This is a genomic window from Williamsia sp. R60, assembly GCF_054063855.1.
This window is the reverse complement of the sequence record NZ_JBSSGR010000001.1, coordinates 749092-806762: the sequence shown is the minus strand read 5'-3', so window position 1 is coordinate 806762 and position 57671 is coordinate 749092. Positions and strand designations below refer to the sequence as shown.

Genomic DNA, 57671 nt, shown 5'->3' with positions numbered 1-57671 from the left:
TGGTGCGCTGGACGGCAACCCGCACACTGCAATACGTCGGCCGCAGTGACGATCAGGTTCAGGTGCGCGGGTTCCGTATCGAGCTCGGTGAGATCGACGCCGTCTTGTCCGGCCTCGAGCAGGTACAGCATTCGGTGACCATCGTGGACACCGGTGAGGAAGCGGGCAAATACGCACGGCTGCTCAGTTATGTGGTGGCCCATGACGGTGCGGACATCGACACCGCCGCTCTCCGCGACAAGCTGGCCCAGAAGTTGCCTCGTCACATGGTGCCGTCGGCGATCACGGTCATCGACGCGATGCCTCTGACACCGGTGGGCAAACTCGACAAGAACGCGCTCCCCAAGCCCGAGTTCTCGTCCGAGCCCGGACGCGAACCGGCGCCGGGAACGGAAACCATTGTGGCGCAAGCCTTCGCCAAGGCCCTCGACGTCGAATCGGTCAGCGCTGTCGACGGGTTCTTCGATCTCGGCGGCAACTCGCTCCTGGCCACCAAGGTGATCGCGACGCTCCGCGACGAGGCCGGTATCGCGGTTCCGGTCGGCTGGATGTTCAGCGACTCGTCCCCGGAGGAGCTCGCGGCACGGATCGACGAGCAGGCCGCCGACAGCGATCCCGCTGACACCGGGGCCGCGGCGGGTATCGACCCGGCGCTGGCTCCGCTGATCGGTCTGCGGGCGCAGGGAACCCGGGCTCCACTCTTCGCGGTGCATCCGGCGCTCGGTGTCGCGTGGAGCTACACCGCTCTGCTGCCGCATCTCGATTCCGACCGGCCCTTGTACGGACTGCAGAACCCGGCGCTGTCGGGCGGTCCCCGACTTCGGTCGGTGCCCGACCTCGCTGCGTACTACCTGCAGCAGGTCCGGGCCGTGCAACCCGAGGGTCCGTATCACCTGATCGGCTGGTCGCTGGGCGGTTCCATCGCGCATGAGATGGCGGTGCAACTACGGGAGCAAGGCCACCAGGTCGGGACGCTGATGCTGCTCGATTCGTATGTGATCCCCGGCCGTCCCGAGCTCGATGTGACTCCGTCGGTCGGAGAGTTGCTGACGGAGTTCGGCTTCGGTGACGGTGAGCTGACCGGTGATGTGGGCGGCGACATCGGCATCGACGAGGCGACCGAGATCATCCGCGCTTCCGAGGGCCCGTTGGCGCATCTGTCGGTCACGGATCTCGAGTCGTTGTACGACGCCTACGTCGCTGCCACTGCGGTGGCCCGCGAGTGGACACCGCGGGTGTACGACGGCGCAGCCCTGTTCGTCACCGCGTCCGAGGACCCACCACCCGGACGGCCCGCTGTCGATGACTGGCGTCACCACGTCACCGGGGACATCGGGCACACCGTCGCCTACTGCCGGCACAGCCAGCTACTCGACGGTGATCATGTCCATCCAGTCGCCGGGGCACTCGGCGATCACCTTGCAACACTTGATGAAAGGACCAAAGATGATCAATCCATTCGATGACGAGCGGGGTACTTTCCGCGTCCTGGTCAATCACGAGGGGCAGCATTCGCTGTGGCCCGATTTCGCTCCCGTCCCGGGCGGGTGGACCTCGCAGCACGGGCCGTCCGGACGCGAGGACTGCCTGCAGTTCGTCGAGCAGAACTGGCGCGACATCGCGCCGGCGAGCTTGACGCGATCCATGCCTGAACGCAAGGCCGTCGCCGCTTCGGCTCGCGACGGCGAGTGGTGGATCAATGGGTGAGGAGACGCAGACGCATCTCGACCACCCGGTGAACGAGGGGCCCGACGGTGAGGCGCCCGACAACACGGTGGGTGACGGGTCCGAGTTCGCCATCGAGGTCTCGGGCCTGTTCAAGACATTCGGGAGCCGCTTCGGCCGCGGCGCATCCCATCAGGCACTCGGCGGTGTGGATCTGAAGGTGCGTCGAGGAACCGTGCACGCGCTGCTCGGCCCCAACGGCGCGGGCAAGACCACCACCGTGCGCATCATCTCCACCCTGCTCAAGCCGGACGCGGGCACGGCGCACGTACTCGGCATCGACGCGCTCGCGCATCCGGCGCAGGTGCGCCGCAGCATCGGCGTATCGGGTCAGTACGCGGCCGTCGACGGCAACCTCACCGGCTGGGAGAACCTCCGGATGGTCGCGCGTCTCTACGGGATGACCAAACGTGCAGCCGGCACCCGTGCCGACGAACTGATCAACGACTTCCGCCTCGAGTCGGCGCGCGACCGCCCGGCGCGCACCTACTCCGGTGGCATGCGCCGCCGTCTCGACCTGGCCGGTGCCCTGATCGCGCAGCCCGGTGTGGTGATCCTGGACGAGCCGACCACCGGACTCGACCCGCGCGGACGCCGCGAGATGTGGGCTCTGATCAATCAGCTCGTGCGCGGCGGCACCACGGTGCTCCTGACGACCCAGTACCTGGAAGAAGCCGACGCACTGGCAGACACCATCACCGTCATCGATCACGGCGAAGTGGTTGCGATGGGCTCGGCCGCCGAGCTGAAGGCCGCGAGCCAGTCGACGTTGCTGACCGTGGAGGTCGGGCTCGACATCGACCGGGATCTGGTGCACCGCGTCTTGTCCCAGCACGGGTCCTCAGAACCGCACGGAACCGCACACTCCACCGAGTGGCAGGTTGCCGTGAGCGACGGAACTGCCAGCGCCGCAACGATCATCCAGGCGCTGTCCGAGGCCGGTGTCGCGGTGCACGACTTCTCCGTGGAAGCACCGACGCTCGACGACGTGTTCCTTTCCCTCACGTCCAATCCCACGCCCGATCCCGAGGAGAACGCCGCATGACCGCGACCACCGAGGCCCGATCCGCCAGGACCGGCGCACCGCGTGCCGCCTCCTCGAAATCCACACCGACGATGTCCGGTGGCGGACTCTTCTCCGACAGCTCGGTGATGGCCGGACGCAACCTGCTCACCATCCGCCGCGTCCCGACCCTGCTGGTCTCCGCGACCGTTCAGCCGTTCATGTTCGTGTTCCTCTTCGCGTACGTCTTCGGTGCAACGCTGGGCGGGGCGTCCTATCGTGAGTTCCTGATGGCCGGCATCTTCACCCAGACAGTCGTTTTCAACTCGGCCTTCACCACCGTCGGACTGGCAGGCGATCTGCAGTCGGGCTTGGTCGATCGGCTACGGACCCTGCCCATGTGGTCGCTGGCGGTGGTCCTCGGCCGAACCCTCTCCGATCTCGTGGTCAGCATCGTCAGTGTTGCCGTGATGGCCATCACCGGACTGGTCATCGGTTGGCGTATCCGCGGCAGCTTCGCCGATGCCCTGCTCGCGCTCGGCCTGATCCTTCTGCTCGCCTTCGCCATGTCGTGGGTGGGCGCCTTCACCGGATTGATGGCCCGCAACGTCGAGGTGGCGCAGAGCGTCGGCTTCGTGTGGATGTTCCCGGCGACGTTCTTGTCGAGTGCGTTCATCTCGGCTCAGAGCCTGCCCGGACCACTCAAGGCGATCGCCGAATGGAACCCGATCACCGCGGTGGCCACGGCAGCTCGTGATCTGCTGGGCAACTCCGCGCCCCCGGACTTCCCGCAGGCCACCGGCTGGGTGGCCGACCATGCCGTCGGATACTCACTGATCACCTCGCTGGCAATCCTGCTGGTGTTCGTCCCGCTGTCGCTGTGGCGCTACCGGACCGTCGCCAGCCGCTGACCGGTGAACGACTGTCAGTAGTCGGCCTCCGCGGCCAGGATCTCCGCCAGGAACGCGTCCGGCCCTGGCACACCGAGCCGTCGGCGCGCGAATGCTCGCACCCGGTCCCTGGTTTCACGTGTCTCCTCGACGGGGACCCCGACCGTGACCGACGTGGACGCCCAGTCGTGGGACCACGCCCGGTCGTCGTTCATCGGCTCGCCGTCGGTGTCCACCAACGGGACATGTGCCCGGCCGTCTGATCCCAGGACCGCCGAGCCGCTGACACCGGCGGCGCGCACCGACACATCGATGCCCGCCGGGTCGGCGCCCGGTACCACCGCCGCCGCGACGATCACGGTGACAGCCGGGTCGGCTCGCACGTACCAGTCGACGGTGTCTTCGGCAGCATCGAAGATTCCCGCAGGCACACCACCCCAGCGAATCGTGTCGGTGCCGGCGGCGATCGCGTCGGTTCGAGGCGCCGAACCACTTCCCGCTGCCAGGGCGTAATCATCTTGACGTCCTCGTGGGGGCGTATCGAGTGCGTCCATGTGCGCAGTGAGAGCCGAGAGCTCAGCCCATTCGGATCGGTGGACCGAATCGCCGATGCCCGCCTCCTCCACCAGATCCACGCATCGACGCACCAGCTCGACCACACGTGGATCGCCTGAACGCACATGTTCGGTGAGCGCGGCGGCGTGTGGCGAGAGCAGTTCGGCGACACCGGAATCGATGGTGTCGTCGGTGAAGAAGCTCTCCGCAGCGGAGGTGAGAATCGCGATCTCCGCGTCGAGCAGAGGCAGGTCGAGAGCCGGGATGCCATCGCCCACACCGGCGGGCCACCATCTGCGCAGCCAATGTCCCAAGGCGAGTCGTCGGGGGATCTCGACGGCCTCTGTGTCCACGTCGATGCCGTCGAGTTCGATCGCCATCGCAGAATCGGTCGGGCCGTCGGTGACCGCCGCGACCGCGACATGGCCGCGTTCACCGACCACTCGCCACAGCCAGTCGGCACGCGATGCATCGGTGAACTCGATCTGCGGCGTGCTCTGCTCGTCGAGCGTCCAGGACATCACCGCGCCGCTCACCTCGAGCACCGTCACCAGCGGTAGTGCACGCTCCACATCGCCGGTGGTCCACAGCCCCGACTCGACTCCGATTCTCATGGCACGACCCTCACCCGGCCACCTCGATCTCGGACCCGCTCACGTTCGCGAGCATGGCCTTGATCCGCTGCCGCTGGTCCAGACTCGCCGACCGGGCGACCCCATCGAGCAGTGATCGGATGTCCTCGACATCGTCGCAGGATTCCTGCCACACATCACGACCGTGCAGCCGGGCCCACAGCCGGCCTAGATACGGGCGGCGAAACGCGCGTAGGTCGTCGACGACCCGCTGCTGACGAGGATGAACGGGGGCGCCCGCGGCAAGGCACCGGCGGGCGTGCAACACGTAGGCCTCCTTGCGCAGCCGGGCCTGGATCAGCGCTGCCAATCCGTATCGGGCGCTGTGTCTTTCGTCCAGCGGCATCAATTCCACAGCCACCTCGATGCCGGCGACAAGAGTTGCCTGGATGTCCTCTGCCAGCAGACCCCAGGGGGAACACGCACGGTCCACCTCTTCGGCACACAACAGCGGGATGTCGGGGAGTTCCTCGCGGTCGAGCGCTCGACGCAGTGTGGCGCGGACACGGTCCACCACGGCCCGGTCGAGCGGCCGCTCCCCGGAGGACCTCTCCGTCAGATGCGGACGTCGTTGCGGCTCAGTAGATGTCAGACCGAGGTCCACCAGCCGCCAGGGCAACGCGGCAGGATCGACCCGTGCACCCGCCCCCAGATTGAACGGCGTGTCGTCGGCGACCAGGGCCGTCCACACCCGTTGCCGTGCCGCCCGCGCCCGATGGTCGCCCGTCTCCGCCAGTACGGTGCTCAATCCCGACAGGAACGGCCCGGTGATCGCCCCACCGGGACGCACGTCGCGCCAGCTCCTCTCGAGTTGTCGAGTGAGGGTCGAGATGGTCTGGGACGCAGCCAGATGCTTGTCCAGAGCTGCGGTCGCGGTACGGTCCCGATCCGAGTGGACGTCACGGAGAACGGCATCGGCGACAGCCTCCACGTCCCCCGTCGGCGCACCGCGGGTGACGGCCAGCTCGTACGAGACCGGGAAATAGAGTTCCTGCGCGTTACCGGTGGTGATGCGCAGCCGCCTGCGACTCTTCTTGAGCACCTCGAACCACTGTGCGGTGCAGAGCAATTGATCGCCGTGAGCGATGATCACGTCATGTAGGTCGCGCGCCACATCGGGGGCGAGGATCGCCGCCGAGAACTGAGGATTCGCACGAAGCCGCAGCACCAGCGGATCGAGAATACGTTTCACGGTCCGGCGCAGCGGGCCACCGTCGCTGCCGCTGAGCACCTCCACACCGGGTCCGAGCCGGCGCCAGGCCTCGTCGATGACCGCCCGACGCGGGCGGGCGAGGGCGACCTCCGTCGCCACGTCGTACCCGGTAGTCACCAGGTGATGCTAGACGAGGCACTGTGCGCTCGACCAGAGCCGCGTGGCTCGAGAAGTTGGGTTCGGTAGCCGGCACCTGCAGTGACCCTTGATCCATGAAACAAGCACCCCGCCCCGTAATTGGTCCGATCTCGACTCCTGCACTGGCGACCTTGGCGTCGTGCGCGACGGTCGCGCTGATCGCGACCGTTGCATTCCTCCTGCCGAGCGCCGCAGTGTTCTCGGTCGGGGCCGTTGCCCTCGCCGGCGCGGCTCTGGTGTCGGTCGGCGAGATGCGTCCGTCGTCCCGCATGAGCCGTTGCTCCCACCACGAGCCGAAGTCCGTGCCTCTGGACGAACCGGGTATCGGCATCGCAACAGTCCATGCCGTCGAGGAAGCGTCGCCGGTCGGTGACAAGGCTCGGGTTGGCGACAGGGCCTGGGTTGACCACAGGGAAGCGGCACCCACGATCATCGTCGACGTCGAAACGGTGTCCGGACAGCACTTTCGGGGACATCTGAATCATCACGGATTCGATGCAGAGGCCTCACGAGCCACCCTGTGGCCGGGTGTGGTGCTCGCCGTCCGATTCGACCCGGAGCGACCGTCCGAAGTCATCCTGGCCGACGACATGACCGCAGCGCGAGCGGCTTTTGACACCATGCTGATCCGGAAGGGGTTGACCACGGCGGACAAACTCGACCTCATCCGGCGGGGCGTCAAGTCACATGCGGTGGTGACAGCCATGAAGCCGACCGGCCGGGTGTGCGAGGACTACCGTCAGGTCGAGCTCGACGTGATCGTCAACCGTCCCGAAGGTGGCCAGTTCCCCGCACACGAGGTGACGTTCATCCCGGCCACTTCCGTGGCGAAGGTCGAGCCCGGCAGCATCATCGACACCTACTACCGCTCCACTGATTCCTCCCATGTCGCGGTCTGTGTCCCCCGCAGTTGAGCCGGCGCAGCACCGACCTCACGCTCCGCGATCGGGCACTGCGAAGGTGACCACGGATGCCCAGAACACCGGGTGCGCAGTGACATCCCCCGATCGCCAGCGTCTCATCTGCGCACGCTGCCACCGACCGAGTACCACCACCGGGTCATCGCTCTCGTGGGCGCTGTCCACAGCTGCGATCAACTCCCCCATGGGATCGATGTCGGTAACGCCGTCGGCGAGGCTTCGATATCCGGCCGTTGTCGGCAACGACCACAACGTCGCCGTCACCAGCTCCGATCCGGCCAGGATCATGGCCGCGACCAAACCGTTCGGCTCGTCGAAACGGTGATCGGTGCCCGATGCACACGCCACCAGGGCCACTCGCGGAGGCATCGGCCAGCGCCCGGTATCGGCGAGGAGGTCGGCGGCCGTCCACGGTCGATGGCTGCCCACCGGATCCGCCAGTCCGGGGTGCAGAGCTGTACACGACAGGTGCAACGCCGACCGCTCGGCGTAGCCCACCTCGCTCGAGGCCGCACTGGCATGACCGACGAACAGCATCCTGCTCGGCTTGTCCTGCAACACAACCGACAACCAGTTCCGGTCCGTGTCGCGGCGCCGGAACAACTCCACCGTGTCCGATACCGGCGGATACACGGTATGGCGCGCCAGTGCGCCGGCGAAGTGTCCTGACACCAGGCTGTCCGGCGACGGCCTGCCCAACACCGAACCGAGAGGTGAGGAAGGTGTCTGCCCAGGCACGCGGGGATCGAGGATGAGAACCGGAGGTGAGGTGCGGCGCTCCTCCCAGCGCGCCGGGCGTCTCGGGGCGTTGACGATGTTCGCCGGGGGCGACATCACGAGATCCACCAGTTCCATCAACCGATAACCCTCGGTGTACGCGGTGAGATCGTCTGCCTTCCAGGGCAGTCGGGCAAGCACCTCCCCGGTGGCCAACACAGCCCCGGCCTTGGCACGCACCAACTGGTCGGCGGTGGGATATACCGATGGCAACGCGAGCAGGGCGAACGGGATCTGTGCCAGCCGCGCCGTGGGAGTGAGATGCAGAACCGGGCGAACGGCCGCCACACATTCGAGCAAGAGAGACCATGCCTGTTGTGAGAGCAACAGCAGCCCGAGATGGTACGACGCACGCAACTCGGTCGACGGATCGGCAAATGGGCCCGACAGGAGTGACCGCCGAAGGGCATCCACCATCGTCTCGCCGTCGCGCGGCGAGGGCAGTGCATCGGCCACCTGCTCGATCGCGGCCACCACAAACGGCTCCTCCACCACCCAGGTGACGGTGCGTGCGGGCTCGCCCACCACCCGCAGGCTGGCGTATGTCGCAACTCCCACGTCGGCAAACCGCAGGACCAATCTTGTTGGTGGCGCGCTGGTCATCTCCACGTGGGCCACATCGGCTCGTCGCTCGTGACCGTGCGTCCGTAGCGTTCGGCGGCCAGCCGTCGATACTCCGCCAGGATCGCGCCGGCACCGCGGTCCATCTGCAGCGGGGGCAACGGACCCAGCCGGGTCAAACCGCCGGTGACCGCAGTGGTCGTGGCCCCGGCAGCCACCGCACGGTTTTCGTCGATGCCGGCGTCGGAATCAGCGACGGAGTGCAACGGTGTGGCCCCCGTCGCGGTCAGTGCCCACTCACCGCCGACAGCATCGGACACTCTCGGGTCGAGGCCGAATGTTCCCCGGGCACTGACGTATTCGATCATCTCGGCGACCAATGAGGTGTTGTCCCATTCCCACGCGACAGCGAAGGCGCCGGCCATCACCGGGGCCGAGACCGACTGGGCCCAGCGCGAACGGGCCTCGGCGTCGGGCATCGAATGCCGCACACTGTCGACCGCAAGCGCCGCGGGTATCTTCAGCGCGGCGGCTTGTTCGAATTTGGGCTGGGCCGAGAGATGGCCGGGCGACCCGTCGGCCGCCGTGGTGATGCCCTCCGACATCGCAACCCGCGTCTCCACCGAATTCCAGTCGGCGAGCGGATCACCGATGCCGTCGAAACCCATGTCGGCGAGAGCCTCTGCTCGCCATATCGATCCCATGAGGTCATCGAGGCGGGCGTGGTGCAGCCAGGTCGCATGGGGGGTCGCGTCCAGGAGCATCCGGGCCTGCCCGACCATCTCCCGGGCGCGGTCGAATTGTCCACGGAACACCGGTATCCAACTGCGCTGCATCAAAATCCGGTGACGATGCAGGGGTATACCCAATTCGTCCCAGTGCCGCTGCGCCTGTTCCCAGCAGTGGTCGGCTGCCTGCAGTTCGCCCGCGGCCATCCGGGTGAGCCCCAGGTACAACCAGCATCTGGAGACGTCATGGGCGACCGCATACGTGGCCAACACCGGGTACGCCGCCTGGGCCAGGCGTTCGGTGTCCGCATGGTCGGACCGAGCCCAGGCGAGAGCCGCACGTTCGAGTTCGCTGCGCGCCGATGCCAGAGGCCAGCCGCGTTGCGACGCAAGCGCACCCGCACGACGAAGATGCGAGCCGGCCTCCTCGAGCCGTCCGGTCTGCACACAGAATCTGCCGTAGCCGATCCCAGCGTCCACCGCAAGCCGGTCGGCACCTACCGAGCCCGGCCGGCTCCAGGCATCGGACGGCGGGGGCGGGCCGGGTTCCGACGCGGTTCGTCGCACGATGACCAACTCTTCGAGACCGAGTTCCCACAGGGGCGCGGCAGCCACGTGCTCGTCCACATCACCGAGCGCGATCGCGCACAGGATGCGTGCGTGTGCCACATGGAACCCGTGGTCGGGGTCCGAATCGGGCTCGCCCACGGCGTTGCCGGTGAGATGCGCAACCCGCCGCGCCGCTTCGTCGTGGTCACCGCGAGCTGACGCCAGGCCGATGTCGAGGACATCCGCGCGCCCGGTATAACGGCCGACCATCCGGGTGATGTCGTCGAGTGACATCGTCACCTGCGCCGCGGCCTCGGGCATCTTCCCGGCGAGGATCTCCGAATAGATACCGACGCAATCGCGAATCCTGCGGACACATTCCACGACCCCGTCGTGAGCGCCGCGGGTCAGGTAGATCGTTCCGAGCTGGGCGAACACTTCGAGCATCAAATCGTCTCGGTCGAGCTGTTCGATCTTCGGCATCAGCGACAGCAACAGATCGCGGGCGGCAGCGTGGTCGTCGGCACAGGCGAGGTTGCGCGCACGCTCGAGATCACCGGCCACCGACATGGCTGCATCATATTGATCGCGGACCAGCGGGCAACCGATTACACTGGCACCCCACACGAAAGCGGCGGACGTGCGATGCACGTCCGCCGCTCTCTCACCGGTTCAGATCAGTTGCAGCTCACCTTGATGCTGAACTCCTTCTTGATCATTCCGGCCGTCGGGTTCTTCATGTCAGCGCCTTCGGCCTCACCGGTGATGGTGTAGGTGTCACCGTCTACCGAGACCTTCGCCGTACCGACCGACATCCCCATCCCGTTGGTCACGGCCAGTGCGTTGCCGTCGACCACCAGTCCCAGCGACTCGACCTTCGGGGTGGCCTCATCCGTCATCACGATGCCGAGGCCCTGCTGGCCACCGGTGGAGCCGCTGCCGACGTTGATCTTGCCGCCCTGCTTCACGCAGCTCACCGAGTTGAGGTCCACGCCGGCGAGATCCTTGCCCTCCACCTTGACCTCGGTGTCGCCGCCGGTGGAAACCTCTGTTCCGTTCGACTGGCTGGTTGCGACCGGGTTGGCCGCGGGGCTGCTGTCTGCGTTGCTGCTGCTGTCGTCCGAGCAGGCCATCAGCAGGGTTGCGCTGGCGATCAGTCCGAGGGTGGCTGTGAGGACTCGTTTCATTGGTCTTCCCTTTCGTTGTGCGGCGCCTTCGGTGTGGCTCCGGCATGGGATAACTAAAGCCCGGCCGAGCGGCTACCGATCCCAATTTTCGGCGCTTGTCCACCATTCGCCGACGCGACCGAATCGCCCATGTCGATCGAAAGGCCACCGCTGACCTCGCACATCCGGTGTCCAGCACGCTGACGCGAAAGCGCCCCCGGCAGTGGTGCCGGGGGCGCTGATGCCAGGGAAATGTGTCCGTGGGCCGATCGCGCGATCAGTTGGGTTGGTGGAAGGACTCCCCCAGCAGCCGAGCAAAGTTGGCGATCCCGGCTTCGTCATCGTCAACCGGCGATGGCGTCGGACGGGTGCCGCCCAACAGCGCCACCAATTCTCCGGCGGCACGATCCACCCGGTCGGCAAGCGTGGCGGTGTCCCCGGAGGTACCCGCCCAATCCTCGGACGCGGCATATACACCGGTCGGGACCACCACAGCGCGCAGATACGAGAACATCGGCCGCACAGCGTGATCGAGCACCATCGAGTGTCGCGGACTACCACCGGTGGCAGCGATCAGCACCGGCTTACCGGCAAAACTGTTCTTGTCGATGATGTCGAAGAACGACTTGAACAATCCGCTGTAGGACGCGTTGAACACCGGCGTCGCTGCGATGACGGCATCGGATTCGACAACAGCCTTCACCGCGGGACCCGCAGCACCCACCGGGAATCCGGCGATCATGCTCCGGGCGATGTCGACCGCGATCTCCCGCAGATCAACGGTCTCGACCACAATCGAATCACGTTGCGCCTGCACCGAAGCGGCGAGCCTGTCGGCGAGTAGCCGAGTCGACGACGGTTCACCGGCCCCGGCACTCACGACCACCACACGAGTCGGATTCATCGGCTGATCGCCTCCGCCTCGGCCGTGTCCGCCTCGGTGACCGCAGCGCTTCGTGCAGCCACCAGCGATGCATGGGTGGGCGCGTCCGGAACATCTGAGGGGCGCCCCTCGGCGAATCCCGCCCGCAGTTGCGGCAGCACCTCCCCGAGTTGATCGAGTTGTTCAAGAACGGTTTTCAGCGGCAGTCCGGCATGGTCGACCAGGAACAGTTGGCGCTGGTAGTCGCCGAAGTGTTCACGGAAGCTCAGCGTCTTGTCCACGAACTGCTGTGGGCTGCCGACGGTGAGTGGTGTGTCCTCAGTGAACTCCTCGAGCGAGGGGCCATGGCCGTAGACCGGCGCGTTGTCGAAGTACGGCCGGAACTCGTTGACCGCATCCTGCGACTTGGGGCGGATGAAGAACTGTCCGCCCAGTCCCACGATGGCCTGAGACGCTGTGCCGTGGCCGTAGTGCTCGTAACGCTCGCGGTAGAAACCGATCAGCTGCTGGAAGTGCTCCTTGGGCCAGAAGATGTGGTTAGCGAAGAAGCCGTCCCCGTAATAGGCGGCCTGCTCGGCGATCTCCGGGCTACGGATCGACCCGTGCCAGACGAATGGCGCGACGCCGTCGAGCGGTCGCGGCGTGGAGGTGAACGAGGTGAGCGGCGTACGGAACTTGCCCTGCCAGTCCACCACCTCTTCGGTCCAGAGTCGGTGCAGCAGATGGTAGTTCTCGATGGCGAGCGGGATGCCCTGACGGATGTCCTTGCCGAACCACGGATAGACCGGGCCCGTGTTGCCGCGGCCCAGCATCAGATCGACACGACCGTCGGCCAGGTGCTGCAACATCGCGAAGTCCTCGGCGATCTTCACCGGGTCGTTGGTGGTGATCAGTGTGGTCGACGTCGACAGCTGCAGAGTCTTGGTCTGGGCTGCGATGTAACCGAGCATCGTTGTGGGAGACGAGGGCACGAACGGCTTGTTGTGGTGCTCGCCGGTGGCGAAAACGTCGAGCCCGACGTCTTCCGCCTTCTTGGCGATCGCGACCATGGCCTTGATCCGGTCGTTCTCGGTGGGTTCGACACCGGTGGTGGGGTCGACGGTGACATCGCCGACGGTGAAGATTCCGAACTGCATGGCTACCTCCTCGGTAGAAGCTACGATCATCATAACCGGACCGTGGTCCGAATTATTTCGTCGCGCCGGCCGAGGCGCCGAGCGGTTGTCACAGAACAACCGGGACCCAGAAGCCGAAGAACCAGAAGCCCCAACCACGCTTGTATCGGTCGTAGGCGGGGGTGACCTCCTGCCCGCGGAAGGTGAATGTCGCAAGATCCGGGCGTTTGACCGCGCCCGGGGACGATGAGGTCGTCCGGTTGGGGCCGTCCTGCGTCGTTGTTGATGATGTCGCCGACGGCGCTGCTGTCGCCTCGGCCACTGCCCCACCGAGTCCCAGCGAGGCCAGGCCGATTGCCCCCGTTGCGACCGTCCGCGTGAACGCCTTCTTGACCTGCATGTTGTCCTCCCTTCCTGAAGCCCGACCTGTTCTGCCCGGGCCGACTCCTCACAAGGTAGAAACGCGAACTCGCAGAACTCTGGCACCTGGCTGTGAGCTTCCTGGACGCCCGAGAAATCCGGGTTCGCTCATCACGGGAACATTCGGGCCCTGACGCCGATCCAATCGATATCGGATCTGATCGAAGGGAACAGCCATGGGTGAAGGCGATGCCGAATACAGCGCGCAGGACAGCTCGACAGCGTCGGCGGCCGACGACTCCGGCGCACTGGACGAACTCGAGACGGTGCTGAGCGAACTGTGGCCCGATCAGGATGCGGCTCCGCCGGACGAGCCCGCAGAACCGTCTGACGGGGTCGGCGGCGGCGACGCCGACGAATACTCCGAACACTGGTTCCAGCAAGCCGTGAACGGCACCTGCGTGCCGGCGAGTGTTGCCCAGATCGTCGCGGAGTACACCGGCGAAGACATCCAGAGCGAAGACGCCTTTGTCGAGATGGCCCAGGACAACGGCTACTTCCTCGACGGCGAGATCGAGAACGGCATGCCCATCTACGCCGCGGCAGACCTGCTCGAACAGAACGGCATCCCGGCCACCGTCGAGACGGGCACGATGGACGACCTCGCGACAGCTCTGGACGAGGGCCGCGGCGTCATGCTGTACGTCGACTCCGGCGAGTACTGGGGTCCGGAGCAGGAGGAGCGCGACGAAGCCACGGGTCGCGACCAGGGAGGCGATCACTGTGTGGTGATCAGCGAGATCGACACCGACAAAGGTGTGGTCTACCTCAGCGACCCAGGACATCCCGACGGCGACCGCATGGAAGTCCCACTCGACGAATTCGAGGAGGCATGGGGCGAAGCCGACAACACGATGATCGTGTGCGACGAACCCTCACCCAATGCCGGTGTGTCCGAGGACGACCCCACACGGGATCCGCTTCTCGACGACCTCGATGCCGACGAGACACCTGGGCTCTCCAACGTCATCGACTGGCTCACCGATCGCCCGTGGAACCTGCTGCCGGTGGTGATCGGCGGCAAGTAGCTCGCGCCCGCCACCAACAACGTCCCCGTCGACATGTACGGAGGGCACTATGCCCCCGGCACACGGTCACGGGAACGTTGTCGGTGAACAAGCAACCAAAAGCGGCCCGCCCCAACAGAGGGACGGGCCGCTTTCGTGAAACTGCTTGGCTTACTTGGCCTTCTCGAGGACCTCGACCAGACGCCAGCGCTTGGTGGCACTGGTCGGGCGGGTCTCCATCAGGCGAACGCGGTCGCCGATGCCGGCGGTCTCGTTCTCGTCGTGAGCCTTGACCTTGCTGGTGGTGCGGATGATCTTGCCGTAAAGCGGGTGCTTCACACGATCTTCCAGCTCGACCACGATGGTCTTCTGCATCTTGTCCGAGACGACGTACCCGATCCGCTCTTTGCGGCGTGCACGCTCCTCGGTGGTGGACGTTTCAGTCACTTTTTGGTCCTCGCTCATGCGTCGTCACCGCTCTCGGCTTCGGGTCCTGAGGCCAGGCCGAGCTCGCGCTCCCGCATGACGGTGTACACGCGCGCGATCTCGCGACGCACGGTACGCAGCCGGCGGTTGTTGTCGAGCTGACCGGTGGCCATCTGGAACCGAAGGTTGAACAGCTCTTCCTTCGACTCACGCAAACGTTCGACCAGTTCTTCGTCACTGAGCTCGCGGAGCTCGGCGGCGGCGATTCCGACAGACATCAGAACTGCTCCTCCCTGGTCACGATGCGGGTCTTGATCGGGAGCTTGTGCTGCGCGCGACGCAGGGCCTCGCGAGCGGTCTCCTCATTGGGGTAGCTCATCTCGAACAGCACGCGACCCGGCTTGACCGGCGCGACCCACCACTCGGGCGAACCCTTACCGGAACCCATGCGGGTCTCGGCGGGCTTCTTCGTCAACGGGCGGTCGGGGAAGATGTTGATCCACACCTTGCCGCCACGCTTGATGTGCCGGTTGATCGCGATACGAGCTGACTCGATCTGACGGTTGGTGATGTACGCGCTCTCCAGTGCCTGGATGCCGTAGTCACCGAACGTCACCTTGGTGCCGCCCTTGGCCTGACCTTTCAGGCTGGGGTGGTGCTGCTTGCGGTGTTTGACCCGACGAGGGATCAACATGCCTCAGCCCTCCTGGTTCTCGGCCTGCGCGGGGGCAGGCGTTGTCGCTGGAGCGTCGACAGCCGCAGGCGCATCTGCGGTCGCGGTAGCCGCGCGTCCAGCTTCGGTGCTGGTCGCTGTGGTACCCGACGAACCGCTCCGCTTCGGGCGGGCCGGACGACGCGGACGACGATCTTCAGCCGGAGCAGCCGACGAGGACAGAGCCTCGCGCTTGCCACCGACGATGTCGCCCTTGTAGATCCACACCTTCACGCCGATACGGCCGAAGGTTGTCTTGGCCTCGTAGAGGCCGTAGTCGATGTCTGCGCGCAGCGTGTGCAGCGGCACCCGACCTTCGCGGTAGAACTCGCTGCGGCTCATCTCCGCACCGCCGAGGCGACCCGAGCACTGGACCCGGATTCCCTTGACGTTGGGCTGACGCATGGCCGACTGGATGGCCTTACGCATCGCCCGGCGGAAAGCCACGCGGTTGCTGAGCTGCTCGGCGACACCCTGTGCCACCAGCTGAGCTTCCGACTCGGCGTTCTTGACCTCGAGGATGTTCAGCTGGACCTGCTTGCCGGTCAGCTTCTCCAGGTCGCCACGGATCCGGTCGGCCTCGGCGCCGCGGCGACCGATGACGATGCCCGGACGGGCGGTGTGGATGTCGACGCGAACCCGGTCACGGGTGCGCTCGATCTCCACCTTGGCGATGCCGGCGCGCTCGAGGCCGGTGGCCAGGAGCTTGCGGATGGCGACATCCTCTTTGACGTATTCCGCATACTGCTTGTCTGCGTACCACCGGGACTTCCAGTCCGTGGTGATACCGAGACGGAAGCCATGCGGGTTGATCTTCTGGCCCACTACTGAGCTCCCTTCCGGCGATTGCGGCCGGCGGCCGCGTCGCTCCTGGCGATGCTTTCCACCACGACGGTGATGTGGCTGGTCCGCTTACGGATCCGGAAGGCACGCCCCTGGGCGCGCGGACGGAACCGCTTCATGGTCGGACCCTCGTCGGCGAACGCCTGCGACACCACGAGGGTGCGACGGTCGAGGTCGAGGTTGTTCTCCGCGTTGGCCACGGCGCTGGCGAGCACCTTGGCGACCGGCTCGCTCGCAGCCTGGGGCGCGAACTGCAGGATGTCGAGGGCCTCGTCCACGTTCTTGCCGCGGACCAGGTCGATGACACGACGCGCCTTCATCGGCGTGACACGCACGAACTTCGCGGTCGCCTTGGCGGTCGGATTGGTTGTTTCAGTACTCATCTACCGACGCTTCGCTTTCCGGTCGTCTTTGATGTGTCCCTTGAAGGTGCGCGTCGGCGCGAACTCGCCGAGCTTGTGACCGACCATGGACTCCGAGACGAACACCGGTACATGCTTGCGGCCGTCGTGGACGGCGAAGGTGTGACCGATGAAGTCCGGAATGATGGTGGACCGACGGGACCAGGTCTTGATGACCTGCTTGGTGCCCTTTTCGTTCTGAACGTCGACCTTGCTCAACAGGTGGTCGTCGACGAAGGGGCCCTTCTTGAGGCTGCGTGGCATTCTCTAACTCCCTCCTGTTATCGCTTGTTCTTGCCGGTGCGCCGGCGACGGACGATCAGCTTGTCGCTGGCCTTGTTCTTGCGGGTACGGCCCTCGGGCTTACCCCACGGGCTGACCGGGTGGCGACCACCGGAGGTCTTGCCCTCGCCGCCACCGTGCGGGTGGTCGACCGGGTTCATCACGACACCACGGACGGTCGGGCGCTTGCCCTTCCAACGCATACGGCCGGCCTTGCCCCAGTTGATGTTGCTCTGCTCGGCGTTGCCGACCTCGCCGACGGTGGCGCGGCAGCGCACGTCGACACGACGGATTTCACCGGAAGGCATACGCAGCGTGGCGTAGGGGCCTTCCTTACCGAGCAACTGGATCGAGGCACCGGCGCTACGAGCCATCTTGGCGCCGCCACCGGGACGCAGCTCCACAGCGTGGATCTGAGTACCGGTCGGGATGTTGCGCATCGGGAGGTTGTTGCCCGGCTTGATGTCGGCGGTCGGACCGCTTTCCACCACGTCGTGCTGCTTGAGTCCCTTGGGCGCGATGATGTACCGCTTCTCACCGTCGACGTAGTGCAGCAACGCGATCCGCGCAGTGCGGTTCGGGTCGTACTCGATGTGAGCGACCTTGGCGTTGATGCCGTCCTTGTCGTGGCGACGGAAGTCGATCAGACGGTAGGCACGCTTGTGGCCACCACCCTTGTGACGGGTTGTGATGCGGCCGTGGGCGTTTCGTCCACCGCGACCATGCAGCGGACGAACCAGCGACTTCTCCGGGGTGTCACGAGTGACTTCGGAGAAGTCCGCGCCGGAAGCGCCACGACGACCGGGGGTCGTCGGCTTGTACTTACGAATAGCCATGAGTCTTCTTGTCCTCTACTTCTTCGGTGGAGTCCGAGCGGCGTCAGCCGACCGGGCCTCCGAAGATCTCGATGGGCTTGCTGTCTGCGGTCAGTGTCACGATCGCGCGCTTGGTGTCCTTGCGCTTGCCGTAGCCGAAGCGGGTGCGCTTGCGCTTGCCCTGACGGTTGGCGGTGTTCACGCTCGAGACCTGCACGCCGAAGATCTCTTCGATGGCGATCTTGATCTGGGTCTTGTTCGACTCCGGATGCACGAAGAACGTGTACACGTTGTCCTCGATCAGCCCGTAGGACTTCTCGGAGATGACCGGCGCCAGGATGATGTCGCGGGGGTTTGCCTGAACTGTCATGTTTCTCAGGCCTCCTTCTCATCTTTTTTGGCGCCGTCGATGAAGACGCCGAGTGCCTCACGGCTGAACACGACCTCGTCGGCATCGAGCACGTCGTAGGTGTTCAGCTGGTCGGGTGCGATGGGCAGAACATGCTGCAGGTTCTGCACGCTCTTCCATGCCGCGACGTCTTCACGTCCGACGACCAACAGGAACTTGCGGCGATCCGACAGTTCCGCGAGGAACTGACGAGCCGTCTTGGTCGACGGATCCTGTCCGGCGACCAATTCGGTGATCACGTGGATGCGCTCGTTGCGGGCCCGGTCCGAGAGGGCTCCGCGCAGGGCGGCGGCCTTCATCTTCTTGGGGGTGCGCTGGCTGTAGTCACGCGGCTGTGGTCCGTGAACGGTGCCACCACCGACGAACTGCGGCGCCCGGGTCGAACCCTGACGAGCCCGGCCGGTTCCCTTCTGGCGGTACGGCTTTGCGCCACCACCGCGAACCTCGGCACGAGTCTTGGTGGAGTGCGTGCCCTGACGGGCGGCACCCTGCTGCGCGACGACGACCTGGTGCATCAGCGAGATGTTCGCCGGAGCATCGAAGATTTCGGCCGGCAACTCGACGGTGCCGTCGGTCTTGCCACCGAAGGCCTTCACGTCGACCGTGCGGGTCTGCTGCTTTTCAGTGTTGACACTCATCGGCTACGCACCGCCCTTCATTGCGTCACGAACGATGACAACAGCGCCCTTGCGACCGGGAATTGCTCCCTTGATCAGCAGCAGGCCTGATTCGGCATCCACCTTGTGAACCTTGAGGTTCTGAGTGGTGACCTTGTCGTTGCCCATCCGGCCGGCCATCCGCATGCCCTTGAACACGCGACCGGGAGTGGCGCAACCGCCGATGGATCCCGGCGAGCGGTGCACGCGGTGCACGCCGTGGCTGGCGCCCAGGCCCTTGAAGCCGTGGCGCTTCATGACACCGGCGAAGCCCTTGCCCTTGGAGGTCCCGGTCACGTCGACCAGTGCTCCGTCGGCGAAGATCTCGGCGGTCAGTTCCTGTCCGACGGTGTAGTCGGACACGTCGTGGACGCGGATCTCGGTCAGGTGCCTGCGCGGGGTGACCCCGGCCTTGGCGAACTGACCGGCGACAGGCTTGGTGACCTTGCGCGGGTCGATGGCACCGTAGGCGAGCTGCACGGCGGTGTAACCGTCGGTCTCTTCGGTGCGGATCTGGGTGACCACGTTGGGTCCGGCCTTGACGACGGTCACCGGGATCACCCGGTTGTCTTCGTCGAAGACCTGGGTCATCCCGAGCTTCGTGCCCAGGATTCCCTTCACATTTCTTTGAGTCATCTGATGATTCCCGCCACTCACTGGATGTTGACGTCGACGCTCGCCGGCAGATCGATGCGCATCAAGGCGTCAACGGTCTTCGGCGTCGGGTCGAGGATGTCGATCAGTCGCTTGTGTGTACGCATCTCGAAATGCTCGCGCGAGTCCTTGTACTTGTGCGGCGAGCGGATGACGCAATACACGTTCTTTTCGGTGGGCAACGGCACAGGGCCGACCACACGTGCACCCGTACGGGTCACGGTCTCCACGATCTTGCGCGCCGACGCGTCGATCGCCTCATGGTCGTAGGCCTTGAGCCGGATGCGGATCTTTTGTCCCGCCACGCTGTGTCCTCTTCCGTCAATTTCGGCTGCACAGATGAACACCTCGAACGACGCAACTGTGTAGTCGCATCCCCGTGACCAGAACCTTGCGGTGGTGATCGACGCTGTTCATCTGTCGTTGTTCAGTGCCTGCTTCCGCAGGCCCGTCCGGTCCACGCAGTCGGGCGTGTCGCAATCGCTACACATACCTCTGCGCATGCGCAGAACCCGTGGTGCCGGTGTGCGTCCAGGTGGACGCGGGTCGTACTTGCTTGTTGTGCACCACAACGGAAGCTCGAACCAGTTCGTGACCGCTTAGTTCGTCCGGTGATGCTCTCTGATCGACGGGGGCCTGTTACCTGGTCTGAACGTTCGCACGCTCAGACGACAGACATACAGGGCCGCGCTGCCGATCAAGGCAACCCGACAAGTATGCAATAGATCCGGCCCAGGTCCAAATTGCCCCGGCCCAGGTCACGACCCTGCCGTCACGACCGCGCATTCTCCGCACAAAACCTTCGCAGACTCTTCACAACATCTGCGCAGGGTGCGGACATCGGAGCACTACCGTCGCAGTCATGACCCCACACCCGCAGACGCCATCGGTGCTGGTCGTCGACGACGAGCCACTGATCCGTCAGTCGATCGCGGACCGCCTTGGCGCGGAGGGCTTCGCGGTGACCACGGCCGACTCGGGGCCTGCTGCCATCGACGCTCATCGCAGCACCAATCCGGACGCGGTGATCCTCGATCTGATGCTTCCTGGGATGGACGGCCTCGAGGTCTGCCGGCGCATCCAGGCACATTCGGCGACCCCGGTACTGATGCTCACCGCCCGCTCCGGCGAGACCGACCTCGTCATCGGACTGGGAGTGGGCGCCGACGACTACCTGGCCAAGCCGTTCTCGATGCGCGAGCTCGTGGCGCGCACCCGCGCCCTGCTCCGACGTGCCGAACGCTACGGCCCGTTCACCGACTCTGCGGCCGAGCCCGCGGCGCCGGATCCGGCCGACGAGGCGAGGGACGGTCTGCGCATCGACGAGACCGCCCGGCAGGTGACGGTCGAAGGGCAAGAGGTACATCTCACCCGCACCGAGTTCGACCTCCTGGCGTTCCTGCTCCGCCACCCCGGCGCCGTGCTCAGTCGGGAACAGTTGCTCGACGCGGTCTGGCACTGGCCCGCCGCCGGAGAGACCCGCACGGTCGACAGCCACATCCGTTCCCTCCGCAAGAAGGTGGGTTCTTCTCGGATCCGGACCGTGCACGGCATCGGCTACGCGCTCGAGGTCCGCGCGGCGCCGGGAACCGAGGGACCGCCGTGATGCTGCCCCGGCCGCTGGACCCGCTGCACTCGTTCAAGTTCAAGACAGCGGTTGTGGTCGGTTGCGCACTGTTCACCTCCAGCGTGTCGTTCTGGATCACCGCGCAGTGGCAGTTCCGGTACGCCTTGCTGATGGCACTGCTCGTCGCGATCGTTGTCACGTTTGTGCTCGCCCACGGGATGACGTCTCCGCTGCGCGAGATGACGGGGGCGGTGCGCCGGATGTCCCGCGGCGACTACACCGCCCGCGTCCGAGCGACGTCCCGCGATGAGATCGGTACGCTGGCAACGGCTTTCAATCAGATGGCCGATGACCTCGCCGGCGAGGACCGCTATCGCCGCGAAGTCATCGGAAATGTCGCCCACGAGCTGCGGACACCGGTCGCCGCTTTGCACGCAGTGCTGGAGAACATGGTCGACGGCGTGCGGACGCCGGACCAGGAGACCCTAGAACTGGCGCTCTCGCAAACGGACCGGCTGGGACGGCTGATCACCGAGTTGCTGGACCTGTCCCGGATCGAAGGCGGGGTCGCCCAACTCGACCACCAGCGCATCGACCTCGCATACTTCGCCGAGACCGCCGTCGCCGAATGCCGGCTCCGCTCACCGGGCGACATCTCGTTTGCGATCGACGTCGCGGCGGCGCTCCACGTCCACGCCGACGAGGGCCGTCTGCACCAGGTGCTCGCCAATCTCCTCGACAACGCGGCCCGCCACTCCCCGCCCGGCGGCGTCGTGGAGGTCAGCGCCTGGCCGGAGGGCGAGATAGTTGTCATCGACGTGGCCGACCAGGGCCCGGGTATCGCGCCCGCCGAGCGACTGCGCATCTTCGAGCGGTTCAGTCGAGGCGGATCACGCGACGGCGGAACAGGTCTGGGTCTGGCCATCGCCCAGTGGGTGATCACACTGCACGCCGGCGACATCGGTGTGGTCGACGACCCTGAGGGATGCCGGATCAGGATCCGTCTACCGCTCGTGCCCGCCGACTGACGACTGCTCGAACGCGCACACCACTGCCGCAGATCGCGGCACCATTTTGATCCATCGTCTCCGAGAGGTGCTACACCCATGCCCAAAACCGACAGTTCGGATGCTCCGCAGGCTTACCAATCGGTGGTGCTGACCAAGGAACCGGCCAAGGTCCGCCGGGTCACCCTCTCCACGTCGTTACCTGGGTCCGCGCCTGCGAAAGTCGTTGCGGCAGTTGCTGTCACCACGGTACTGGCGATGGCGTTGGTGCCGACCGACGCGATCGGGATCGGCATCGCACTGACCGGCCTCGTTGTGCTGGCAGCCGTCTTCGCCGCGTCGCCCGAGCGGCCCACCGTGCCCGAGCTGATCACCGCCACCGGCATCGTTGCACTACTACTCGTCTCGGGATGGCGCAGCGCCGGATGGCTGGCCGCAGTCTGCACGGCCATCGCGATCCTGGCCACGGGGACGCTGGTTGTCGGCGCCCGGACCATTCGCGAGATGGCCGCCGCCGTCGTCGCGCCGATCGTCGCCCTCGTCCCGACCGCCGCATGGTTGGGGCGCGGGATCGCCGACGGCGCACGGGACCGTCCGGTGAAGAACCTGGGAGCCATCCTCCAGGTGGCAGTGGTGACAGTGGTGCTCCTGGTGGTGTTCGGCGCCCTGTTCGCCGGCGCCGACGCGACGTTCGAGTCGTTGCTGAGCACTGTGTTGCCGGACGTCGGCGACACCGAGGTGGGCCCCGGTGTTGTCCTCGGTCTTGTCATCGGAGGAGCCACCGCAATCGGGATCTACCTGCGCTACGCCCGACCACGTCTGGCGGACCGGTCGCCGCGCACGTCGGCCGAACCGTGGATGTGGGCAGTTCCCACCGGCACCGTGCTCGTCTTGTACATCGCCTTCCTGATCACCCAGGCACGGGCGATGTTCGGCGGTGACGACTACGTGCAGGAGACGGCGGGACTGACCTACGCGGACTACGCGCGCACCGGATTCTGGCAGCTCTTCGCCGTCACGGCCTTGACCATCCTGGTGGTGTCGATCGCCTGGCAACGCGCGGACCGCAGCACGCCTGCCGGGCGGGTACTGACGCGGACGATCCTCGGTGGACTCTGCATCGCGGCGCTTGCCGTCGTGGCTTCGGCGTTGCACCGGATGGACCTCTATATGGACACCTTCGGAGCCACCCGGCTGCGCGTCGGTGTGATGGCGACAGAGCTGTGGCTCGGAGCCGTCCTCGTCGCCCTGATCATTGCCGGCGCCGGCCTCGGCACCCGCCAATTGCCAAGGGCTCTAGGGTTTCTCACCATGGTTGCCGCATTGTCGTTCGCGGCCTACAACCCGGACGAACGAATCGCCCAGGCCAACGTCGACCGCTTCGAACGAACCGGCAAGGTCGATCTGATCTATCTGGCGAACCTGTCCCCCGATGCCACCGAAGCGCTGCTGGGACTGCCCGTCGACCTTCAAGAGTGCGTCCTGCGTGGCGTCGGGCGCGACCTCGCGGACGAACACGGACCCACGGCATTCAATATGGGACGACACGAGGCGCGCGAAGCACTCGACGGCCGCGAGCCAGGTTCTGCCGCTGCCCCGGTCAGCTGCGCGCCGCGCTAACTTACTCGCCGGTAAGATGCCGTCATGACTTCTTCCGTCCAGCCCCCTCGAAGCAGCCCCACCCACCGTTTCCGTCAGAAGCTCCCCGCCGGCCGGCTGGGCTCGGTGCTGTTCTCGATCGGGATGTGTGTGCGGGTCCCCTACTTCGCGACCATCCTCCCGTTCGTGAAGACGATGGAACCCGGCAGATGCGAGGTCGTCGCGCCGAAGTGGTTCGGCGTCCACAACCACCTCGGTACGTTCCACGCCATCGCGGCGTGCAATCTCGCCGAGGTCGCGATGGGAATGCTGATGGAGGCCACCGTGCCCAGCACGCACCGCTGGATCCCGAAGGGGATGGAGAGTCGCTACCTCGCCAAGGCCACCACCGGTCTGCATGCGGTCGCGACGCTGTCCGAACCGGTCGACTTCGCGGCATTGACCGGGGGATGCGAGGTGCCGGTGGACATCACGATCACCGACCGCGACGGCGTCGAAGTGGTCCACTGCACCATCACCACCTGGGTGACGCCGTCATGAACCTCGGGTGACCAGTTCCGGCGTTCCGTCGCCGTGCCGACTGCCGAATTTGGTCTTAGGCTTCTCAAATGAACGGTCAGCCGAGAAATATCGGGGTGGAAGAGGAATTCCACCTCGTTGATCTCCGCACCCGCCGGTTGACTCCACGGGCGCCTGAACTGCTCGAGGCCCTGCCGCATACGGGCGGCTACGTGGAGGAATTGCAACGCTGTGTCATCGAGGTGAACAGTGCTGTGTTCAGCAGGCTCTCGTCGTTGCGTGATGATCTGCGTGAGCATCGTGCGGTCTTGGCGGACACGGCCCGCGAACTCGGGATCGGGGTGGTTGCCGCGGGCGCCATGCCACTGGCGGTCCCCACCGAATTACAGGTCACCGAGACCCCGCGCTACCGCCAGATGCTGGCCGACTACCAACTCCTGGCCCGGGAACAGCTCATCTGCGGAACCCAGGTCCACGTCGATGTCGCTGATCGCGACCAGGCAGTTCAGGTTGCGTGGCGACTGTCGCCACATGTGCCGACCTTGCTGGCGCTGTCCGCGAGTTCACCGTTCTGGGCCGACGGCACCGACACCGGCTATGCCAGCTCACGCACACTCGTCTGGCAACGGTGGCCCACCACCGGCCCATTTCTCCGTCTCGATTCCGCCGCTCACTACGACGCAGAGATCCAACGCCTGATCGACACCGGGGTCATCACCGACCCGGGAATGGTCTATTACGACGTGCGGCCCTCGGCGAGGCAGCCGACACTGGAACTCCGGGTCTGCGACAGCTGTCCCTCCGTCGACACCGTCGCGCTCGTCGCCGGCCTGTTCCGGGCATTGGTGCAGCACGAGATCACGGCCATGGCCCACGGCGAACCCGGCGTCGAGGTGTCGCCCACGATCTATCGGGCTGCGTTGTGGCAGGCTGCGCGGTCGGGCTTGGAGGCAGACCTCGTCGACATGGTCGCCGCCAAACCGCGTCCGGCCGAGGACATGGTGCGCGAACTGGCGTCGATGCTGCGGCCGGAACTGGAGTCCTGCGGCGACTGGGAGACCGTCACCGAGCTCATCGACCAGGCGATCGGTGTCGGCAGTTCGTCGGCCAGGCAACGACGTGCGCTGCGGCGGCGTGGACATCTGTCGGACGTGGTGGACAGTCTGCTCACCGAGACCGCCGGCGCTGCCCCACCCCCGCCGACCGTCGCCGACCCCGCCAACCCGATGCTCCACAGCTACAACACCCGCCACGACAATCCACAACCCGACCTCTACGACGAGGTGTTCGACGCCGACGGTCGGGTACGGGGCGCCTACCGCGGGGTCATCGACACGCTGACAACCCTGGGCCCGGTGACCCTGCGCAATCGGCAACATCACATGGAGAGCGAGCAGAGCGCGGGTGGGATGACCTTCCGGGTCAGCGGCCAGGACCGGGCACAGATCTTCTCACTCGACGCGGTGCCGCGGATCATCGAGGCCGGCACCTGGGAGCGGGTGTCGAAGGGGCTGCGCCAGCGCGCCCTCGCCCTCAACGCGTTCCTCCTGGACGTCTACGGCGACCAGGAGATCATCTCCGAGGGCGTCATCCCGCCTGAGATCCTGGACCGGGCCCCTGGGTACCGAAGCGCAGGCAATGCCCCACGGTGGCAACGGGTTCGGACGCACATCTGCGGGACCGATCTGGTGTCGACCGGACCGGGCGAGTTCTGTGTCCTGGAGGACAACCTGCGGGTGCCCTCGGGCGTCGCCTACGCGATCTCCAACCGCGCTTTGATGACGCGGTTCCTCGGCGAGATCAGGTGTCACGACGAGATCCTGCCGGTCGACACCATGCCGCAGATGATCGACGAGACGCTGGGCGCCGCGCGTCCACCACGCGGCGATCCCAACGGCGCGATCGTGGTCCTGAGCGCCGGGTGGGAGGACTCGGCGTGGTTCGAGCACACGATGATCGCCGAACGCGCCGGGCTGGCCGTGGTGGACACCGGCGACCTTCGTGGTGACGGTAACCGGATCGTGGCGCGGATCCACGGCAAGGACGTGCCCCTCAGCGTCATCTACGCCCGCATGGACGAGGACATGCTGCTCTCGTCGACAGGATCCGATGGTGCTCCCCTGCGGCACCCGTTCCTCCGGGCGCTCGGAGCCGGAACGCTCGCGATCGCCAACGCGCTCGGCAACGGGATCGCCGACGACAAGGCCGTGTACGCATTCGTCCCGGCGATGATCCGGTACTACCTGGGTGAGGAGCCGGCCATCGACCAGATCCCCACCTGGCTGTGTGCCGAGCGCGATCAGCGCGACCACGTGCTCTCCCGCCTGGACGAGATGGTCGTGAAACCGATCGACGGCCTCGGCGGCTCAGGGGTGATGATCGGGCCCGAGGCCACCGAACAGGAGCTGGCCGAGCGGCGCAAAGACCTGATCGGACACCCGGAAAGGTTTGTCGCACAAGACGTTGTCCGGTTGTCCACCCACCCGACATTCGACGGTCAGGGGCTCTACCCACACCACGTGGACCTACGTGCGTTCGTTCACCTACGGGCCGACGGGGACGGCAACGTCTCGGCCCACATGGCGCCCGCGGCCCTCACCAGGGTCGCCCCCTCGGGCAGCATGATCGTCAACTCTTCCCGTGGCGGAGGCGGCAAAGACACGTGGATCCTCAGCGGATCGTCGCGGGACCATGCCTGCCCGCAGACCCCAACCGAGAGGCGGTAGCGCATGTGCGGCATCAGCGGGGAGATCACCTGGGGCGGCGAACGGCCCGATCTCGCGGCCGTCGCAGCCATGACCGAGACGATGACCGCCCGCGGACCCGACGGCGAGGGCGCCTACCTCCACCGCAACGTGGCCCTCGGACACCGGCGACTGGAGATCATCGACCTGTCCGGCCGAGGTGCACAACCCATGGTCGACACCGCTCTGGGTTTGTCGCTGGTGTTCAACGGCTGCATCTACAACTATCGCGAGCTGCGCGATGAACTCGCGGGCCACGGCTATTCCTTCTTCTCGACCGCCGACAGTGAGGTGATCCTCAAGGCGTTCCACCGCTGGGGCGCCGACTGCGTCCAGCATTTCAAGGGCATGTTCGCGTTCGCGATCGTCAACACCGACACCGGTGAGCTGACGCTGGCCCGCGACCGCCTCGGCATCAAACCCCTGTACATCAGCGAGACGACGTCGCGGCTGCGCTTCGCATCGTCCATCCCGGCACTGCTGCGCGCCGGTGGCGTCGACACCTCGATCGACCGCGTCGCGTTGCACCACTACTTCACGTTCCATTCGGTGGTGCCCGCGCCGCACACCATGTATGCCGGTGTCCGCAAGTTGCCGCCCGCCACGGTCCGCACCATCAGGGCCGACGGCACCTCCACCGAGAAGCGTTACTGGGAGCCGGTTTTCGAGCCTCATCCCGATCGCCTGAATTGGGAAGAGGCGCAATGGGGCGAAGCCCTGCTCGACTCCCTGCGGGTCGCGGTACGCCGACGGATGGTCGCCGACGTCCCGGTCGGCGTGCTGCTCTCGGGCGGTATCGACTCGTCCCTGGTCGTCGCGCTGCTCGCCGAGCAGGGTCAGCGCGACCTCGCGACGTTCAGCATCGGGTTCGACTCGGCCGGTGGAGAATCCGGTGACGAATACGAGTACTCCGACCTCATCGCGAGCACGTTCAAAACCGACCATCACAAGATCCACATCGGCACCGACCGTCTGCTCCCCGCCATTGCGGGCACCGTCGCGGCGATGAGCGAGCCGATGGTCAGCCACGACTGTGTGGCGTTCTACCTGTTGTCCCAGGAGGTCAGCAAGTCGATCAAGGTGGTGCAGTCGGGACAGGGCGCCGACGAGATCCTCGGCGGCTACGACTGGTATCCGCCCCTGGAGAACACTCCGCGCGAAGATGTCACGAAGGCATACGCCTCGGTGTTCTTCGACCGTTCGCACCACGAGCTGAACATGTTGTTGCGCAGCGACTATCGCCTGGACCATGACCCCAGTTGGCAGTTCGCCGCCGAGCACCAGAACGCGCCTGGTGCCGCCACCGCCGTCGACGCTGCCCTACGACTCGACACCACCGTGATGCTGGTGGACGACCCCGTCAAACGCGTCGACTCGATGACCATGGCGTGGGGTCTGGAAGGTCGCGTTCCTTTCCTCGATCACGAGTTCGTCGAACTCGCGGCCACGTGCCCACCGGGGCTCAAACTCGCGCACGGCGGCAAAGGGGTACTCAAGGAGGCCAGCCGCGCCCTGCTGCCTGCTGAGGTCATCGACCGCACGAAGGGTTATTTCCCCGTCCCTGGCATCCGCCACCTGGACGGTGGAGTCCTCGACCTGGTCAACGACACCTTGCGCGCCGAGTCGGCGCGTCGCCGCGCGTTGTACGAAGACGATGCCATCGCCGCACTGCTGGCCGCCCCGAATCGGACTCGCACCACCCTGGGCTCGAACGCGCTGTGGCAGGTCGCCATGCTGGAGATGTGGCTACAAAGCATGGAGTCGATGACAGGCGCGCCGGGGTCGAGGTGACGCCGGCGGTCACAGGCAGCTCTGCGCAGCGCACGTCGGCATCGACGACCTCGGACAACACCCGCCAGCGCCACAGCTACGGTGCGTCGGTGTCGCCGGGAGGAAAGGCGCTCGCCTACATCCTGGACGACGGCACCGGGTACCCGCGGGCTGTGCAGCGATCTCTCAGCAGGGCGGGCGCCGGACCGCTGCGGATGGTCGATCTGCCGTGCACCGGGCCGGTACGCAAACTGATCCACTCCGCGGACGGGCACTGGCTGGCGTGCGAGGTCGCGCCCGGAGGCGGCGAACACCATCAGGTGTGGGTGGTGACCACCGATCCCCACGACACCGCCGCCCACCGGGTGGCTGCCGCCGACGACTACGCGACGGTCGAGCTGATCGGTTGGGACGTGAACCGGGTGCAGCTCACCGCAACCGAGGCCGACGGAACCGCCCACGCTCTCATCGCCGATCCCCTGTCGCAGTACGTCATCGACCTCGACGCCCGGGTGGGTGGGCACTTGGTCGATTCGTGGAAGGACGCCGCCCTGCTGCGGGTCGGACCACGCGGTTATCGCGACATGTTGCTGCTGCGCCGAGACAACCGGCGTTCGGCGCAGTCCGATCCGCACGCCACGACCATCACCCCTCTGCTCCCCAACGACACCGGGGCGACGTCCGACCAGGGGGTGATCCTCGACCAGGGCTACCAGCACTCGTCCCTGCTCTTCCCCGGCCTCGGCCTGCCGAAGCTTCACAAGGACCTCGACAGCGTGCAGGCCCTGGTGCGCAGCGACTTCGACGCCAAGTTCCCCCGACTGCTCGGTATCGAGTCCGCGCGGGAGGGTATCCGGTTCGCGGTCATCGCCGAGCGGCCGGACTGCGGTTTGGACGAGTTCGCACTCAGCTACGACCAGAGCACCCTGGCCATCCTGTGGAACAACAAGGGGCGCAGCGAGTTGCAGGTGATGACACTGCCCGACCGCACGCTGCACCCACCGATCGAGTTGCCCGGTGCGGTTGTCAGTGAATTGTCGATCAGTACAACGGGTTCCCTGATCGCGATGACCGTGCAGGGTCCCGACCTCCCTCCCGAGGTGGGTCTGGTGAACTGGCGTGAGGCCCACTGGACTCCCCTTGACCATCCCAATGCCATCGCCGACAGCACCACAGATCGCCGCGGGGCAAACCAGCCCGACCACGTCGAGTTCTTCGCCCGCGACGGGATGCCGTTGTCGGGCTGGCTCTATCACCCCGACGAATCGGCGTCCCGGGCCGCTCGTGCGCGGCGGGCGGGCCAGGGTGGGGGCTCCGGCGCCCAACCGGCGCTCATCTACTTCCACGGCGGACCCGAAGCCCAGGCCCGGCCCGACTACAGCTTCCTGTTCCCCGCCCTGCTCGAGGCAGGCATCACCGTCCTCGCGGCGAACGTGCGTGGCTCGGGAGGATCCGGCCGTCTGTTCGCCCACGCCGACGACCGGTACGGCAGATATGCCGGGATCAACGATGCCGCGGACTGCGCGGCGTTCCTCGTCCGCGAAGGGTATGCCGACCCCGGCCGGATCGCTTGTGCGGGAAGATCGTACGGCGGATACCTGACGTTGGCATGCCTGACCTTCCACGCCGAGACGTTTGCGGCCGGCGTGGCGATCTGCGGGATGAGCGACCTTCAGTCGTTCTACGAGAACACCGAACCATGGATCGCGGTGGCCGCCTACACGAAATACGGACATCCGGACGCCGACCGGGAACTGTTGCGCGACCTGTCGCCCATCCATCGCATCTCCGAACTACGTGCGCCGCTGCTGGTGATCCACGGCCGACACGACACCAACGTCCCGGTCAGTGAATCCGAGCAGGTCGTCGAGTCCGCTCGCGCACACGGGCAGAAGGCCGATCTGATCCTCTTCCCCGACGAGGGGCACGAGATCGTGAAACGGGACAATCAGCGTGTGCTCACCGAGGCCCTGAGAGACTGGGTGCTCGACGCATTCGCCACACCCGGCTCATCCGGCATCGGTAGCCGCTAGCCACCCGTCACAGAGGAAACCGTGTCCACACACCAGTCGCAGCCACCGTTGGTCTCGTACCTGAGCGGCGAGCGCTCGGGGTCCGCGCAGGCAAGTGTTCTGGGCGATCTGCGGCGGGTGATCCTCGACGGCAGTGCGGCGCCCGGTACCGCCATCCCGGTCGGTGAGGTGGCAGATCTCTTCGGCATCAGCGCGATCCCGGTGCGTGAGGCGCTCAAGACCTTGATCGGCGAAGGCCTGGTGGGCCATCAGACCGGCGGGGGTTACTTCGTCGCGCAGCTCACCCTCACCGAGTTGAAAGAGATCTACTTCGTCCGGGGTGTCCTCGAGCAGGCCGCCTTGAGCCGAGCATGCGAGCTGGCCACCGACGACGACCTGGACCGCGCGCGCAGACAGCACGAAGCACTGCAGGAAGCGACCATCGCCGGCAACAGGCGCGCGTACCACGTGCATTCGCGTCTGTTCCATCGCGCACTCGCGGCGCCGTGCGGCATGCTTCGCCTGCTCAACATGTTCGACTCCACATGGGACATCACCGAACCGTTCCAGGTGATGCAGCGGGCGACCGGGCCCACCCAGCTGCAACTGCACAGCGACCACGAGAAGATGATCGACGCCATGGCCAGGCGTGACGCCGGCGACTTGATCTCGATCGCACAGGCCCACCATCGCCGGCTCGAATCGGTGATCATCGAGACCGCCGCCGAGCTGAACGTGGCTCGTGAGGATCAGCCACCGGTTCGCTGATTCGCCCACAATTCGCGCTCTACCAGAGCGTTTCTGGCCGGTGCTCGCAGAATATATCGCATTCCCTGGCGTTGTCCCGGCCGATTTGTCACGTACGTAATCAGGGTGCAATACAACGAACTTAAGTTTTTCTCAGCCGCACAGGAACTCCGAAACGGTTCGAAACGACTCGAGGATGCCGCCCATGACAAACGTCAAGACTCCAGGTTCTGAACCCGAGATACCGACCAATCACAACAATGCAGCGGGCGAGAGCGTCATCAAGCTCGGTTACGACCAGCGCCTCACCAATGAGGACCTCGCGCCACTGCGCCACCAGACGTGGACCTGGTACAACATCTTCGCGTTCTGGATGTCCGATGTGCACAGCGTCGGCGGATATGTCTTCGCGGGCAGCCTCTTTGCGCTGGGCATCGCCGCCTGGCAGGTCTTGGTCGCCCTGGTGATCGGCATCGTGATCGTCAATCTGCTCTGCAATCTCGTCGCCAAACCATCCCAGCAGGCGGGTGTGCCGTACCCGGTGACGACCCGCGTCGCCTTCGGTGTCCGCGGCGCCAACATCCCGGCCATCATCCGTGGTCTGATCGCAGTGGCCTGGTACGGGATCCAGACCTATCTCGCCTCGGTGGCGTTCGGTCTCCTCGCTCTCAAGTTCTGGCCGTCACTCGAGAAGTACAGCGAGAGCGGCGACATGGCCTTCCTCGGTCTGTCACCGCTCGGCTGGGCCGGCTTCATGCTCATGTGGGTCCTGCAGGCGATCGTCTTCTGGAACGGCATGGAGACCATCCGTAAGTTCATCGACTTCTGCGGGCCCGCGGTCTACGTGGTCATGGTCATCCTCGCCGGTTACCTCATCTGGAAGGCAGGCTGGGACAACGTCAGTTTCGATCTGTCGGTCGGCCCCAGCAAAACCGGGTGGGCATCCATCACCGCTCTGATCAGTGCCATCGCCCTTGTGGTGTCGTACTTCTCGGGCCCGATGCTCAACTTCGGCGACTTCTCCCGCTACGGCAAGTCCTACAGCGAGGTCAAGAAGGGCAACTTCTGGGGACTGCCGGTCAACTTCTTGTTCTTCTCGATCCTGGTGGTGTGCACGGTGTCCGCGGGCGCCACGGTGATCGGTACGGACGAGGCGGGCAACATCATCACCGATCCGGTGCACATCGTCGACAAGATCGACAACACCACTGCTGCCGTCCTGGGTGTCCTGACATTCGCCATCGCGACCATCGGGATCAACATCGTCGCCAACTTCGTCGCCCCCGCATTCGACTTCTCGAATGTGGCACCGACCAAGATCACCTGGCGCGCCGGCGGAATGATCGCGGCGGTCGGTTCCATCCTCATCACCCCGTGGAACCTGTACAACAATCCCGACGCCATCCACTACACACTCGACACGCTGGGTGCGGTCATCGGGCCACTGTTCGGGATCCTGATCGCCGATTTCTACCTCATCAAGAAACAGAAGATCGAGGTCGACGACCTGTTCACGATGAACGAGAACTCGATGTACTACTTCCGCGGCGGCGTGAACCCGGTTGCGGTGGTGGCGACCATCGTCGCGGCGCTGGTTCCCATCGGCGTGGTCATCTGGGGCACCAGCTACCAGGCCAGCTTCACCTGGTTCATCGGTGCGGCAATCGGATTCGTCATCTACATGCTGGGTATGAAGTTGCTTCCCACCGAGCTGATCTATGGCACCCGGACCCGGACCGCCGAGCCGTCCGAGGCGCCGGTCATCTGACCGGATCAACCCGATCCACATCTTCGATCGCGGGTGGCCGGCTGCGTCTGCAGCCGGTCACCCGGGCGGTTCTCGTGCCGGGACAGGAATACTGGTTGTCGTGCGTATCAGCGTCATAAATCCCAATACGACCGTGTCGATGACCGAGCAGATCGCGGCCGCGGCGCGGTCGGTGGCGGCGCCGGGAACCGAGATCGTCGGCGTCACCTCCTCGATGGGGCCCGCCTCGATCGAGTCTCACTACGACGAGGCCTTGTCCGTTCCCGGCGTGATCGAAGCAATTGTCCGCAGCGAGCGCAGCGAGCATCCCGCCGACGCCTACGTGCTGGCCTGCTTCGGAGACCCCGGGCTCGATGCAGCCCGCGAAGTGGCCCCGGTTCCTGTGGTCGGTATCGCCGAAGCCGCGATGCACGCCGCGTCCTTGCTCGGTCGCACCTTCTCGGTGGTCACCACGCTGGGCAGAACGATGGGTCGCGCCGAAGAGCTCGCCGAACGGTATGGACTGGCGGGCCGCTGCCGCGGCATCCACGCGTGCGAGATCCCGGTGCTCGAACTGGAGACCAATCCCGACACCGCAGGCATCCTGGTGGACGCGTGCCGTTCAGCCGCCGAAGCGGACGGCAGCGACGCGATCGTCCTGGGTTGTGCCGGCATGGCCGATCTTGCACAGGTCATCAGCGCCAAGATCGGCATTCCTGTGGTCGACGGAGTCGCCGCGGGCACCTTGCTGGTCCAGTCGTTGGTCACCATGGGTCTGCGACCCCGGAACACGGGCGAACTCGCACCGCCGATCCCGAAGGTCTACAACGGCCTGCTCGAGCCTTTCGGGCGAGGTGCGATCAGTTGACCGACTGCGTGAGGTCCGAGTCGACGATGCGCGAGAGCAATGCGGTGACCACACCCGCCATCTCATAGGGATCGCCGATCACGCCGAGGTCGGGAAGCGTGTGCATCACGGCCGCGTACACCGCTGCGTTGTCGTCGAGACCGAGCTCGGCGGTCAGTACGCGATATTCCTCTATGACCATCTGGAGGCGCCCGTAGGTGACACGGCTTGTACCGTATTGCGCGGCCACTCGATCCGGCACACTTGCCGCGGTCTTCGTGATGACGGAGAGTGCGGGAACACCCGCTTCCGCCGGACGTTCGGACGCCGAAATCGTATCGCTCACGAGGATCTCCGCTTTCGCTCTTCTCTCGCCGGTGGCGAGGTGGATTAAGGGTGCCACACGTACAGAAATGTCGGATGGGCCCTTGGTTGGGAAGGCACCCTGTCTATTTATGACGTTGATCACTGCAGGTGACACAGCTGCCGCAGAAACTCACGACGATCGAAATAAGTGAGCGTCACGGTCAATTTCGTGCTTTGCTTTTTGTTTGCATTCGCGAATGAACAGGCGCCGCTGCCGGTTTGACATGTAATACTCCTGATTCATGACCTCCCCCACCTTGTCGCTGGTCATTCCTGCGTACAACGAAGCCGATTCGATCGGTTGGTTACTCGAGTCCCTGATGACCGAGTTGGATCAGCTCGACGAGATCATCGTCGTCGACAACAACTCCACAGATGAGACGCCGCAGATCGTCGCCGGGTTCACCGACCGCATCACCCAATTGCGGGTCATCACCGAGAAGCGGCCAGGCGTCATCGCCGCGCGCAACGCAGGTTTCGACAACGCGACCGGCGACATCATCGGAAGGATCGACGCCGACGCCAGAGCGAAGCCCGGTTGGGCCCGCGCGGTCCGCGAGTTCTTCGCAACTGCCGACGAGACAATCGGTGCGGGCACCGGCTTCTTCGACCAATACGACATGCCTCTGCAATGGGTGCACAGGAAGTTGCTGACGGTCGCGCTGAAATCGGCCGACAAGAAGGGCGGCGACCTTCCGTCGCTGTTCGGCGCGAACATGGCGATCCGCCGGACGACCTGGGAGCAGATCCGCCCGATCCTGCTCGACCAGAACGGCATCTTCGACGACCTCGACATCACGTTGTGTGTGACCGAGGTCGGCCAACGAAGCGTGTTCATCCCAGGCATGGACATCAGCGCCTCGGGACGCCGCATGCTCTCGAGCGTGGAGGTGTACCGCAAGTTCACCGACTACATGCCCGCAACCTACGAGGCACGCGGCATGCACGAGCAAGCCCGCAGGTCTGTGGCCAACGTCCGGACGATGCGGGTGCTGCATCGCATCTTCTGGCTGCCGTCACGTGCGTGGGACCCGGTCAAGGGCCGGTACTCGCTGAAACAGCTGTTCTCCAGACACAAGACGAGGGTGCTTCCGTACGCGTCGTCCTGACCACATCCCGGCGATTGGTGACGCCCCTGCATCATCCCGTAAACTCTCAACGAGAGGTTTATAGTTGTGATCGGATGAGGGGCAAGGTTTGCTGCGAACGCTGGATCGACGATGGCTCACGGGACGGATCGCCCTGGTATGCACGGCGGTGATGTGCTTGGGACTGACCGCACTCGCCGCGCCTGCGACGGCGGCACCCGCACCTGCACCTGCACCGACAACATCTGGTGGTGAGTCACCCGAGGGTGCCAATGACTGGTCCTGCATCCCCAGCCCGGCACATCCCCGCCCGGTTGTCCTGGTCCACGGGACGTGGGCCGATATGGCCACGACGTGGAAGACGCTTTCTCCGGCGCTCAAGGCCGAGGGGTATTGCGTCTTCGCTCTCAACTACGGGACGAGGGCGCCCGGCACGCGCCAGAACCTCCTCGATCTCGTCGGCGGCGACACCATCGAGCGGTCGGCCCGCAGTCTCGGCGACTTCGTGTCGCGCGTCCGCACCGCGACCGGGGCACCGCAGGTCGATGTGGTCGGCCACTCCCAAGGTGCGCTTGTCGCGCGGTCGTACCTGAAGTCGGGCGGTGGTTCGGATGCCGTTCGTCCTGAGCGCAACATCGTCCGCACCCTGGTCAGCCTTGCCGGCACCAATCAGGGGACAAGCTTCAACATCAACCAGCAGCTCGGTGCGATCGCCGAGATGCTCGGAATCCCGGTGGTCACGCTTGCCGCCGCAACGGTGGGGCCTTCGTACATCGAGCAGATGGCGGGCTCGCCGTTCCTTCGCGAACTGGCCGCTGGCGGGGACACCCGTCCCGGGGTCGACTACGTGGCGGTCGGTACCAAGCAGGACACGATGGTGACGCCACCGGAGCACTCGTTCCTCAAGCCGGTTCCGGGCGCGACCGTGAAGAACGTGTGGGTGCAGGACGGTTGCGAGAGCGCTGAGGCCAACCACATGGAGGTCACCAGCAGCCCACGGTCGGTGTGGATCACCCTCGCTGCCCTCGACCCGGGATATGCGCGGACACATCCGGCACCGTGCCCCTGACGCAGACTGATGACTCGGGCCGGGAGAGACGTCAGAGCAGGGTTGTGACGATTCGCGCGGCCTCGTCGAAGTCCCCGGCGAGATGGGTGCCCGGAGCAGATCCGAGATAGTCCCGGTAGATGGCCGAGATCTTCTTGTTGGCGTTGTCCACCATCACCACCGGCTTGTCGAGCAGAACCGAGAAGACAGCTGCGTGGAGCCGGTCGGTGACCACCACCTTGCCCTCGGACAGGATGTCCACCGCGTTGCGGATGACCAGATCGCACTGGTAATCGAACGCCCACCGGGCGTACGGGTAGGCCCGCGCCCGGACCCGCGGCACCTTGTGGATCGCCGAGTTCGCCAGGCTGACCGGCCACCACTTGAAGTTGTCCGCCACCGACGCATGCCATTCGGTCCTCGGGACGCCCGGGAATGCCCGGGCGACATCGTCTTTCTCGTGCATCGATTCTTGATCCCGACGTTTGAGCATCACCACGTCGCGGCTCGGTTCCCTTACCGGTGGCAGTGGCCGGGCTCCGAATGCCAGGTCCGGACAGTAGACCACCCGATTGTCGGGAAACAATTCGCGGGTCATTTCACAGCCCGCCCTGTCGCGGATCATCAGAGTCAAATCCGGATGCCGGGAGTACACGGCCTGCGCACGCTCCAGCGCAGACTTGTCGAGGAAATCGATCGTCTGCGGCATCTGGATGATTTTTCGGTCCGGATTCTCCTCGATCACCCGTTCACGAAATAGCTGGAATCGGTCATACCGATCGCCGAAATTCCCACCACCCTGCAGCAACAGCGGGCCCGTCGGCAGTCGACGCGAAAGGGCGGCGCGGTCATATGTATGGGTCGCGCAGACATATGCGGGGTCGATCCCCAGCCGATCGAGGTACGCCAGTTGTCCGCGATAGATGAGAAGGTCGCCGGAATTGAAGTGATTGGGATAGTCCAAGACGGCCACCCGATCACCCGGGATCTCCGCCCGCAGGATGTCTGCGGTCTCCTGTTCGATCTGGTCTACAGCTGTCGTCACGCGTACATCCTTCTGTCAGGGGCCTGCCCCATCGGGCGCCGCCCGAGTGGACGGTTCGGCATCAGGCGATCGGCCGGTCTTCTCTACGGGCAAACAGCCGTCTGATGCTGTGCTTTCGCGTCATCGGATCGTACGTGCGGGTGGGTACCCAGAACGCAAGGTACATTGCACGCGCGATCCACACATTGATCCACGACGCCCGGGCTCGTGAGGTGTCCCCGTGCAGCTCCCAGGTGCGGGGAACGCCCCGGGTGAACTGCCAGTACAACTTTCGGCTCGTCAGCATCCGCCGGCCGGACACCTGCACCCGCATACCCTCGATCACGGCGATCTTCCGACCGACAGCGCGCAACGCGATCGAAATGTCCAGATCCTCCCAGATCCCCGGCTCGTCATGGGTCAGCGACTCGATCTGCTCCCATGCGTCCCGGCGGATCGCCATATTCGCTCCGTAGACGCCAGGAGATTGCTTGACCTCGTCACTCTCCCCTTTCCGCGACGTGGTCGCGATCCGCATCAAAGCGCGGTGCACCCCTTGAAGAGGCATGTCGTACTGGGTGAACGGGCCTACGGCCGCGCCGAACTCGGGGCCCGCGGACGAGAAGAATGTGTCGATCGCGGCAGCCCACCCCGGCTGGACTATCGTGTCCGCGTCGATCCGTGCGATGACGTCGCTCGTGGCCGACGCCAGGCCACGGTTGCGAGCGGGCACGATTCCCTGACGACTCTCATCGAGCAGTCGTATCTTTTGGACGGTCGCTTGATGAGCGGCCACTACGTCGGCTGTTTTATCGGTCGAATTGTTATTGACCACAACTATCTCCGCGATGTCGTCGATTTGTTCGACGAGATTGTCGAGACACCGACCGATCGAAACTTCTTCGTTGAATGCTGGTATGACCACTGAAATGGACACAGCTCCCCCTCGCCTCGACTACTTCAATAGACAATTGGCTGCTCAATGCTCCACATGCCATGTATCTCATGAAATGCGGCGCGCCAAACAAATGCGCGTTGGGACTCACTTTACGAGATTAGTGGATGCACGTGTAATTGCCCCGTATTTCGCCTGCCGCTCGTATGAACGCGTGAATATCGACTGGGTCGCTGCAGATCGAGTGCGCGAGTTTCGCGAGCGGGCCATACGCTTCGCTCGCGGTACCGGCACCCGCTCAGCCTGCAGATAGAGCGAGAGCGAGTTTCGCGAGCGGCCTAAACGGTTCGCTCGCCATACCGGCCAACGCTCGGTCTACGGGTAGAGCAAGAGCGAGTTTCGCGAGCGGGGCGTAGGCTTCGCTCGCCGTATCGGCACCCGCTCAGCCTGCAGATAGAGCGAGAGCGAGTTTCGCGAGCGGGTCGCAAGCTCCGCTCGCGGTACCGGCACAAGCTCGCCCCGCAGACCGAGCGCCCGCGAGTTCCGCGGGCGGGGCACCGGGAGCGCTCGCAGTACCGGCACAAGCGCGGCCGGCAGACCGAGCCAGAGCAAGTTTGCGAGCGGGGGCTCGAGCCTGGCTCAGCGCCCGGCCAGGCTCCGCAGAGCCAACAGCCAATGCTGCATCAACTCGTCGAGGTCCTCGGGGTCGACGGCATCTGCGATATACGTGACGAAGGCGCGCACGACCGGCCCATCCGGTGTGTCGGTGGCCATCGACTGGATGTCGATCTCGGCCTGGGCCGGCATCCGGTTCCCTCGGGCCATCACATCGCTGTCCGTGCTGCCCAACTGCGGCCCACGCACGTCCGGGAACCACGGCGCTGCCGCAATCTCGTCGGCGATGTCGCCGCCCGGGACGGTCCCGATGTAGTTGAACACGATCTGCGGCTCGGGCAGCGCGGCCAGAGTTGCAGCCGATTCCCGGTCGAGATAGCGCAGCATGCCGTAACCGATGCCCCGGTCCGGGTTCGCCGCCATCGCCTCGCTGGTCCGGTTCAACACCTCGCGGGCGACGTCGGGCCGTTCGAACAGCGCGGCCATGTCGATGCCGGACAGGTCGATCCTCGCGGGGAACATCGACGTGAACCAGCCGACAGTCCGGGACAGGTCAGCACCGGGCACCACGTCTTCCTGACGTCCGTGGCCCTCGAGGGTCAGCAGTGCGCTGGGCACCTCGATGCCGCGATCCCGCCGCCAACCGACCACCGCCGCAGACAAACCGGCAACCAGCTGGTCGGCCATTGTCGTCCCGTCGCCGGTGGCGCTCATCAGTGGCTCGACGATCTCGGCCGGGATCTCGACGGAAGTCCTCGTGAGCAGGTCGGTCCGGTCGCGATCGAGGTCGAGTCGGCGACTGCCCAGATCCGGGTCGTCGCCGTCGAGGATCGACGTCCAGTACTCGAGCTCGCCTCGCCGGTCCGCGACCCGCTCATGCTGACCGGCAGTCCAGTCCCGCCATGTCGTTCCCGCGTCGGGAAGCTCGACGGGAGCGCCTGCGGAGATCTGCGAGCCCGCGGTGGCGATGTCCGCCACCAGGATTCGCCACGACACCGCATCCACCACGAGGTGGTGCGCGACAATCAGCAGCCTGCCGGCGGCATCCGGTCCCGCATCCAGCCAGGCGAGCCGCAGCATGACGCCGTCCTCAGGAGCGAGCCGGTCCATCTCTTCGAACAGCACCTCGCGCAGGGCGTTCTGGTATCCAGGCGCACCCGGGCGGCTGTCGTCCGTCAGGTTCACGCGGCGCAGCAACGAGTGCACGTCCACAGATCCGGGTGCACCGATGAGCAGTGCCCCAGCGTCGCGATCGAGCCGGGACCGCAGGATGTCGTGGGTGTCGATGACCGCGCCCATGGTGGTCGTGATCTGGTCTGCCGTGACGTCGGCAGGAAGGTTGACCACCATAGGCATCACGAACCTGCGGGTGTCTCCGCCGCGTTCGATCATGCGCGCTGCGGCGGGACTGAGCGGGGCCAGTGTCGGATCGCCGGGCGCAGCAACGGGTTCTGCACTCGCCGTCTCATCCGTGTCAGAGGCGGCGGCTGCGCGATCCACCGCAGCAGCGAGCGCGACGATCGTGCGGTGCTCCAGCACATCCCGGGCGGTGAAGTGCACTCCGGCCGACCGGGCGCGGCTGACGAGCTGCATCGCAAGGATGCTGTCGCCGCCGAGTTCGAAGAACGAGTCGTCGGCACCCACAGACTCGGCACCCACCAGCTCGCCGACGATGCGGCAGAGCACTTCCTCGGTCGGGGTCGACGGTGCCCGGCCCGCAGCCAGAGTGGCCTCGGGTAGTGGCAGTTCACGTCGTGCGATCTTGCCCGACCGGCTGCGCGGGAACTCCTCCAGCGAAACGATCACCTCGGGCACCATGTACGGCGCGAGTGTGCGTGCGGCGTGTGCACGGACCGCCTGTGGATCCGCGTCGTGTCCGGTGACGTACCCGACCAGACGCTGCCGTCCGCCGTCCTCGTGCATCACCACGGCGGCCTGGGCCACCGAGTCATGCTGTGCCAGAGCAGATTCGATCTCTTCGAGCTCGATACGCAGACCGCGGACCTTCACCTGGAAGTCGACCCGGCCGAGGTACTGGAGTGTGCCGTCCGCGAGGCGCCGTACCCGGTCTCCGGTGCGGTACATCAGCGACCCGGCAGGTCCGAACACACTCGGGACAAAACGTTCGGCAGTCAGGTCGGGACGCCCGAGGTACCCGCGTGCCAGCTGGTCACCGGCCAGGTACAGCTCACCCACCGCACCCACCGCGCAGGGCCGAAGCCACCGGTCGAGGACAAAGCTGCGGGTGTTCCAGACAGGCCGGCCGATCGGCGCCGCATCGGCACGGGTTGCGTGCCCGTTCAGTTCCGTCCCCGGTACGGCGACGACCTGCGAGGTGGCATCGACGGTGACCTCGGTGGGCCCGTAGAGGTTCACCACCTGCGCGTCGGCGATGTCGGCCACACGTTGGGCAAGCGACACCGGGAGGGCCTCGCCACCACTGAACACCGTGCGCAGCGACTTCAGCGATCCGGGTTCTGCCGACTCCGCGAACACGGCCAGCACCGACGGCACGAACTGCACCACGGTGACGTCGTGCTGCTGTACCAGCGACACCAATTCATCGGCTTCGCGATGTGCCTGCGGGCCCGCGATCACGGTGGTGGCACCGACGATGGTGGGCGCGAACATCTCCCAGACCGAGGCGTCGAAGGTGAACGGCGTCTTGAGCAGGACCACGTCCTGCGCCCCGAATCCGTGTTCGGAAGCCATCCACTGGAGCTGGTTGACCAATGCCCGCTGGGAGATCTGGACACCCTTGGGCCGGCCGGTGGATCCGGAGGTGAACAAGACGTACGCCAGTGAACGTGGACGCACCTTGCCCCTGCGTTCGCCGGGACGTATCGGACTGTCGTCGATGGACTGCAGATCCGGCACGGTCGGGTCCAGGCAGTTGACGCCGGGTAGCGCCGAACGCAGACGTCCGAGCTGTGCCGAATCGGCCACCACGCAGGTGACGTCGGCATCCGAGACGATCGTGCGCAACCGGTCGTCGGGCGCCTCCACGTCGAGCGGCAGGTAGGCGCCGCCCGCCTTGAGGATCCCGTAGACGGTCGCGACCTGCTCCAGGCTGCGCGACATGGCCACGGCCACCACGGCATCGGGTCCGACACCGCGGGCGATCAGAGCCCGTGCCCGTTTGTTGCCGAGAGCGTCGAACTGCGCGTACGTCAGCGTCCGCTCGCCGTCGATGAACGCGACGGCGTCGGGAGTTGCCGCCACCTGCTCGGCGAACAGTTCCATGGCGGTGCGGTCGGTGATCTCTTTGTCGGTGGCATTCCAGGTGTCCAGTTGCGCGTGCAATTCGTCGGCGTCGAGCAGGTCGAGTTCGCGAACCGGCGTCAGACTTGCCTGCGCGAACGTGTCCAGGACCATGACCAGTCGATCGGCCAGCACCTGTGCGCGGTCGTCCGGCACCAGGGACGGCAGGTACTTCAACTTCAGCGACAGATCCGGATCTGCTTGTGCCAGAAGTGTTGCCGGGTAGTGCGACGCGTCGTTGATCTGTGCGCCCGCGATCGACATGCCGTCGATGTCCGACTGCGCGTCGAGCTTGCCGCGGTCCACCGGGTACGACTCGAAGACGGTGAGCGTGTCGAACAGGATCGGCAGCCCCGCAGAACGCTGGATCGTGGGCAGCCCGACATGGTGAGCGTCGAGAAGGCCTGCCTGTTCGGACTGAATCCGTTCGAGGAGCCCGAGGACGGTCTCCCGTTCGTCGAGCCTGATCCGCACCGGGATGGTGTTGATGAACAGTCCGAGTATCGACTCGACGCCCGGGATCTCGGGCGGTCGGCCCGAGACCGTGGCACCGAACACCACGTCGTCACTGCCCAGGGTGCGTGCCAGCACCAGACCCCATGCGGCCTGCACCAAGGTGTTCATCGTGATGCCGCGGTCGCGCGAGAGATCCGCGAGCCCTTCGGCGGTCCGACGACCGAGGTCCAGTCCCAACTCGATGGGAATCTGATCTCCGGCGCTTTCCACGGCCGGCTCATCGACCAGCAGAGTGGCCGAGTCGAGGCCGTCGAGGGCGTGTTGCCACGATCCGACGGCCGTGGCCATGTCGCGCCGGTCCAGCCAGGCCAGGAAGTCGCGGTACGAGCGGGTGCGGGTCAGGTAGGAGTCGTCGCCGCCGGTGGCATACAGAGTGAACAGCTGTTCCATCAGAAGCGGTCCGGACCACCCGTCCAGCAGGATGTGGTGGTTGGTGAGCGACATCCGGTAGCGAGGGGTTCCGTCGGCATCTGGGGCGATGCGCAGGAGCAGCGCGCGCATCAGCGGCGGAGCGGCCATGTCGAACCGGTCGCTGCGGTGAGCCCTGAGCAGCCGGTCGACCTCGTGGTCGGCGGCAGCGCTGTCGGTCCGGTAATTGTCGGTGAGATCGACGACGTCCCAGGCGATGTCGACACCACCGGCGATCACCTGGACAACCGATCCGTCGCCGATGTGCCGGAATCCTGCGCGCAGGTTGGGGTTTCGTCGCACGAGAGTAGCCATCGCAGCACGCAGGCGCTGTTCGTCGACGGTCCCACGCAGTTCGAGGACAACCTGGGCGGTGTAGACGTCCGTGACGTACTGACCGGCCACCTCGGCGTGGAAGAGCATACCGATCTGCAGCGGCGAGAGCGGCCAGATGTCGTGCACGACAGGGTAATCGCGCTCGAGTTCCTCGATCTCGCGCTGGCTGATCTGAACCAGCTGAACATCGGACGGGGTCAGTCCGCCGGCCCGGCCGCTGCGCTCGTGGGTGGCGAGCGCGGTCGCCGCAGACACCCAGAGATCGGCGAGTTCTTGCACATCGTCGTGGCCGAGGATTTCCCCCGCGTAGCCGAAGGAGGCCGACAGCCGGGCACCGTCGGCGTGGTCGGTGGTGACCGCGTTGATGCTCAGGACCGCGGGCACCACCATGTCGGGATCCTGTGCGCCCGCAACCGATCCCCCACCGTCGGTGGCTCGCTGCCACCCGTGGGCGTCGGCCATCGGATCGGAGTCGTCCTGCCCGGCCGCCACGCGGCCGAGATAGTTGAAACCGATCTGGGCGCCCTTGTAGCCCGCGAGCGCGGGAACCGACCGCGCGCCGCCGTGAGCGAGTACGCCGAATCCGATGCCGTTGCCGGGCACCGCGAGCAGTTGTTCCTTGACGGCCTTGAAGGCCGAGCCCGCAGCAGGGCCACCGGCGAACGCGTCGCCTTGGTCGATGCCGGCGAGGTCGATGGCCAGCGGGTACATACTGGTGAACCAGCCGACCGTGCGAGACAGGTCGGCTCCACCGACGGCTTCTTCTTCGCGCCCATGGCCTTCCAGATCGATGAGCAGCGTGTCCGAGTGGACCCCCCGACGCGCGCGCCATTGCCGCACGGCCAGAGCGAGTGCCGTCAGCAGCGCATCGTTGACACCGCCCCGGTAGGCGGAGGTGACGCCGGTCAGCATCGACTCGGTCACGTCGTTCGGGAACTCGACGTCCAGGCGTTCGACCGTGGACGCCGTGTCGCGGTCGGGATCGATCCGGCGATCACCCAGCGCTGGATCGTCGGTGGCGACAACGGCAGCCCAGTGGTCGAGCTCGTCATCGCGGTGTGTGGCGGTCTCGGTGAGCGCAGTTGCCCACGCACGCAACGAGGTTCCGACAGCAGGCAGGTCGGGGGTGCCGCCGTTCTCGCTCTGCCCCCAGGCGATGGCGAGGTCGGGCAGCAGGATCCGCCACGACACGCCGTCCACCACCAGGTGGTGGACGAGCACGTACAGCCGTCCGGTGGCGGTGCCGTCGACGGGATCGAACCAGACCACCTGCATCATGACGCCTGCGGCCGGGTCGAGGCGGTCGACCGCCGCCGCGGTGGTGGCTGCGACCATCGCCTTGAACTCCGGCGTCCCAGGGGTCTCGGAGAACTCCACGCGAGTCAGGACCGTGGCCGGATCGATGGTGCCTGCCGGCGGAACGACCAGGCTGGACGATTCCGGGTTCGTGTCGTCGATGTCCAGTCGTGCGCGCAGGGCATCGTGGCGGTCCAAGACGGCACCGACAGCCGAGAGCAGTCGCTCATGCCCTGGATCGGCAGGCAGGGTCAGGAAGCTCGCCTGAGAGAACTGCTTGTAGTGGCGGCGGGTGTCGACGAGCCAACGCATGATCGGAGTCAGCGGTACGGGACCGACTGCGCCACCGGGCAGTTCGGCCAGCATGCGGACCTCGGCGTCGGCGGCGAGCTTGGCCACCTCGGCCAGCTCCGCCACGGTGCGCCGATCGAACACGTCGCGCGGTGTCAGCACGATGCCGGCGGCGCGGGCCCTGGACACGAGCTGGATGGAGACGATGCTGTCACCGCCCAGGGCGAAGAAGGAGTCGTCGACACCGATCCGCTCCACACCGAGTACCTCGGTGAAGAGCTCGGCCAGCCGCTGCTCCATCGGAGTGCTCGGGGCCCGGTAGGCGCCGGAGTTGCCGTCGAACACCGGCTCTGGCAGTGCGCGTCGATCGAGCTTGCCCGCGGGGGTCAGCGGCACCGAGTCGAGCACGGTGATCGATGACGGGACCATGTGCGAGGGCAACCGCTCACCCAGCCGGGCACTGATCTCGGTCGCCTGGACACTCCGGCCGGGCCGTGGGTACACGTACGCGACCAGCACGGTCTGGCCGGTGTGGGGATGCGTGTGCCCGATCGTGATGGCGAAGTCGATGTCGGGATGCTCGCCGAGGGCGGAGTCGATCTCGCCCAGTTCGATGCGGAAGCCGCGGACCTTCACCTGGTAGTCGGTTCGGCCGAGGAACTCCAGTTCCAGGCGCCCGTCAGCGGTCCGCTTCCACCGGACGACATCGCCGGTGCGGTACATCCGCGAACCGGGTTCGCCGAACGGGTCGGCCACAAAACGTTGAGCTGTCAGATCGAACCTGCCGAGGTAACCCCGCGCGACGGCGGACCCGGACACGTAGAGCTCACCGGCGACACCCGGCGGTACGGGCTGCAGGCGTGAATCCGCCACCAGCGCACGGACACCGGTGATCGGGCCACCGATCGTGACCGGCCGGGACGGGTCCATGGCGTCCGTGGACGTCGACCAGATGGTCGCCTCGGACGGGCCGTAGAGGTTGAACATCGCACGGTCCGGAGCCCAGCGCCGCACCAGTTCAGGCGGGCACACATCGCCGGCGACAGCGATCATCTCGACACCGCCGAGGCCGTCCGGGGGCACGGTGGCCAGCGCGGCGGGGGTCACGAAGGCGTGGGAGACCCGCTGCTCGGCGAGCAGCCTTGCCAGATCCTCGCCACCGAAGATCGATGCCGGCGCGATCACCTGCGTGGATGCGGCGTTGATCGCCATCATGATCTCGAAGATGGATGCGTCGAAGCTCGGGGACGCGAAATGCAGGACCCGTGACGACGAGGTCAACGAGAACCGGGGGCCCATCTCGGCCAACAGGTTGGCCAGACCCCGATGGGTGACACCGACGCCCTTGGGCCGGCCCGTCGACCCGGAGGTGAAGATCACGTACGCGAGGTCGTCGAGGACGGGCGCGTGCGCCGGGAACGAGGCAGGTGCCTCCGCGCCGGTCTCGACTGTGCGACGGCCGTATCGGTCCATCGTCTCGTCGGACACCGGTAGCCATTTGGCCAACTGAGGCAGGCGGTCGACGATCTCGTCGATGGTCAGACCGATGGTCACGTCGGCGTCGGCGACCATGTGCTCGATGCGGTCTGCCGGGTAGTTCGGATCGATCGGCAACACCGCGCCGCCCGACTTGACGATGGCCCAGAACGCGACCATCGAGTTCACCGATCGGCTGATCGCCAGCGCAACCGGCATCCCGGGACGCACACCTCGGTCGACGAGCAGCTCGGCGTACACACCCGACCGGAAGTCGAGTTCACGGTAGGTCAGCGATTCGGAGCCGCACACCAACGCCACACCATCGGGGTTGCTCTGCACCGCGCCGTCGAAGATCTCGATCATGGTGCGCGACGGGGCATCCGGCGGGCCGGCGACCGGCGACAACTCGGACCGCTCGGCGGGCGTCAGCAGATCGATGTCACCGATCCGTACGTCCGCGTCGGCCACGATGGCGGTCGCGATCGCGGTGAAGCGCTCGGCCAGCGCGGCGATGGTCGACTGGTCGAACAGCGCAGTCGCGTAGGTGAACAGCGCCGTCAGGCCCGTGTCGCCGTTGTCCTCGACCTCGTCGGCCAGGGTCAGTTGGAGATCGAACTTGGTTGTCGTGATCGGTGATTCGAGTCCGGACACGTGCATGCCCGGCAGCTCGAGCTCGGCCCGCTCGTTGTTCTGGAACGCCAGAGCCACCTGGAACAGCGGCGCGTAGGAGGTCTCACGCTCGGGCGCGAGGTGCTCGACCAGACGCTCGAACGGCACCTCCGTGTGTGTGAAGGCGGCGATGTCGGTGGCGCGGGTCCGGGCGAGCAATTCGCTGAACGGCTCACCGGGCCTGACCTCGGTACGCAGCACCAGTGTATTGACGAACATGCCCACGAGGTCGTCGAGTTCGGCCTCGCCGCGCCCGGCGATCGCGGTTCCGACGGCGATGTCGTCCGTGGTGCCAGATCGTGCGAGCAGCACGGCCAGCGCCGCGTGACAGACCATGAACATCGTGGCGTGGTGGCCGGATGCCACGCGCGCGAGCCCCTTGCGCAATTCGGGATCGAGCGAGAACTCGTACGACGCACCAGCGGTCGACTGCACCGGCGGCCGCGGACGGTCGATCGGCAGATCGATGACATCCGGGATGCCGTCGAGTTGACGGGTCCAGAAGTCGATCTGACGCGCGGCCAGACTCTCGGGGTCGTTCTCGTCGCCGAGTACCTCGTGCTGCCAGAGGGCGTAGTCGGCGTACTGCACCGCCAGCGGCGACCAGCCGGGCTCACTGCCCCCGGTGCGCGCGGTGTAGGCCACCATGACGTCACGCGCCAACGGTGCGATCGATGCGCCGTCGCCGCTGATGTGGTGGATCACCACCACCAGAACGTGTTCGGACGGCGACCGTCGTAGCAGTGCGATGCGGACCGGCACGGCGGCGGTCACATCGAACCCCTCGCCGATCAAGGCACCGAGCTGCGCATGCAACTCGTCGTCGCCCGACACCTCACGCACATCCAACGAGAGCCCGGCAGACGGCAATTCGTCCACGTCGAGGATCAGCTGGCGCGGTCCGTCGCCGTCATCCGGGTAGCGGGTACGCAGCACCTCGTGCCGGCTGATCACATCGGTCACGGCCTCGCGAAGTGCGTCGACGTCGAGGTCGCCGGACATCGCGATCACGGCCGGGATGTTGTAAGCCGGTGAGGTGGTGTCGAACTGGTTGATGAACCACATGCGGCTCTGTGCGGGCGACAGGGGCAGGAAGGCCGGACGCGCGGTCGCCAGCAGCGCGGGCCGCGCCCGGTCCCCGTCGGCGCGTTCGGCCAGCAGCGCGAGTCCGGCGACGGTCGGCTCGGTGAACAGGTCGCGCACGGCCAGGTTCGAGCCCACTGCAGCGTTGATCTGCGCGACCACACGGGTGGCCGACAGCGAGTTGCCGCCGAGCGAGAAGAAGCTGTCACCGGCGCCGACCATCGTGGCCCCGACCACGTCGGCAAAGATGCCGGCAACGATCTCCTCCACCGGACTGCTCGGCGGCTGATAGTTGTCCGACGATCCGAACTCGGGCTGCGGCAACGCTTTACGGTCGAGCTTGCCGTTCACACTGAGCGGGAGCCGCTCGATCGGCACCACGAGCGCGGGCACCATGTACGCCGGTAGTTCCTCGGCAGCGGTCGACAGCACCGAACGGGTGTCGAGGGCCGCGCCGGCGGACGGCACCAGATACGCGACCAGCTGCTCGCCGACGTGGGGGTCGCTGTGGACGGTGACCACCGCGGCATCCACCTGTGGCGACATGGTGAGGACGCGTTCGATCTCGCCGAGTTCGATACGGAAGCCGCGCACCTTCACCTGGAAGTCGCTGCGTCCCATGTACGTCAGGGTCGGCCGGGTGTCACCGGCGACAGTGGTCCAGCGCGCGAGGTCGCCGGTGCGGTACATCCGGCTGCCCGGCGTGCCGAACGGGTTCGCGACGAACCGCTCGGCCGAGAGGTCGCTGCGCTGGTGGTAGCCCCGCGCCAATTGCGCACCGGCAAGGTACAGCTCACCGGTCACCCCGTCGGGCACCGGATGCAGCCGGTTGTCGAGCACGAAGACCTGGCTGTTCCATTCCGGCCTGCCGATCGGTACCGCCGAGCCCAGTTCGGACGGCACCTCCTGATGGGTGATGCTGACCGCGGCCTCGGTGGGCCCGTACAGGTTGTGGATCTCCACGCCCGAAGACGCCTGTGCGGTCAAGTCCCGGAATCGCGAGACGACGTCCGGGGTCAGTGCCTCGCCGATACACAGGACGTAACGCAGTGTGCTGAGCTGATCGGCCCGCGCCTCCTGCAGGAAGACGTTCAGCAGCGAAGGCACGAAGGTCACCGTGGTGATCGCGGTTCGCCGGATCAGTTCGGCCAGGTACGCCGGGTCGCGATGTCCCTGCGGCGAGGCGATCACCAGACGGGCACCTGCGGTCACAGCCCACCAGAACTCCCACACCGAGAGGTCGAAAGTGGCCTGCGTGCGCAGGAGCACGGCGTCGTCGGCGTCCAGTCGATACTGCGCGGCGATCCAGTCGAGTTGGTTGACGATCGCGGCGTGAGGCACCGCAACGCCTTTGGGTCGGCCCGTGGACCCGGACGTGTAGATGATGTACGCCGTGTTGTGCGGCCGCAGCGGAGCCAGGCGGTCGCCCTCCTCCACCGGCGCCGAGGAGACTCCCGCCAGATCGAGGCCACAGACGTCGAGCGTCTGGGTCGTCTCCGGCAGTCCCGACGGTCGCTCGCCTGCCACCAGGGTGAGCACGGGCCGGGCGTTGTCGACTATGTAGGAGATGCGGTCCAGCGGATGGTCCGGGTCGATGGGCAGGTAGGCGCCGCCGGCAACGGTGACCGCGTACATCGCCACCACCAGGTCGACCGATCGCGGCATCGCAAGTCCGACAGTGGTTTCCGGGCCGACCCCACGGTCGATCAGGATCCGGGCCAACGCGTTCACCCGGACAGCCAGGTCGCCGTACGTCAGCGCGGTGCCGTCATCGGCCTCGAGCGCGACGTCTTCTGCGTTGTCGCGCATCGATTCCGACAGCCGGGTCGCAAGCGTGCCGGGCGACAGCACCACAGCGGTGTTGTTGCGACCACGGACCAGTTCGCGCTGCTGTCGACCGGTGAGCATCGGCAGGTCACCGACGGCGACGAGCGGCTCGTCGATGATCTCGTCGATCAATGTGACGAAGCGGTCGGCGATCGCGCTCACCGTCTCCGGGTCGAACAGGTCGTCGGCGTAGGTGAACACCGCGTCGAGTCCGGCCGGCTGTCCGTCGTCGTCGTAGTTGTCCGACAGGATCAGATGCAGGTCGAATTGTGCGACGCCCTCGGGCATCTCGACGGGTTCGATGCGCAGGCCGGCGAGGTCGAGGCTGGCGCGCTCGATGTTCTGGAACGACAGACCGACCTGGAAGATCGGATGGTGGGCGGTCGAACGCACCGGATTGAGTACTTCGACGAGGCGTTCGAACGGCACATCGGCGTGGGAGAACGCTTCGGCGTCACGATCGCGGACGGTGTCCAGGAGCGCACCGAAACCACGGCCGAGATCGATCTCGGTCCGCATGGCGAGGGTGTTGACGAACATGCCGATGACACCTTCGACCTCGCTCTCGACCCTGCCGCTCACCGGCGTGCCGACGGTGATGTCGGGGTTGCCGCTCAGACGTGCGAGCAACAGCGCGAAGGCGCCGTGGAAGGCCATGAACGCACTGGCGCCCCTTGCACGTGCCAGGTCGGCCAGGCCGCGATGGGCCTCGGCAGAGATCGAGAACGTCAACTGACGTCCGCGCAGCGACTGCACCGGAGGCCGGGGCCGGTCGGTGGGCAGTTCCAGCTGGTCGGGGATGTCCGCGAGGTTCTTCTTCCAGAACTCGACCTGGGTGGCCAGCACGCTGGTCGGATCCGACTCGTCACCGAGCAACTCACGCTGCCAGATCGAGTAGTCGGCGTACTGCACCGGCAGCGGCGTCCACTCCGGAGCCCGCCCGGCCGAACGCGCGTCGTAGGCGACCGCGAGATCACCGACGAACGGCACCATCGACTGACCGTCGGCCGCCACGTGGTGCACCACCATCGACAGCACGTGACGCTGTTCGTCCAGTCGCATCAACGCGATTCGCACGGGCACGGTGGTGGTGACGTCGAAGCCCCGTGCCACGAACCGGGTCAGCTCGTCGAACAGCGTGTCCTCGGTGGCGTCGACCATCTCCATCTCCGGGGCGGCCTGCTCCGCCGTCAGGATCACCTGATGCGGTCCGGTCGGCGAGTCCGGGTAGATGGTCCGGAGCGATTCGTGTCGCGCGACCACGTCGTTGATCGCGCGCCGCAGTGCTGCGACGTCGAGATCGCCGACCAGCGTCACCGCGGCAGGGATGTTGTAGGCAACCGATTCCGGGTCGAAGCGGTTGAGGAACCACATGCGGGTCTGGGCCAGCGACAACGGGATCCGGACCGGGCGTGGTCGTGCCACCAGCGGCGGGCGGTGGGCACGTACACCGGTCCCGGAGGCCAGGCGCTCGGCGAGTTCGGCGACGGTCGGCGCGGCGAACAGCTCACGCACCCCGATCTTCCCGCCGAGGGCGGCCCCTGCCCGGCCGACGACCTTGGTGGCACTCAGCGAGTTGCCACCGAGGTCGAAGAAGCTCTCGTCGATGCTCACCTCGGGGAGATCGAGCACCTCTGCGAACACCTCGGCGAGGGTGGTCTCCACCGGATTGCGCGGAGCGCGGAACACGCGGTCGCCCACGGTGAAGACGGGTTCGGGCAGCGCACGCCGGTCGAGTTTGCCGATCGGGGTGAGCGGGATGGCGTCGAGGACGGTCACCGCCGACGGCACCATGTGCTGTGGAAGGTGTTCGCCGACATTACGTTTGAGCGCTTCCGGATCCACCTCGTGTCCGGGCTTGGGCAGGACGTACGACGCCAGCACGGTGTCGCCACCGGGTCCGGCGGTACCGACCGTGACCGCGAAATCGACGTCGGGGTGGGAATCGAGCAACTTGTCGATCTCGCCCAGCTCCACACGGAACCCACGCACCTTCACCTGGAAGTCACTACGCCCCACGTATTCGAGCGAGTGCCCGTTCCTGCCGGGGTCCATGCTGTAGCGCACGAGGTCGCCGGTGCGGTAGAGCCTCGAGCCCGGCTCACCGTAGGGATCCGGCACAAAGCGTTGTGCGGTGATCTGCGGACGATCGTGGTAGCCGCGGGCGACCCCTGGGCCGGCGAGGTACAGCTCACCGACGACACCACGGGGAACCACACGCAACCGCGAATCGAGGATGCGGGTGGTGACGCCACGCAGCGGCGACCCGATGGTGACCTTGGAGCCCGCGGACAACGGCGCGGTGATCGTGACGATGACCGTGGCCTCGGTGGGGCCGTATGCATTTCGCAGCGCACCGGACCAGCGTTCGGTGAGCTCTGGCGGACAGATGTCTCCGCCGACCACCACCGAATGCACAGTGTCGAGCCCGGCCGGGTCGACGGTCATCAGAGCGGTGGGGGTCATCACCACATTGGTGATGCGTTCGGCATGGATCAGCTCTGCCAGCTCGCTACCGCCGAACACGTCCTGCGGCGACACGATCAGTGTTGCGCCGACGGTGAATGCTGCCAGCAATTCGCCGACCGATGTGTCGAAGCTCGGTGAGGCCACGTGCAGGAAGCGCGACGAGGTGGTGACGTCGTAGTGCTCGCGCACGTCGGTGGCGAGATTGGCGAGCCCGTGGTGGGTCACCACCACAGCCTTCGGCTTCCCTGTCGAACCCGACGTGTAGATGAGGTACGCGGGGTGGTCGATGCGAAGCGGCGACAGCCGATCGGAGTCGGTGACAACGGCTTTGGAGCGGTCGCCGGTCTGCGCGTCGAGTTCGTCGAGGTCATACCAGTCGACGGAGGCGGGCAGCGCCTCGTCGTCGCCGAGCACGGTCAGACCGAACGCCGTACCCGAGTCCTGGATCATCTCCACGATCCGCTCGAGCGGGTAGTCGAGGTTGATCGGCAGATACGCCGCGCCGGTCTTCGCGATCGCCCACGTGCCGACGATCGAGCTCATCGATCGGCGGACACCGAGTGCGACCACGGTTTCCGGACCGGCACCGAGTTCGATGAGTCGCCGGGCGAGGCGGTTGGTGAGCTGGTCGAGCGCCTGGTAGGTGAGCGTCTGCCCACGGTAGGACACCGCGACGCCTGACGGGTTGGCCTCGACCCCTCGCGCGAGCAGGTCGGGCAGGGTCTGTGGTGCAACACCTTCAGGGCCGCGGACGGAGGTCAGATCGGCGAGTTCGGTGTCGCTCAACACGTCGACGTCACTGACGACCACGTCGGGGTCGACGGCGACGGCTTCGAGGATTCGCACGAACCGCTCGGCGAACGTGTTGATCGACGACTCGTCGAAAAGGTCCGTCGCATAGGTGAAGACGGCATTGATCGGCGCACCGGGCTCGTCGTTGTCACCGATCGACAACTGCAGGTCGAACTTGGCGACGTCGAAGTCGGCGCGGACCGGCGACACCTTCAGACCCGGCAGCGTGAGTTCTGGTGCCTCGTTGTTGTCGAACGACAGCGCGATCTGGAACAGCGGATGGTGCGCGGTGGAGCGGTGGACGTCGAGCACCTCGACGAGGCGCTCGAACGGGATGTCCCCGTGGGCCATCGCGTCGATGTCGGCGGCTCGGACCTGCGCCAGCAGATCGACAAAGCGGACCTCTGGATCAACCTCGGCCCGTAGCACGACGGTGTTGACGAACATGCCGACAAGTGGGTCGAGGGCTTCTTCGCCTCGACCGGCGATCGGGGTACCGATGGCGATGTCGGCCTCACCGGTCAACCGCTCGATGAGCACCGCCAGCGCGGCGTGCATCAGCATGAACATGCTGACGTCGTGAGACCGCGCGACGCGCTGCAGCGTTTCCCTGACCGACGGCGCGACGGTGAACGGCAGTGCGGCGCCGCGGAGCGACTGCATGGCCGGACGCTGCCTGTCGGTGGGGAGTTCCACCGATTCCGGCAAGCCCGACAGGGTCTTTCGCCAGTAGCCGATCTGTTCCGCGGCGACCGAGCCGGCGTCCTGCTCGTCTCCGAGGACTTCGCGCTGCCAGATCGAGAAGTCCGCGTACTGGACGGCCAACGGGGTGTAGTCCGGGGCCTCCCCTGCCCGCCGCGCCTCGTAGGCGAGCACCAGATCGCCGAAGAGCGGAGCCATCGACGCACCGTCTGCGGCGATGTGATGGGCGACGAGCATCAGGATGTGTTCGGTTTCGCTGATGTGCAGCAACACGATTCGCATCGGGAGTTCGGTTGTCACATCGAACCCGGCGATCGCGTGGCGCCTCAGTTCATCGGCGATCGCCTCGGGATCCGACCGTACCTCCACCTCGTGGAAGATCCCGTTGACCGCCTCGTCCACAGGATGGATGAGCTGGTACGGGCCGTCGGCGGTGTCGGGGAACGTGGTGCGCAGTGACTCGTGACGTTCGGCGACATCGACGATCGCGGCGCGCAGCGCATCGACATCGAGTTCGCCGGACAACCGCAGCGGGAGCGGCAGATTGTATGCGGGCGAGCTGGTGTCGAACTGGTTGATGAACCACATCCGCGACTGCGCGAGCGACAGCGGGATCCGTTCGGGCCGCGGCCTCGGGGCCAGTTCGGGCCGTGCCTGTGCTCCACCGGAACGCGAGGTGGTCAGCTCGGCCAGCTCGGCGACAGTCGGGTGGTCGAAGATGTCTCGCACGCTGATCTCGATGCCGAGTGCCGCCTGCACCCGGGCGGCCACGCGGGTGGCGCCCAGCGAGGTTCCGCCGATGTCGAAGAACGAGTCGGTGGCACTGACCTGTGGCCGCTTGGCGATGTCGCCGAAGACCTTGGCAACGGCTTCCTCGGCCGCCGTGCGCGGAGCGATGTATTCCGCTGCACTGTCCATGAATTCGGGCTCGGGCAGAGCCTTGCGGTCGAGCTTGCCGTTCGCGGTGAGCGGGAACGCGTCCAATTCCATGATGGCGCTGGGCACCATGTAGGCGGGCAGCCGGTCACGAAGTAGCCGCAGCAGGTCGGTGTTGTCGACGGATTGTCCGGGTTCGGCCACCACGTAGGCGACGAGGTGTTTGTCGTCGGCCACGTCCACCACCACCACAACGGCGTCGGCGATCGACTCGTGGTCGGTCAGTGCGGCTTCGATCTCCGGCAGCTCGATTCGCAGGCCACGCAGCTTCACCTGGAAGTCGGTACGGCCGATGTACTCGAGTTCACCGTCGGTACGCCTGCGGACGAGGTCGCCCGTCCGGTACATCCGCTCGCCGCGGGCCATCGGGTCCGCCACGAAACGGTCTGCGCTCAGATCCGGCCGCCCCACATAACCCCGGGCCAGCTGGACACCGGTGAGGTACAGCTCGCCGGAGACGTTCGGTGGCACCGGCCGCAGACGGGCGTCGAGAACGTGTACGCCCGTGTTCGCCACCGGACGCCCGATGGGGACCACGTTCACGTCGTCGGCGGTGTACTGGTGATAGGTGACGTCGACTGCTGCCTCGGTCGGTCCGTAGAGGTTGTGCAGCCCGGCGTCGGTGAGCTTGGCGAACCGCGCCGCGGTGGCCGGCGGCAGAGCTTCACCGCTGGCGAAGACCCGCGTGAGGCCCGCCAGCGAGGCGCTGTCGGCCTCGGCGAGGAACACCGAGAGCATCGACGGCACGAAATGCAGGGTGCTGACGCCACATTCGGCGATCAACCGCCGCAGGTAGTCAGGGTCGCGGTGACCATCGGGGATGGCGATGACAAGTGTGGCGCCGACCTGCAAGGGCCAGAAGAACTCCCACACCGACACGTCGAACGTCGCAGGCGTCTTCTGCATCACCACGTCGTCGCCCGTCAGGGAGTACTCGGCCTGCATCCACAGCAGCCGGTTGACGATCGAGCGATGGCTGACCGCCACACCCTTGGGACGTCCGGTGGATCCGGAGGTGTAGATGACGTAGGCGGTGTTGTCGCCTCGAAGCGGTGCGGTCCGTTCCTCGTCGGTGATGGGTCCGGTGGCGTAGCCATCGAGTTCGAGGGAATCGATCACCAGGATGTCGGGATCGGCCGCTGTGCCCTCCGGGATCTCGAACCCGGTACCGGAGGTGGTGAGCACCATCTTCGGGTTGCTGCTGTCGAGCACGTAGGCGATCCGGTCGACGGGGTTCGCCAGGTCGATCGGCACGTACGACGCGCCGGCCTCGATCACGGCGTACATCCCGATCAAGAGCTCGAACGAACGCGGCATCGCCAGGGCGACATGCACTTCCGGTCCCACCCCGGCCGCAATCAGATGGCGCGCAAGGGCACTGACCTGTCCGGAGAACTCCGCGTAGCTCAGCGTCGCGTCCTCGAACACCAGCGCCCGAGCGTCGGGGGTGCGCTCCACCTGCGCTTCGAACAACCGCGCCAGCGTGGGCTCGCCCTGATCGGCGTTAGAGCCCGACTCGGCGATCACCGAGGCGAGCATCCCCGCGAACTGCTCGGCGAAACCTTCTGCTGCCGCGCCTTCGAGCAGCCCCGGAAGCAGTGTGGACAAAGCGACCGTGACGGCGGCTTCGGGTCCCACGCCCACGGCCGCCAGCGTTGCGACCAGTTCGGTCGACTTCGCATGCAAGGCGCCGTAGGTCACATCGGTTCCGTTGTGCGACAACGCGATGCCATCGGGGTTGATCCGCGCGGCGGTGGCGAGCAGCTCGGCGAGTGACTTGCCCTTCAGGTCGGACAGTGCCGAACCGAACCCTGCCGCCTCGTCTGCCGACGCCGATCCACCCATCGCCGAACGCTCGGCTTCGGTCAGGATCTCGATGTCGCCGACGGGAACCTCGGGGTCGTCGGTGATGGCGGTCAGCACGGCGAGGAAACGCTCGGCCATCGTCTGCACGGTCGACTCGTCGAAGATGTCGACGGCGTAGTCGAGGATCGCGTCGATCCCGCGGCCTCTGCCGTCGGCGCCGAAGTTCTCCGACACCGTCAGGCCCAGATCGGATTTGACGTACCGGATCGGTGAGTCGAGCCCACTCACCTCGAGACCCGGCAGGGTCACCGTCGGCACCTCGATGTTCTGCATGGTGAGCATCGCCTGGACCAGCGGCGCGTACTTCCGCGAACGGGTGGGGGCCACGGCCTCGACAACCTGCTCGAACGGCAGGTCGGCGTTGTTGAACGCGGCGAGGTCGGCCGACTTCGCCGCGGCGAGGGTGGACACGAAAGACGAAGACATGTCGACGTTGCTGCGCAACACCAGCGTGTTGACGAACATGCCGACCAGTCCGTCGACCGCCGAGGCATTCCGGCCGGCCGTCGGCGTGCCGACGGCGACGTCGTCCGAGCCGCTCAACCGGGCGAGCAGGATCGAGTACGCGGCGTGCACCACCATGAACATGGTGGTGTCGTTCTCGCGAGCCAGGGCTTGCAGCTGCGCCTGGAGCTCGGCGGGGATGGTGAACGTGACCTCGCCAC

At 66.1% G+C, this 57671-nt stretch carries 41 protein-coding genes (2 of these 41 only partly in view); 18 read left to right on the top strand and 23 right to left on the bottom strand.

Annotation, left to right across the window (positions count from 1 at the left end):
• The 4 genes from ACVWY6_RS03430 to ACVWY6_RS03415 form a co-directional block, all read left to right on the top strand.
• Window positions 1-1466, top strand: partial view of an amino acid adenylation domain-containing protein gene (locus tag ACVWY6_RS03430; protein ID WP_457536176.1) — the end only. It extends 12328 nt beyond the left edge of the window; only the last 1466 of its 13794 coding nucleotides appear in the window; its start codon lies beyond the left edge, outside the window; its stop codon occupies window positions 1464-1466.
• Window positions 1447-1707 (top strand): MbtH family protein, encoded by a 261-nt coding sequence (locus ACVWY6_RS03425; protein ID WP_457536175.1) that lies wholly within the window; start codon window positions 1447-1449, stop codon window positions 1705-1707. The genes ACVWY6_RS03430 and ACVWY6_RS03425 overlap by 20 nt, the downstream gene beginning before the upstream one ends.
• Complete coding sequence (locus ACVWY6_RS03420; RefSeq protein WP_457536173.1) at window positions 1700-2770, top strand: ATP-binding cassette domain-containing protein; 1071 nt, start codon at window positions 1700-1702, stop codon at window positions 2768-2770. Before ACVWY6_RS03425 ends, ACVWY6_RS03420 begins: the two co-directional genes overlap by 8 nt.
• Window positions 2771-2841: 71 nt before the next feature.
• Entirely contained in the window at window positions 2842-3639 is a 798-nt protein-coding gene (locus tag ACVWY6_RS03415; RefSeq protein WP_030164726.1) for an ABC transporter permease, read from the top strand.
• A gap of 14 nt (window positions 3640-3653) precedes the next feature.
• Here the strand turns inward: ACVWY6_RS03415 and ACVWY6_RS03410 are convergent, their stop codons facing one another.
• A complete protein-coding gene (locus ACVWY6_RS03410) occupies window positions 3654-4787 on the bottom strand; it encodes a hypothetical protein (RefSeq protein WP_457536171.1) in 1134 nt (377 codons plus the stop codon).
• A gap of 10 nt (window positions 4788-4797) precedes the next feature.
• On the bottom strand, window positions 4798-6135 hold the full coding sequence (locus ACVWY6_RS03405; RefSeq protein WP_457536170.1) for a hypothetical protein: 1338 nt from the start codon (window positions 6133-6135) through the stop codon (window positions 4798-4800).
• A 95-nt stretch (window positions 6136-6230) separates the two neighbouring features.
• Between ACVWY6_RS03405 and ACVWY6_RS03400 the strand changes: the two genes are divergently transcribed.
• Window positions 6231-7070 (top strand): hypothetical protein, encoded by an 840-nt coding sequence (locus ACVWY6_RS03400; RefSeq protein WP_457536168.1) that lies wholly within the window; start codon window positions 6231-6233, stop codon window positions 7068-7070.
• An 18-nt stretch (window positions 7071-7088) separates the two neighbouring features.
• On the opposite strand, the gene ACVWY6_RS03395 is transcribed toward ACVWY6_RS03400, so the two are convergent.
• The 6 genes from ACVWY6_RS03395 to ACVWY6_RS03370 all read right to left on the bottom strand — a co-directional run bounded on the left by ACVWY6_RS03395 (window position 7089) and on the right by ACVWY6_RS03370 (window position 13255).
• A complete protein-coding gene (locus ACVWY6_RS03395) occupies window positions 7089-8456 on the bottom strand; it encodes a CHAT domain-containing protein (protein ID WP_457536872.1) in 1368 nt (455 codons plus the stop codon).
• Window positions 8453-10261 (bottom strand): hypothetical protein, encoded by a 1809-nt coding sequence (locus ACVWY6_RS03390; RefSeq protein WP_457536167.1) that lies wholly within the window; start codon window positions 10259-10261, stop codon window positions 8453-8455. The genes ACVWY6_RS03395 and ACVWY6_RS03390 overlap by 4 nt, the downstream gene beginning before the upstream one ends.
• A gap of 107 nt (window positions 10262-10368) precedes the next feature.
• Window positions 10369-10878, bottom strand: a complete 510-nt coding sequence (locus ACVWY6_RS03385; RefSeq protein WP_457536165.1) for a lipoprotein LpqH — start codon at window positions 10876-10878, stop codon at window positions 10369-10371.
• 256 nt (window positions 10879-11134) lie between these two features.
• Window positions 11135-11761: an FMN reductase gene (locus ACVWY6_RS03380; RefSeq protein WP_457536164.1), complete on the bottom strand. Its 627-nt coding sequence runs from the start codon at window positions 11759-11761 to the stop codon at window positions 11135-11137.
• Window positions 11758-12876, bottom strand: coding sequence for an LLM class flavin-dependent oxidoreductase (locus ACVWY6_RS03375; RefSeq protein ID WP_457536162.1), 1119 nt, complete (start codon window positions 12874-12876; stop codon window positions 11758-11760). Before ACVWY6_RS03375 ends, ACVWY6_RS03380 begins: the two co-directional genes overlap by 4 nt.
• A gap of 88 nt (window positions 12877-12964) precedes the next feature.
• Window positions 12965-13255 carry a hypothetical protein gene (locus tag ACVWY6_RS03370; protein WP_457536160.1) on the bottom strand — a complete coding sequence of 97 codons (291 nt, stop codon included), beginning with the start codon at window positions 13253-13255 and terminating at the stop codon, window positions 12965-12967.
• 196 nt (window positions 13256-13451) lie between these two features.
• Between ACVWY6_RS03370 and ACVWY6_RS03365 the strand changes: the two genes are divergently transcribed.
• Window positions 13452-14303 (top strand): C39 family peptidase, encoded by an 852-nt coding sequence (locus ACVWY6_RS03365; protein ID WP_457536158.1) that lies wholly within the window; start codon window positions 13452-13454, stop codon window positions 14301-14303.
• A gap of 150 nt (window positions 14304-14453) precedes the next feature.
• Here ACVWY6_RS03365 and rpsQ read toward each other — a convergent pair whose 3' ends face one another.
• The 11 genes from rpsQ to rpsJ are packed head-to-tail and all read right to left on the bottom strand — an operon-like array spanning window position 14454 to window position 19785.
• Window positions 14454-14747 (bottom strand): 30S ribosomal protein S17, encoded by a 294-nt coding sequence (gene rpsQ / locus ACVWY6_RS03360; protein ID WP_023956016.1) that lies wholly within the window; start codon window positions 14745-14747, stop codon window positions 14454-14456.
• A complete protein-coding gene (gene rpmC / locus ACVWY6_RS03355) occupies window positions 14744-14986 on the bottom strand; it encodes a 50S ribosomal protein L29 (RefSeq protein ID WP_023956018.1) in 243 nt (80 codons plus the stop codon). Before rpmC ends, rpsQ begins: the two co-directional genes overlap by 4 nt.
• Window positions 14986-15402, bottom strand: coding sequence for a 50S ribosomal protein L16 (gene rplP / locus ACVWY6_RS03350; RefSeq protein ID WP_023956020.1), 417 nt, complete (start codon window positions 15400-15402; stop codon window positions 14986-14988). The genes rpmC and rplP overlap by 1 nt, the downstream gene beginning before the upstream one ends.
• 3 nt (window positions 15403-15405) lie before the next feature.
• Window positions 15406-16245, bottom strand: a complete 840-nt coding sequence (gene rpsC / locus ACVWY6_RS03345; RefSeq protein ID WP_023956022.1) for a 30S ribosomal protein S3 — start codon at window positions 16243-16245, stop codon at window positions 15406-15408.
• Window positions 16245-16646: a 50S ribosomal protein L22 gene (gene rplV, locus ACVWY6_RS03340; protein WP_023956024.1), complete on the bottom strand. Its 402-nt coding sequence runs from the start codon at window positions 16644-16646 to the stop codon at window positions 16245-16247. Before rplV ends, rpsC begins: the two co-directional genes overlap by 1 nt.
• Window positions 16647-16928: a 30S ribosomal protein S19 gene (gene rpsS / locus ACVWY6_RS03335; RefSeq protein ID WP_030164768.1), complete on the bottom strand. Its 282-nt coding sequence runs from the start codon at window positions 16926-16928 to the stop codon at window positions 16647-16649.
• Between the two features lie 17 nt (window positions 16929-16945).
• Window positions 16946-17782 (bottom strand): 50S ribosomal protein L2, encoded by an 837-nt coding sequence (gene rplB / locus ACVWY6_RS03330; protein ID WP_023956030.1) that lies wholly within the window; start codon window positions 17780-17782, stop codon window positions 16946-16948.
• 43 nt (window positions 17783-17825) lie between these two features.
• Complete coding sequence (gene rplW, locus ACVWY6_RS03325) at window positions 17826-18131, bottom strand: 50S ribosomal protein L23 (protein WP_023956032.1); 306 nt, start codon at window positions 18129-18131, stop codon at window positions 17826-17828.
• Between the two features lie 5 nt (window positions 18132-18136).
• Window positions 18137-18808 carry a 50S ribosomal protein L4 gene (rplD, locus tag ACVWY6_RS03320; protein ID WP_030164772.1) on the bottom strand — a complete coding sequence of 224 codons (672 nt, stop codon included), beginning with the start codon at window positions 18806-18808 and terminating at the stop codon, window positions 18137-18139.
• Window positions 18809-18811: 3 nt separating this feature from the next.
• Entirely contained in the window at window positions 18812-19462 is a 651-nt protein-coding gene (gene rplC / locus ACVWY6_RS03315; RefSeq protein ID WP_031331700.1) for a 50S ribosomal protein L3, read from the bottom strand.
• Window positions 19463-19479: 17 nt separating this feature from the next.
• On the bottom strand, window positions 19480-19785 hold the full coding sequence (gene rpsJ / locus ACVWY6_RS03310; RefSeq protein WP_003938093.1) for a 30S ribosomal protein S10: 306 nt from the start codon (window positions 19783-19785) through the stop codon (window positions 19480-19482).
• 557 nt (window positions 19786-20342) lie between these two features.
• Between rpsJ and ACVWY6_RS03305 the strand changes: the two genes are divergently transcribed.
• The 10 genes from ACVWY6_RS03305 (at window position 20343) to ACVWY6_RS03260 (ending at window position 34060) form a co-directional block, all read left to right on the top strand.
• Entirely contained in the window at window positions 20343-21086 is a 744-nt protein-coding gene (locus tag ACVWY6_RS03305) for a response regulator transcription factor (protein WP_457536152.1), read from the top strand.
• Entirely contained in the window at window positions 21086-22075 is a 990-nt protein-coding gene (locus ACVWY6_RS03300) for a HAMP domain-containing sensor histidine kinase (RefSeq protein ID WP_457536151.1), read from the top strand. Before ACVWY6_RS03305 ends, ACVWY6_RS03300 begins: the two co-directional genes overlap by 1 nt.
• Before the next feature lie 78 nt (window positions 22076-22153).
• Complete coding sequence (locus tag ACVWY6_RS03295) at window positions 22154-23674, top strand: DUF4153 domain-containing protein (RefSeq protein ID WP_457536150.1); 1521 nt, start codon at window positions 22154-22156, stop codon at window positions 23672-23674.
• 24 nt (window positions 23675-23698) lie between these two features.
• Window positions 23699-24193: a hotdog fold domain-containing protein gene (locus ACVWY6_RS03290; protein ID WP_062798891.1), complete on the top strand. Its 495-nt coding sequence runs from the start codon at window positions 23699-23701 to the stop codon at window positions 24191-24193.
• A 68-nt stretch (window positions 24194-24261) separates the two neighbouring features.
• Window positions 24262-26898, top strand: a complete 2637-nt coding sequence (locus tag ACVWY6_RS03285; protein WP_457536148.1) for a glutamate--cysteine ligase — start codon at window positions 24262-24264, stop codon at window positions 26896-26898.
• A 3-nt stretch (window positions 26899-26901) separates the two neighbouring features.
• Window positions 26902-28707, top strand: coding sequence for an N-acetylglutaminylglutamine amidotransferase (locus ACVWY6_RS03280; RefSeq protein WP_457536147.1), 1806 nt, complete (start codon window positions 26902-26904; stop codon window positions 28705-28707).
• An 89-nt stretch (window positions 28708-28796) separates the two neighbouring features.
• Window positions 28797-30719 (top strand): alpha/beta hydrolase family protein, encoded by a 1923-nt coding sequence (locus ACVWY6_RS03275; RefSeq protein ID WP_457536870.1) that lies wholly within the window; start codon window positions 28797-28799, stop codon window positions 30717-30719.
• Between the two features lie 21 nt (window positions 30720-30740).
• The gene (locus ACVWY6_RS03270; RefSeq protein WP_457536145.1) at window positions 30741-31466 is read left to right on the top strand and encodes a GntR family transcriptional regulator; all 726 of its coding nucleotides are present in this window, start codon (window positions 30741-30743) and stop codon (window positions 31464-31466) included.
• A gap of 184 nt (window positions 31467-31650) precedes the next feature.
• Complete coding sequence (locus ACVWY6_RS03265; RefSeq protein WP_457536143.1) at window positions 31651-33213, top strand: NCS1 family nucleobase:cation symporter-1; 1563 nt, start codon at window positions 31651-31653, stop codon at window positions 33211-33213.
• A 100-nt stretch (window positions 33214-33313) separates the two neighbouring features.
• Window positions 33314-34060, top strand: a complete 747-nt coding sequence (locus tag ACVWY6_RS03260; RefSeq protein ID WP_457536141.1) for an aspartate/glutamate racemase family protein — start codon at window positions 33314-33316, stop codon at window positions 34058-34060.
• Here the strand turns inward: ACVWY6_RS03260 and ACVWY6_RS03255 are convergent.
• Complete coding sequence (locus ACVWY6_RS03255; RefSeq protein ID WP_457536140.1) at window positions 34053-34385, bottom strand: hypothetical protein; 333 nt, start codon at window positions 34383-34385, stop codon at window positions 34053-34055. The two genes, ACVWY6_RS03260 and ACVWY6_RS03255, sit on opposite strands and share 8 nt — an antisense overlap.
• A 262-nt stretch (window positions 34386-34647) precedes the next feature.
• Here ACVWY6_RS03255 and ACVWY6_RS03250 point away from each other — a divergent pair, with 262 nt between their 5' ends.
• Both ACVWY6_RS03250 and ACVWY6_RS03245 read left to right on the top strand, forming a co-directional pair.
• The gene (locus ACVWY6_RS03250) at window positions 34648-35514 is read left to right on the top strand and encodes a glycosyltransferase (RefSeq protein WP_457536138.1); all 867 of its coding nucleotides are present in this window, start codon (window positions 34648-34650) and stop codon (window positions 35512-35514) included.
• A gap of 151 nt (window positions 35515-35665) precedes the next feature.
• Window positions 35666-36562: an esterase/lipase family protein gene (locus ACVWY6_RS03245; protein ID WP_457536868.1), complete on the top strand. Its 897-nt coding sequence runs from the start codon at window positions 35666-35668 to the stop codon at window positions 36560-36562.
• Between the two features lie 31 nt (window positions 36563-36593).
• Here the strand turns inward: ACVWY6_RS03245 and ACVWY6_RS03240 are convergent, their stop codons facing one another.
• The 3 genes from ACVWY6_RS03240 to ACVWY6_RS03230 all read right to left on the bottom strand — a co-directional run.
• The gene (locus ACVWY6_RS03240) at window positions 36594-37586 is read right to left on the bottom strand and encodes a polysaccharide pyruvyl transferase family protein (RefSeq protein ID WP_457536136.1); all 993 of its coding nucleotides are present in this window, start codon (window positions 37584-37586) and stop codon (window positions 36594-36596) included.
• 61 nt (window positions 37587-37647) lie between these two features.
• The gene (locus ACVWY6_RS03235; protein WP_457536866.1) at window positions 37648-38490 is read right to left on the bottom strand and encodes a glycosyltransferase; all 843 of its coding nucleotides are present in this window, start codon (window positions 38488-38490) and stop codon (window positions 37648-37650) included.
• 609 nt (window positions 38491-39099) lie between these two features.
• Window positions 39100-57671, bottom strand: the 3' portion of a protein-coding gene (locus ACVWY6_RS03230; protein WP_457536135.1) for a non-ribosomal peptide synthase/polyketide synthase. 15286 nt of this gene lie beyond the right edge of the window; the window shows 18572 of its 33858 coding nt (coding positions 15287-33858); its start codon lies off the right edge, out of view; it ends in the stop codon at window positions 39100-39102.

Bases quoted from the DNA above. Each gene is read 5' to 3' on its own strand.
- ACVWY6_RS03380 (WP_457536164.1), bottom strand. From the start codon at position 11,761: ATGAATCCGACTCGTGTGGTGGTCGTGAGTGCCGGGGCCGGTGAACCG.
- rplV (WP_023956024.1), bottom strand. From the start codon at position 16,646: ATGAGTACTGAAACAACCAATCCGACCGCCAAGGCGACCGCGAAGTTC.
- rplW (WP_023956032.1), bottom strand. From the start codon at position 18,131: ATGACAGTTCAGGCAAACCCCCGCGACATCATCCTGGCGCCGGTCATC.
- rplC (WP_031331700.1), bottom strand. From the start codon at position 19,462: ATGACTCAAAGAAATGTGAAGGGAATCCTGGGCACGAAGCTCGGGATG.
- ACVWY6_RS03400 (WP_457536168.1), top strand. From the start codon at position 6,231: ATGAAACAAGCACCCCGCCCCGTAATTGGTCCGATCTCGACTCCTGCA.
- ACVWY6_RS03410 (WP_457536171.1), bottom strand. From the start codon at position 4,787: ATGAGAATCGGAGTCGAGTCGGGGCTGTGGACCACCGGCGATGTGGAG.
- ACVWY6_RS03300 (WP_457536151.1), top strand. From the start codon at position 21,086: ATGCTGCCCCGGCCGCTGGACCCGCTGCACTCGTTCAAGTTCAAGACA.
- ACVWY6_RS03415 (WP_030164726.1), top strand. From the start codon at position 2,842: ATGTCCGGTGGCGGACTCTTCTCCGACAGCTCGGTGATGGCCGGACGC.
- rplP (WP_023956020.1), bottom strand. From the start codon at position 15,402: ATGTTGATCCCTCGTCGGGTCAAACACCGCAAGCAGCACCACCCCAGC.
- ACVWY6_RS03365 (WP_457536158.1), top strand. From the start codon at position 13,452: ATGGGTGAAGGCGATGCCGAATACAGCGCGCAGGACAGCTCGACAGCG.
- rplB (WP_023956030.1), bottom strand. From the start codon at position 17,782: ATGGCTATTCGTAAGTACAAGCCGACGACCCCCGGTCGTCGTGGCGCT.
- ACVWY6_RS03395 (WP_457536872.1), bottom strand. From the start codon at position 8,456: ATGACCAGCGCGCCACCAACAAGATTGGTCCTGCGGTTTGCCGACGTG.
- rpmC (WP_023956018.1), bottom strand. From the start codon at position 14,986: ATGTCTGTCGGAATCGCCGCCGCCGAGCTCCGCGAGCTCAGTGACGAA.
- ACVWY6_RS03305 (WP_457536152.1), top strand. From the start codon at position 20,343: ATGACCCCACACCCGCAGACGCCATCGGTGCTGGTCGTCGACGACGAG.
- rpsQ (WP_023956016.1), bottom strand. From the start codon at position 14,747: ATGAGCGAGGACCAAAAAGTGACTGAAACGTCCACCACCGAGGAGCGT.
- ACVWY6_RS03295 (WP_457536150.1), top strand. From the start codon at position 22,154: ATGCCCAAAACCGACAGTTCGGATGCTCCGCAGGCTTACCAATCGGTG.
- ACVWY6_RS03290 (WP_062798891.1), top strand. From the start codon at position 23,699: ATGACTTCTTCCGTCCAGCCCCCTCGAAGCAGCCCCACCCACCGTTTC.
- ACVWY6_RS03250 (WP_457536138.1), top strand. From the start codon at position 34,648: ATGACCTCCCCCACCTTGTCGCTGGTCATTCCTGCGTACAACGAAGCC.
- ACVWY6_RS03425 (WP_457536175.1), top strand. From the start codon at position 1,447: ATGATCAATCCATTCGATGACGAGCGGGGTACTTTCCGCGTCCTGGTC.
- ACVWY6_RS03285 (WP_457536148.1), top strand. From the start codon at position 24,262: ATGAACGGTCAGCCGAGAAATATCGGGGTGGAAGAGGAATTCCACCTC.
- ACVWY6_RS03280 (WP_457536147.1), top strand. From the start codon at position 26,902: ATGTGCGGCATCAGCGGGGAGATCACCTGGGGCGGCGAACGGCCCGAT.
- rpsS (WP_030164768.1), bottom strand. From the start codon at position 16,928: ATGCCACGCAGCCTCAAGAAGGGCCCCTTCGTCGACGACCACCTGTTG.
- rplD (WP_030164772.1), bottom strand. From the start codon at position 18,808: ATGAGTGTCAACACTGAAAAGCAGCAGACCCGCACGGTCGACGTGAAG.
- ACVWY6_RS03385 (WP_457536165.1), bottom strand. From the start codon at position 10,878: ATGAAACGAGTCCTCACAGCCACCCTCGGACTGATCGCCAGCGCAACC.
- ACVWY6_RS03390 (WP_457536167.1), bottom strand. From the start codon at position 10,261: ATGTCGGTGGCCGGTGATCTCGAGCGTGCGCGCAACCTCGCCTGTGCC.
- ACVWY6_RS03375 (WP_457536162.1), bottom strand. From the start codon at position 12,876: ATGCAGTTCGGAATCTTCACCGTCGGCGATGTCACCGTCGACCCCACC.
- ACVWY6_RS03420 (WP_457536173.1), top strand. From the start codon at position 1,700: ATGGGTGAGGAGACGCAGACGCATCTCGACCACCCGGTGAACGAGGGG.
- ACVWY6_RS03265 (WP_457536143.1), top strand. From the start codon at position 31,651: ATGACAAACGTCAAGACTCCAGGTTCTGAACCCGAGATACCGACCAAT.
- ACVWY6_RS03370 (WP_457536160.1), bottom strand. From the start codon at position 13,255: ATGCAGGTCAAGAAGGCGTTCACGCGGACGGTCGCAACGGGGGCAATC.
- ACVWY6_RS03245 (WP_457536868.1), top strand. From the start codon at position 35,666: ATGTGCTTGGGACTGACCGCACTCGCCGCGCCTGCGACGGCGGCACCC.